Consider the following 54,971-nt stretch of genomic DNA (forward strand, 5'->3'; position numbering starts at 1 on the left):
ACCGCCTCGGCGCGTTCGGCTTCGCGATCCGGTTCGGGCGTCAGGAAGGCAATGCCCTGGGCACTGCGGTGGAGCACGACGCAGTCGGCCAGGTGGGCACAGACCAGCTCGTTCCCTTCAAGGCCCACCGCCGCAAAGGCGGCACGGGGCAGTTCCCATCCGGCGATGGGGTCACGCTGGCGGTCGCGGGCATAGGCCAAGGCCAGGTCGTCGAACACGTGCTCGCACACAGCTTGCAAAGGGCCCGTGGCCAGGGTGAAGGCGCGCTGGGCCTGTTGGGCGAGCCAGGCCGCGCCGCCACGTTCGCCCAACAGCCCCGCAGGCCCGAGGTCGGTGGCCCCGTCGATGACCCAGGCATGGCGTTCGGCGCTGCCGATACGATCATCGTTGGGCACATCGGCCTTGCCGGCCAGGCTCAGGCTCTGAATCAAGTCCAAATGCATGGTTCGTTAACGTCTCGTTGCAAGGGGAAGTGGTTCGACACGGACCAACGGCCCGAGGTTCGCTCGCCAGCCAAGGTCGAAGGGCTAGACTGCATCTGTCCAACATGATGGTGGAGAACTGCCATGATCGCCAAGAATACGATCTGCCTCTGGTTCGACGACGATGCGCTGGAGGCGGCGACTTTTTATGCAAACACCTTCCCCGACAGCGCCGTCGGTGCCGTGCACCATGCGCCAGGTGACTACCCGTCAGGCAAGGCGGGCGATGTGATCACCGTGGAGTTCACCGTGGCTGGTATCCCCTGTGTCGGCCTGAATGGTGGGAAGGCCTTCACCCACAGCGAAGCCTTTTCCTTCCAGATCTGCACCGAGGACCAGGCCGAGACCGACCGTTTGTGGAGTGCCATCGTCAGCAACGGTGGCCAGGAAAGTGTCTGCGGCTGGTGCAAGGACAAGTGGGGGATTTCCTGGCAGATCTCGCCACGGGTGTTGCTCGAGGCCATGGACCATCCCGATCGGGCGGCGGCTAGGCGGGCATTCGAGGCCATGATGCAGATGGGCAAGATCGATGTTGCCAGGATCGAAGCCGCGCTCAGGGGCGCGCAATGATCGATGTCGAGCGGTGTATTGGCACGCAAGAAATCACCTGCTCCAGTGTTTAAGGCATTTCGTCAGCCGGTCGGTAAATTGACTGAGCGCAGCCAGGGCTACCTCGCGTCGTACATGAACACAGACTCAGCTGTGTGAAACTGACATGAGGTGAAAATCATGGCTAGCAATCAAGACGACCGTAAGAACCAAGGCGGCAGCGCGCAGAACAACCCAGGCAATTTCGCCAATGACCGGGAGAAGGCGTCCGAAGCTGGCCGCAAGGGCGGCCAGGCATCGGGCGGCAACTTCGCCAACGATCCTGAACGTGCCGCCGAAGCCGGCCAGAAGGGCGGGCAAGTGTCCGGTGGCAACTTCAAGAACGACCCCGAGCGTGCCGCCGAGGCTGGCCACAAGGGCGGTCAGATGTCCGGCGGTAACTTCAAGAACGATCCCGAACGGGCCTCCGAGGCCGGCCGCGTCGGTGGCCAGCACAGCCATGGCGGTGGTCGCAAGAGTGACGACGACAATCGCTGATCCGTGTTGAACCACGCCAGGGCGCGCCCGCGCCCTGGCTGCCTGACGAGGGATTGCCGATGTTCATGCACAACAAACGATTGCAATACACGGTGCGCGTGGCCCAGCCGAACCCAGGCCTGGCCAACCTGCTGCTCGAGCAGTTCGGGGGGCCGCAGGGCGAGCTTGCCGCTGCCATGCGCTACTTCACCCAGGCTGTCAGCGAAGACGACCCAGGACGCAAGGACATGCTGTTCGACATCGCCACCGAAGAACTGAGCCACCTGGAAGTGATCGGTTCGATCGTGGTGATGCTCAACAAGGGGGCCAAGGGGCGCCTGGCCGAGGGCACCGAGGAGGAGGGCGAACTGTACCGCTCGCTGACAGGCGCTGGCAATGACTCCCACATCACCAGCCTGTTGTATGGTGCTGGCGCCCCCCTGGTCAATTCCGCAGGTGTGCCGTGGAGTGCGGCCTACATCGACACCATTGGCGAACCGACTGCGGATTTGCGCTCGAATATCGCTGCCGAGGCACGTGCCAAGATCGTGTATGAGCGCCTGATCAACCTGACCGACGACCCTGGCATCAAGGATGCGCTGGGCTTTTTGATGAGCCGCGAGATCGCCCACCAGCGTTCGTTCGAAAAGGCTCTGCATGCCATTCAGCCCAACTTCCCGCAAGGCAAACTGCCTGGGGACCCTGCCTTCAACAGGACCTTCTTCAATCTCTCCCAGGGCGAAGAGGTGCGGGGCGCCTGGAACGAAGGCCAGGACTGGGTCTATGTCGACCAGCCTGAACCGGCGGTCGATGGTGGAGATGGCAGTGCCTCTGTGCAGCTTGACGAAGGGTCGGCGGCGGCACTGGAGGCGCTCAAGGCCAGGACCGCCTCTGATCCTGCTGCCCAGCCGCTGACTGCAGCGGAGCTTGGACGGGTCAATGGCGACGATGACTAGCCGATTCTTTTCATCCATCGAGGCCATGTATTTGGGGCCGCAGCGTGGCCCGAAATAGCGCTGGAGCGGCCAACGGTCAAACGGATTGAACCCCGCTTCGCACGGAGGACTCCACCTAAGGCAAACCGTGTTTTCGAGCAACTGACGAGGTGCTGAATGAACGCAATCGAGCTGTTGACCCATGACCACGAGACCGTGAAGAAGCTGCTGGCGGACCTGTCGGCGACCACCGAGCGTGCGGTGAAAAAGCGCAGTGAACTGCTGGCGCGCCTGGAGCAGGAACTGCAGATCCATACCACCATCGAAGAGGAGATCTTCTACCCCGCCCTCAGGAAAGTCGGCGGCAAGGAAGACGAGAAGATGTACTACGAAGCCAAGGAAGAGCATCGCACGGTCGATTCGCTGGTGCTGCCCGACCTGCTGCAGACCCAGCCGGATACCGTGGAGTTCGCCGGCCGGGTCAAGGTTCTCAAGGAGCTGCTTGAACACCATATCGAAGAAGAGGAGGGCGAGATGTTCCCGCGGGCGCAGGAGCTGTTCGACAAAGCAGCCCTCGACGAGCTCGGCCAGGCCATGCAGGCACAGAAAAAACTGCTCAAGGGCGATCGCCGCGCTGCCTGACCCTTCACCCACGGCTGGTATTGCCCAGCCGTGGGTTTCCTGCCGTGAACCTGCCGAGGTGACCGACCATGGCCCAGCACCTGTTTCTCATCAGCTACATCCTCGATAACCAGCCTGGCACCTGTGAAATGCGCAGCGATGACGAAACCGTCAGCCAGGAGCATGCCCGCAGCTACCTGCAAGGGCTTCATCGGACAGAGGCGTCATCATTCACCGACATCCAGGTCCAGCGTCTGGAGCATGACCACGAGCCGGGCACCTCGCCTGCGCATTACCAGCAACCCTGAACCCTTGCCGGGGCCGCTGTGCGGCCCATCGCGGGGCAAGCCCGCTCCCACAGGCCTACCGCTGCCCGTAGGCCCGCGAAATCCCTGTAGGAGCGGGCTTGCCCCGCGATCAAGGGCGAAGCCCTTGCCATGCGGTCGCGTTTCCAGGTCCTTTCCACAGCGCAGACGCCAAAGATCACCCATCCGGCCCCAGCAGATATTCGACCAGGGTGGCCGCGCAGGCATCGATGCCTTCGTCGAGTACAATTTCGACGCCATGGGTATTTTCCGTCGGAATCGCCAGGCAGCCGGCTCGTGCCGCAATGCCGGAACTCATCACCGCGCTGGCATCGGAGGCGAAATCCACCAGCAGCGCGGCCTGAGCCTGATAGCCGGCGCGCTGGGCGGCGCGCATCAGCGCGCGGACCACCGACGGCGTGTAATAGCCTTTCTGATCGCCCGTATTGACGATCGGATCGGCGCAAAGGCGCGTGCCGTACTCCTCGAGCACCGGGCCGACTTCCAGGGCAATGACGGTATCGCCTGGCAGTCTGGATGCGGCGTACATGGCGCCGGCATTGGATTCTTCTTCCAACGTGGTGCACACGAACCAGACGTCCTGCGCCAATTCATCGCGTCGCCTGCGCAACAGACGGGCCGCGGCGATGGCCGCCACCAGCGGCGCACGGTCGTCGAGAAAATGCGCGGCCACGGCATCGGGCAAGCGATACGGCTGGCGCCAGTGACGGCTGAGCACGACCCGGGTCCCCGGCCGCACCCCAAGGCGCGCAAGGTCGTCAGGCGAGCTGCGTGTCACCACATGCACGTCCTGCCAGTGCACCGCGCCTGAAGTCACATGCTGACCGACGGCCGAGCCGCTGCTGGCATGCATCGAGCCATACGACAGCACGCCCGGCAGGGTCTGGTGGTCAGCCAGGATCTCCACTGGGCAGACACCGAAGCTGATCGGCTGTGCGCCACCGAGCGCGGTGACCTCCAACGTGCCGTCCTGCTTCACCCGCTTCACGATCATGGCGATCTCGTCCATATGCGCCATGACCCGGATGCTGTCCTGCGGCTGGCTGGGCGTTGCGGCGCGCAACAGCCCCAGTACGTTGCCTGCGCGGTCGACCTGCACCTCATCGCAGCATTCGGCCAATGCGGCCCGGCAGATCTGCCGGACTTCGTCTTCCTGGCCGCCGGGGCCGTAGGCCAGGAGCAGAGCTTCGAGAAGTGTTCGGGTGGTTTGCATCGCTCGTCATCCTGAGGCGGGACATTAAAAAAAGCCCGTCCGAAGACGGGCCAAGACCTGATGTGGAGAGTCGAACCGACCCTACAGGGTTTCTGAGTGGCAAGCCGTGCGGATACTCCAGTCTGTTTTGCAACCTGGCGACGAATGGTGCCGTCGCCAGGCCAATGAACGTTCGCAATGCGCTGTTTCGAACGATAGGGCGCACTTCAACTGGAGGCCCTTGGAAAGTTGCGCTAACTATCTAAAAGGCTGACTTCGCTTGCGAGGCCGATTCCAGGGCATATGCCCCGGGCAATACATGGAGTACAGATCGAGGCGAGACGCCTCGCAGGAGAACACATGAAGATCACGGGAACCTTGAAATGGGCCTTGCTGGGCCTGACGTGCAGCGTGCTCAGCGCCCAGGCCGCCGAGACCAGGAAGGTCGATGTGCTGCTGGTCGGCGGCGGTATCATGAGCTCCACCCTGGCGGTGTGGCTCAATGAACTGGAGCCTGGCTGGTCCATGGAAATGGTCGAGCGCCTGGACAAGGTCGCCGAGGAGAGCTCCAACGGCTGGAACAATGCCGGCACCGGGCATTCGGCTCTGGCCGAGTTGAACTACACGCCGGAAAAGAACGGCAAGATCGATATCACCAAGGCCATCGACATCAACGAGTCGTTCCAGATTACCCGGCAGTTCCTCGCCTGGCAGGTCAAGCAAGGCGTGCTGAAGAACCCGCGCTCGTTCATCAACACCACGCCGCACATGAGTTTCGTCTGGGGCGAAGACAATATCCGGTTTCTGAAGAAGCGCTACGAGGCGCTCCAGGCAAGCCCGCTGTTCAAACCCATGCAGTATTCCGAAGACCCCGAGCAGATCCGCAAATGGGTGCCGCTGATGATGGAGGGGCGCGACCCCAACCAGAAGCTTGCGGTGACCTGGACGCCCATCGGCACCGACGTCAATTTCGGCGAGATCACCCGTCAATACGTTGGCTACCTGCAGGGCAGGCCGAACTTCGACCTGAAGCTGTCCACGGAGGTCGAAGACATTACCCGCAACGACGACGGCTCCTGGCACGTCGAGTACAAGAACCTCAAGGACGGCACCAAGGCCGCGACCGACGCCAAGTTCCTGTTCATCGGCGCGGGTGGTGCCGCGTTGCCACTGCTGCAGAAGTCCGGTATCCCTGAGGCCAAGGACTACGCAGGCTTTCCAGTCGGTGGCTCGTTCCTGGTCACCGAGAATCCGGAGCTTGCCCAGCGCCACATGGCCAAGGCCTACGGCATTGCCGCCACCGGGGCACCGCCGATGTCGGTGCCGCACCTGGACACCCGCGTGCTCGACGGCAAGCGCATGATCCTGTTCGGCCCGTTTGCCACCTTCTCCACACGCTTTCTCAAGGAGGGCTCGCTGCTCGACCTGTTCGCCAGCATGTCGCTGCACAACACCTGGCCGATGGTGCGGGTGGGCGTGCGTGAGTTCGACCTGGTGCAATACCTGGTCGGCCAGCTCATGCAGTCCGACGACGACCGCTTCGAAGCGTTGCAGACGTACTTCCCGCACGCCAAGAAGGAAGACTGGCGCCTCTGGCAAGCAGGCCAGCGCGTGCAGATCATCAAGCAGGACGACGAGCTGGGTGGTGTATTGAAGCTCGGTACCGAGGTGGTCATGGCCCAGGACGGTAGCATCGCCGGTCTGCTGGGCGCCTCGCCGGGCGCTTCGACCGCACCGCCGATCATGCTCGACCTGCTGCACAAGGTATTCAAGGACAAAGCCGCCTCCGCGCCATGGCAAGAGAAGTTCCGGCAGATCATCCCGTCCTATGGCCTTCGCTTGAACGATCACCCGGACAAGCTTCACGAGGAGTGGGCCTACACCAACGAGACCTTGCAGCTGGCGCCACCGACGGAGGGTGAAACCCAGGTCGCGGCGCCATAAGGCGCTCAGCTGAGGCGTTGCGGTGCGATTTCCTGACGCATGGAACAGGGATGACATCAGAGGCGCCGCAGCCAACCTCGATGGCTCGTCTAGACTTAAATTCCGGGCCCGCTTCGCAAGGGGCCCGCACCATCCATCCGACCACCGCCCCCCGGACCGGACGTCGCCGACGGTGGCCTTCTTGCAGAGGAGGGTAGGTCATGGACGAGTCGAGGCTTCATGAATTCATGGGCAAACTGGTGGGCGACATGGGCGCTGCGGCGACCCTGGCCAATGTCATCCTGGGGGACGAGCTGGGGCTGTACCGGGCCATGGCCGACAGCCAACCGGTGACGCCCGAGGTGTTGGCGCAGCGCACCGGTTGCCATCCGCGGCTGTTGCGCGAATGGCTCAGCGCCCAGGTGGCGGCGGGCTACATGGTCCACCAGGACGGCGCGTTCAGCTTGCCCGAGGAGCAGGCCATGGCCTTGGCCATCGAGGAGTCCCCGGCCTATATGGCCGGCGGTGCGGCGGTGGTGGCGTCCCTGTTCCACGACAAAGACAAGCTGGTCGCGGCCATGCGCGGCGATGGCGGCCTGGCCTGGGGCGATCACCACCCGTGCATGTTCAGCGGCACCGAGCGGTTCTTCCGCCCCGGCTACCGGACGTTCCTGGTGGCAGACTGGTTGCCGGCGCTCGAGGGCGTTACCGCTAAGCTGCAGGCAGGGGCCAAGGTGGCCGATGTCGGTTGCGGCCATGGCGCCTCGACCATCGTCATGGCCCAGGCGTTTCCCGCCTCGCAGTTCATCGGCTACGACTACCACGGGCCCTCGATCGTCATTGCCAACCAACGTGCCGAACAAGCCGGCGTAGCCAGCCAGGTGCGCTTCGAGCAGGCGTCTGCCAAGGATTACCCGGGCAAAGACCACGACCTGGTGTGCTTCTTCGATTGCCTGCACGACATGGGCGACCCGGTGGGTGCGGCACGCCACGCCTACCAGGCGCTCAAGAATGACGGCACGGTGATGCTGGTCGAGCCCTATGCCGAGGACTCGCTGGAGGGCAACCTCAACCCGGTGGGGCGGCTGTTCTATGCGGCGTCGACGTTCATCTGCACGCCGAACTCACTGTCCCAGGAGGTGGGATTGGGCCTTGGGGCCCAGGCTGGGGAAGCGCGCTTGCGGGCGGTGTTCGAGGAGGCGGGGTTCAGCCGGTTCCGGCGGGCGACGCAGACGCCGTTCAACCTGATCCTGGAGGCGCGCAAGTAGCAGGATCCGTGGTCGTCCTCTGTGGGAGCGGGCTTGTCCCGCGATTGGGGCGGGCCTGATATCACCGGCGCTTGGCAAGGGCTTCGCCCTTGATCGCGGGACAAGCCCGCTCCCACCGGTACAGCGGGGATAACAGGATCTGCGAATAAACTGGACCTGAAAGCAGAAGGGGCGCCATCTGGCGCCCCTTCCGTTCGTAGCTTAGGCTTGTGCGTCCCAAGGACGGTCGCCTTTTTCGTCTTTCACGCGGGTCGGCAGGCCCATGACGTCCAGCGCCTTGAGGAACGGCTCGGCCGGCAGCTCCTCGACGTTGACCATGCGCTTGGCATCCCACTCGCCGCGTGCGACCAGCAGGGCCGCGGCCACCGGCGGTACACCGGCGGTATAGGAAATGCCCTGGCTATCGGTCTCGGCGAAGGCTTCTTCGTGGTCGGCCACGTTGTAGATGAACACTTCGCGCGGCTGGCCATCCTTGGTGCCTTTGACCAGGTCACCGATGCAGGTCTTGCCGGTGTACCCCGGGGCCAGCGAGGATGGGTCGGGCAGGACGGCCTTGACGACCTTCAGCGGTACCACTTCCAGGCCTTCGGCGGTCTTGACCGGCTGTTCGGACAGCAGGCCCAGGTTCTTCAGCACGGTGAACACATTGATGTAGTGCTCGCCGAAACTCATCCAGAAGCGGATGTTCGGCACGTCGAGGTTCTTCGACAGCGAGTGCACTTCGTCGTGGCCGGTCAGGTAGAGGTTCTGTGAGCCCACTACCGGCAGGTCGTCGGTGCGCTTGACCTCGAACATCGTGTTGCTGGTCCACTGGCTGTTCTGCCAGCTCCAGACTTGCCCGGTGAATTCGCGGAAGTTGATTTCCGGGTCGAAGTTGGTGGCGAAATACTTGCCATGGGAGCCGGCATTGACGTCGAGAATGTCGATCGAGTCAATGCGGTCGAAATACTGTTGCTGCGCAAGTTTGGCGTAGCTGTTCACCACACCCGGGTCGAAACCGACGCCGAGAATGGCGGTGATATTCTTCTGCTGGCACTCTTCGAGGTGTTTCCACTCGTAGTTGCCATACCAGGGCGGCGTTTCGCAGATCTTGCCTGGTTCTTCGTGGATCGCGGTGTCCAGGTAGGCGGCACCGGTGTCGATGCAGGCGCGCAGCACCGACATGTTGAGGAAGGCAGAGCCAACGTTGATCACGATCTGCGATTCGGTCTCGCGGATCAGTGCCTTGGTCGCCTCGACATCGAGGGCATTGAGCGCAAAGGCCTGGATGTCGGCGGGTACCTTCAGGCTACCCTTGGCCTTGACGCTGTCGATGATGGCCTGGCATTTGGAGATGTTCCGTGACGCAATGGCAATACGACCGAGCTCGTCGTTATGCTGCGCACACTTGTGGGCCACCACCTTGGCGACACCTCCTGCACCAATGATAAGAACGTTCTTCTTCAATTTACCTGTTGCTCCTTACTCAAAGGGCCTGCCTCAGGACAGGCTGGAAACGTAGTCTTCGAAACCGAACTCGCGCACCACCTCGACGCTGCCGTCGAGCTGCTTGACCACGATGGCCGGCATCTTCAGACCGTTGAACCAGTTTTTCTTGACCATGGTATAGCCCGCCGCGTCGATGAACGACAGGCGATCACCGATGGCCAGGGGCTTGTCGAACTGGTACTCGCCGAAGATATCGCCGGCCAGGCACGACTTGCCGCAGACCATGTAGGTGTGCGCGCCATCGTTGGGCGCCATCTTGGCATTCAGGCGGTAGATCAGCAGGTCGAGCATGTGCGCTTCGATGGAGCTGTCCACCACGGCCAGGTGCTTGCCGTTGTACAAGGTGTCGAGCACGGTGACTTCCAGCGAGGCACTCTGGGTGATCGCCGCTTCGCCCGGCTCCAGGTACACCTGCACGCCGTAGGTTTCGGAGAAGGCCTTCAGGCGTGCGCAGAATGCATCCAGGGCATAGTCTTCGCCGGTGAAGTGGATGCCGCCCCCCAGGCTCACCCACTCGACCTTGTGCAGCAGGTGGCCGAAGCGCTCCTCGATGTGCGTGAGCATCTTGTCGAACAGGCCGAAATCACCGTTCTCGCAGTTGTTGTGGAACATGAAGCCGGAGATCTGCTCGATCACTTGCTCGATCTTTTCCGGGTCCCACTCGCCCAGGCGGCTGAAGGGGCGTGCAGGGTCGGCCAGCAAGTAGTCTGAGCTGCTCACCTGCGGGTTGACGCGCAGGCCGCGGACCTTGCCTTCGGAGCGCTCGGCGAAGCGCTGCAACTGGCCGATGGAGTTGAAGATGATCTTGTCGCAGTTCTCGAGCATCTCCTCGATCTCGTCGTCGGCCCAGGCCACGCTGTAGGCGTGGGTTTCGCCGGCGAACTTCTGGCGGCCGAGCTTGAGCTCGTAGAGCGACGAGGAGGTGGTGCCATCCATGTATTGCTGCATCAGGTCGAACACCGACCAGGTGGCGAAGCACTTGAGTGCCAGCAGGGCCTTGGCCCCGGACTGCTCGCGCACGTAGGCGATCTTCTGCATGTTGCCCAGCAGCTTCTGTTTGTCGATGAGGTAGTACGGCGTCTTGATCATTTAAAGGCCCCCGGCCAGGCCGGCCAAAAAAAGGACACGCATTGTGCCTTCACTTGGCACAGATCGAAAGGGTGGAAGGCGCATTTCGTCCGACCTGCAAGCGCATTTACTACCCTGGGTGCCCCTCGAGGGCGCCAAGGTGCTGTTCTTCAGTAAAACAGCAGAATGTGACTGTCGTAATCGCCCGGTAGGCATTGGTAGAAGGGCGTCTGGCAGCTTGCCTGGCCCGTGGCGAGCGCCTGGGATGGCCGATCACGCTGAAGTGCGAAGCATGGTTTGCAGTCATGTGCGTACTGGTACTTCTGCCGGTTCATACCCCGAAAATAGGCCACTAAGATTTAAATAAGAAAATGGCTACATGTTGCAGTTGTCGCTGTTTCTTGGTGTTTGACGCCTTAAAACAGGCGAATACGCTGCCATTCCCCGAACAGTGGTTCGGCGGGCGGGCAGCGGAGTACGCCGCGCCTGGCGATGTAGCATCGATGTTTTCGCCAGCCGCTTATCTGGTGGCCATGTACCGTGAAGCCAAGGCGCTTTACAGCAAGGATTGCCCATAGCACATCGACAACCGCCGTCCAGACCTGAAGGGGCTCGTGTTGAGCCAGGAAAACCTGGACACACCGCGCAGCGCGTTGAGCCTTTCCAACGATATCCTGCTGGAGAAGGCCCAACAGGTGCTGGATCGGGAAAGGGAGGCAGGGGCTCAAACGGGTGGGGGCGTCATAAACAGGGTGACGCTGAGCGCCCCATCTGCCTTTATAAATTATGTTCGGCTGTACCCCCTGGAAGCTGGCAAGTGGTTGCTGAGTTTCAATCTGAAAGTATCCCGCGTTGATGTATTTATAGTGAGCGGTGCTTTTAATATGTCTCTCAGCGCCTCTGATTTTGGTGTGACTGAGCTACGGCCTAATATCGAGTACCGCAAGACTTTCGATTGGGCGGATGTGCCTGAAACGTTCGAGATTTCGACCCGTTGGCGTAAATCCCGCGGGGGAGGGTATGGCCAGCATCGGCATCCATTTGCCTGCTCGTGCCAGAAATTTTCTGCCGCCTCGTACGTACTCAAGCTGAACAAGGCCATTCGTCTCTACAAAGCGACCGGCCTGCCAGCGCATGAACTGCAAGCTATTGTCGACAGCGTGGACCCGAACCAGATCAGCAACGAAACATTGGCAGTGCTGTTCCGCACCGCTGTGCTGGTGAAACGATACGGTATTTCCCACGAAGAGGCGCTGGTCATGGCCAGGGGGCTGATTTCGCAGTCGGTGCATGCCGGCCAGGCAAGCCAGTTCGACCGCCTGTTCAACGACCCTGCGTTGGTAGACGGTGGGCTGGGCATCGAGAACAAGCCCATAAAATTGCACCCATCGCATGCCGACAGGGACGCCGCTATCAAGGCAACCCTCAAGCGTGCTTGCCAAACGGACGACGAGGGCCTCTGTTGCTGGACAGTCTCAACAGTGCGCAGGTGGTGACTTCACGCATTGCCGAAGCCACTGCCGCTGTGCAGATGTATATCCATCGGACCCTCTCCCGACCTGAGGACAAGCGGGCGTTGCGCCAGGAGGTGGTGGATCGACAATTCTTCCGGGACTGGTCACGTTGGAACGCTCGCTACGCGACCTGGGCTGCCGGGCAGATGCTGAGGTACTACCCGGAAAACTACATCGACCCCACCATACGCCTGGGGCAGACCAAGGCGATGGACGACATGCTGCAGATGCTCGGCCAGGCACAGGTCAATGCCGACACCGTGGGCGATGCTTTTCACGGTTACCTGAGTGCGTTCGAAGAGGTGGCTAACCTCGAGACGGTCAGTGGCTACCATGACAGCCGCAATGAGAAATCTGGCAAATCCTGGTTCATTGGGCGTACTCGTGGTGAGTTGTGTGAATACTGGTGGCGCACGGTGGATGAAGGCAAGCGGAGCGCAGAGGGAGTACTGCCGGCCAATGCCTGTGCGGTGTTCGATGGAGAGGGAAGGCCGGTTGTAGACAACGCCATGCCTGTGAAAGCGGGGGCCGGGATACCCGCAGGGTTCCAGAAGTTTGATGTCTCGCTCAAGAGTGTGAAGATCGCGGATATCAACGAAACCCTTGACCGCTATAGCTTGGTACTCGATACCTTGTTGACGGTTGAGGCGAAGCAACCGGAGGTAGAGAACAAGTGGGTCACCGCCTTGGTTCACAAGTACCCAGCGCTGGGCCAGGAAAACCAGAAGGTACCGACCTTGGCGCGCTGTGGTTACGGCGCCTTCATGGTGCGCAAGGAGAATGATCAGTACTGGGGTAGGGGACCAGGCCGTTTCCTTGAACGGTGCCGTCAAGGCGCTGATCGATGGTAAATCGGTTACGGTCGACAAGTTGCCGTTGAGCAGCCTGACGCTGGCCCAGACGGGTGACCTGTCCGTGCAGTTCGGCCTCAAGGAGCTGGGCCTGGTGGCGGGTTTCGAGAAGAACGCCATGCGCCGGATTCGACGCATCGCCGTTACCCTGCCGGCGCTGCTTGGGCCCTACCAGGATGTGCGAGCGCGGCTGCAGACCAGTGCCACGGGCTTGCCGGCAGGCTGCAACGAGAGCGCCATTTCCCACGGCATGCAGGACGGTGGTGTGTTCGCACCGGATGGGGCCGACTCGCATCCACGCTGGAGCGCCCAGTGGCTACCGTTCGAGGGGTTGAGCATCGCGAACGCCAGCGACACGGATGACAAGACAGTCATGACCCTGAATTTCGCCGAGGCCCAGGGCGAACAGAAGTCACTGTTGCAGAGCCTGAGCGACATCATCCTGCACGTCCAATACACCGTGCGTTGAAGGTGTGGGAGGGCGCGTTTGCGCCCTCTTTTCCCTGACCGTCGGTCGCGGCAATGGACCCTGTGGCCTTGCGCAAGCTCGAACGTGAGGCAACCCAACCGATCAGGAGAGCTTCGATGAGCAAGCACCGTGACGCTGGCCATGGCTTCGCCGACGATCCACAGAAAGTCAGCGAGGCTGGCCGCAAGGGCAACACCAATCAGGATGTGAAGACCGATCGAGCCGAGAAGGCCCGGGTCGGTGGTCAGCACAGCCATGGGGGTACCCCACGGCGTGGCGAGGGCTGACAGGCCGGAACCCAGTCCCTGTGGCAGCCCTGGCCAGGTGGGATCGCCTGTTTTGAGTGGTTTGCCCCGGCCCTATCGCTGGCAAGCCAGCTCCCACAGGTATGGCGGAGGCTCTGAAAAAGGTCTGAGAGCTGGCGCGATTCCTGTGGGAGCCGGCTTGCCGGCGATGAACATTGCAGTGCGGCCCTGCGTAGCGATCAGCCCAGCGGTGGCGTACGCGGTGGGACCATGCGCCGCGAGCCGGTGGACTCGAACGCCGCGCCGAAGCGCAGCAGGTCGTTGTCGCTGTAGGCGCGGCCAGCGAAGGTCAGGCCGACCGGCATGCCGATATCCGCCATGACGCCCATGGGCACGGTCACGGTGGGCACGCCCAGGTGACGGATGGCCAGGTTGCCGTTGGCCACCCAGATACCGTTGCTCCAGGCGATATCCGCCGAGGCCGGGTTGACGTCGGCATCGGCCGGGCCCACGTCGGCGACAGTGGGGAACAGCACCGCATCGAGGCCCAGATTGTCCATCCAGTCCTCGAGGTCGAGCTTGCGGGTCTTCTCCAGGCCACGCAGGCCGTCGGGCAGGGTTTCGATCTGGTCCCAGGTCTTCAGGCCGCGCTTGGCCATGTTGACGTACTCGTCCATGCCGGCTGCCAAATCATCCTCGCGGTTGGGCAGCGTACCCGGGTCATGGGGGAAGATCTGTGGGCCATCGACATCGGCCAAGCGGTTGAGCTTCGGGTCGCCGTTGGCGCGCAGGAAGTCATCGAAGCCCCAGCCAGACAGCTCCCACAGCTCATCGTGCAGGAATTCCTTGGAAACGATACCGCGGTTGTACACGGTCGGAGCGCCTGGGCGATCCCCCTCGCAATTGGACACCAGCGGGAAGTCCACCTCGACCACCTCGGCGCCCGCCGCCTCCAGGGCCTGGCGTGCCTGCTTCCACAAGTCGATGACGCTGGCCCGGGTGTTGATGCGCTGGCCGGTGGGGCCGCCGATACCGGGTTTTTCCGAAGTGCCGGCCTCGGGGTCGGCATTGATGTACATCTTCGGCACGCCGAAACGCTTGCCTTTGAGTGCGCTGGCATCGGCTGCCAGGTCCAGGTAGGAAGCCGGACGCACGGACGAGGCGGCCGGGATCGGTACCCACGGCTGCAGGCGCCACAGGTCGCCGCGCTTGTCGGCATCGTCGGCTACGACGACGTCGAGGATTTCCAACAGGTCGGCCATGGTACGGGCGTATGGCACCACCACGTCCATGGTCGGGGTGAGTGGCCAGTTACCACGCACCGAGATCACGCCGCGCGAAGGGGTGTAGGCGCACAGGCCGTTGTTGGACGCCGGGCCGCGGCCGCTGGACCAGGTTTCCTCGGCCAGGCCGAAGGCTGCATAGCTGGCGGCAGTAGCGGTGCCAGCGCCATTGGACGAGCCAGAGGCGAACGGTGCGGTCAGGTAGGCGGCGTTGTATGGGCTTTCGGCGCGGCCATAGACGCCACGCTGCATGCCCCCGTTGGCCATCGGCGGCATGTTGGTCTTGCCCAGGCAGATAGCCCCAGCGGCGCGCAGGCGCTCGATGGTGAAGGCGTCGCGCTGGGCGACCAGGTCCTTGAACGCCGGGCTGCCGGATGCGGCGGTCAGACCTTTGACCAGGTAGCTGTCCTTGGCGGTATAGGGGATGCCGTCCAGCGGGCCGAGGGTCTGGCCCTGTGCCCGGCGGGCATCGGAGGCTTCGGCCTCCTTGAGTGCATCAGGGTTGCGCACCACCACGGCGTTCAGAGCGGTGGCGGTGTCGGCTCCGTCATAGGCGTCGATGCGGGCCAGGTAGGCCTTGACCAGCTCGACCGCCGTCGTGCGGCCGGCCTCGAGCGCGTCGCGCAGCTCGGCAATGGAAACCTCGGTTACCTCGATCATGCTGTCACCAGTTATGCAGGTGGAAACTCGTGGCGCGAGTGTAGCAAGAAGCCCAGGGCCGGCGCAGGCATGCACCGTGGCAATGGTTATTTGCATGGCGGCAGTGTCGGTGCGGGAGAAGTGTGCGTCGGTGCATGCGGGGCGGGTATTGCCGGGCTGCGGTGCAGCCCAATCGCGGGGCAAGTCGGGTCGCCGCACCGTCGCTCCCAAAAAGGGCCTGCAAAATCAAATAGTTATGCGTTGTTGTGGGAGCGGGCTTGCCCCGCGATTGGGCCGCAGCGCGGCCCCTATGCACTCAATCCAGGTCCGCCGCCGAATGGCGCTCCGGCACCTGGCTGGCTTCGTCTCCCCAGGTCCGGTTGACCCGGGTGCCGCGTTGCACCGCCGGTCGCTGGGCAATCGCCTCGGCCCAGCGCTGCACATGCCGGTATTCATGCACCGCCAGGAACTCCGCGGCGCCATACAGATTGCCGAGCACCAGCTGGCCGTACCAGGCCCACACGGCGATATCGGCGATGCTGTACTCAGCCCCGCCCAAGTAGGCGCTTTCGGCCAGGCGACGGTCGAGCACATCGAGCTGGCGCTTGGCTTCCATGGTGAAGCGGTTGATGGCGTATTCGAACTTTTCCGGTGCGTACACATAGAAGTGGCCAAAGCCGCCGCCCAGGTAGGGCGCCGAGCCCATTTGCCAGAACAGCCAGTTCAGGCACTCAGTGCGCGCAGCGGCACCCGTGGGCAGGAAGGCGCCGAATTTCTCGGCCAGGTACAGCAGAATCGAGCCGGACTCGAACACCCGCACTGGCGGCTCGACGCTGCGGTCGAGCAGGGCGGGGATCTTGGAGTTGGGGTTGACCTGGACGAAGCCGCTGGAGAACTGGTCGCCCTCGCCGATGCGGATCAGCCAGGCGTCATATTCGGCTCCCGCATGCCCGAGGGCCAGCAGCTCTTCGAGCAGGATGGTCACCTTGACGCCGTTGGGCGTGGCCAGGGAATAGAGCTGCAACGGCTGCTTCCCCACCGGCAGTGCCTGGTCATGGGTCGGGCCGGCGATCGGGCGATTGATGTTGGCGAACTGGCCGCCGGATGGCGCTTCGTGGGTCCAGACCTTGGGTGGAACGTAGGGCTTGCTCATGCGCGGAATCTCCTGAAGGCTCGAAGCGGTCACGTAGATCGTGGACCTGCATCTATGCCATGGGTTCGACGCGAAGGGCAAATGTACTGGCGTGACGGGCGGCGAACACCGGCCCTTTGTGAGAGTGGGTAAACCCGCTCCCACAAGGGGCACAGCGCTCAACTCGTCAAGGCACTCAGGCAACCGGGATCAGCGGGTCGGCGGCAGCCAGCGCACTGGCGCGGTCCGGGGCCGGCGGGTAGATCCAGACCGAGTTGATCTGCGCCTTGAGTTGCTTCGCCTCGGCCTTGTCTGTCGGTGGCGAGACCCTGCGCTCCCACCCTTCGGTATATACCGCCCCCCAGGCGCCAAGGTCCAGGCAGGTGACATACTTAGGCTGGCTGTAGGTCATCGGTGCCACACCGATCAGCTCGGCGGCGGCGTTATTGCCTGCGTAGCGTCCCAGGGGAATGGCGTGCTGGCAGGACATCACCGCATGGTTGCCGACCTCGTCGCAGGCGGCGAAGGCCACATCGCCGGCGGCATACACCGCGTCGTTGCCCTTGACCTTGAGATTGCCGTCCACATGCAGGCGGCCTTGGTGGTCACGCTCGCCGTGGATCTGCTCGGTGAGCGGGTTGGCCTTGAAGCCCACGGTCCAGATCACGGTGCTGGCGTCAATGCGCTGGCCGTTGTCCAGCAGCACACCCTCGCCATCCACCGACGCGACGGTGGCGCCGCAGATCCACTCCACGCCCAAGGCCTGGGAGGCCTGCTCGATCGCAGGCCGGATGCCTTCGCCCAGTGCTGCGCCGATCCTCGCACCGCGGTCGACCACCACGATACGCAGGCCAGCCTGTGGGCCAAGGATCGCCCGCAGGCGGCTGGGCAGCTCGGTGGCCGTCTCGATGCCGGTGAAGCCGCCACCGGCGACCACCACGGTGTTGCGTGCGGGGCTCGGGGGCAGGGCCGCGAGCGATTTGAGGTGTTCCTCCAGGCGTACGGCCGACTCGATCTTGTCGACGTCGAAGGCATGCTCGAAACCTGCAAGGTCCGGGCGGTTGAGCTGGCTGCCGCAGGCCATGATCAGGCGGTCGTAGCCAAGGCTCGCCTCGCGCCCGCCAGGTTCGCGGTAGGCCACGCTGCGCGAGGCCTCGTCGATCCGGTAGGCCGTACCTTTGACGAAGCGTACATCGACCGCATCGAACAACGCCTGCAGCGGCGCGGCCATGTTATGTACATCGGGCTCGTAGAAGCGTGGGCGGATGTGCAGCTCGGCCTGGGGCGCGAGCACGGTGATCCGGACATCGTCGCGGCCATGTAGGTCGAGTTGGCGCGCCGCGCCCAGGGCGCTCCACAGGCCGGCGAAGCCTGCGCCTATGATCAGGATCTGTTTCATCGTTGTGCTCCTGCGATTGCGAGGGAAGGCCTGGCGCCCATTGTCTCGGCGCCTTGGAAACAACGATGCTAAGCGCAGCGGGTGCCCGGCCCTAGGCCAAAGATCCCTGGATTTCGGCCAAGGGCACGCTGCGAGCGAAGCGGGCACGGTAGTCGCGCGGCGTCACCGCCAGGTGGCGCTGGAAGGCCAGGCGCATGCGCTCCTCCGAACCGAAGCCGCATTGGCGGGCGATCTGCTCGACCTGTTGAGAGGTGTTCTCCAGCAGGCGCCGTGCCGCCTCCAGGCGGAACACCTCGATGGCCTTGGCCGGGGTGCGGCCGGTCGTGTGTTTGTATACACGCGTGAAGTTTCGCAGGCTCATGCGCGCTTGCTCGGCCAGGCGTTCGACGGTCAGGTGCGGGTCGCCCAGGTGGTCGTTGAGCCATAGGTGCAAGGCTTCGAAGGCGCCGCTGTCCTCGCCTTGGGCCTTGAGCAGTTCGCTGAACTGGGCCTGGCCGCCTGGGCGTTTGAGAAACACCACCAGCTCCCGCGCCACCTGCATGGCCACCTCGCGGCCGCAGTCGAGTTCCACCAGGGCCAGGGCCAGGTCGATACCGGCGCTGACGCCGGCCGAGGTCCAGACCTTGCCCTGTTGCACGAAGATCGACTCGGCATCCACCTCGACTTCGGGGAAGCGCCGACGCAGCGCGTCGCACATGGCCCAGTGGGTGGCCGCGCGGCGGCCGTCGAGCAACCCCGCAGCGGCCAGCAGAAAGGTACCGCTGCACACCGAGGCGGTACGTTGGGCGCGCGCGGCGGCCAGACGCAGCCAGCCGACCAGCTCGGCATGTTCGGGCAGGGTGCGGACGATTTCCGGTGCCCCGGGCACCACCAGGGTGTCGATGGTGTCGCGCAACAAAGGTTCCAGCGGTTCGGTGCCCACCGCCAGGCCTTCGGCGGTGGCGACCAGGTTGCCTTCGAGGCTGGCAGTGTGCATCTCGTAACCGGGCAGGCCCCGCTCGGCGCGGGCTTTGCCTGCGGCCCAGAACACCGTTTGCGCACCGGTGAGGTCGAGCAGGCCCATTTGCGGATAGGCGAGAAATACCACCCGGTGGGGGCGGTCTACCGAGGGCGGCAGGGCGTCGGGCACATTGGCGGGGTGGGTCATGGTGCACATCGCAAGGGGGACGGATGCGCCCATGTTACACAGCGTGAAGCGGCGAGGGGACCGCTACGCACGCCTTTCGCGACACAAGGTCGCGCCCCTCGGTAGGTCACCGTGGCAGCGGCCTTGCGTCGCGGTTGGGCTGCCAAGCAGCCCCACCAGGGCTCAGTTATCGGTCAACGGCTGGTCCTGGGAAAGCAGGGCCTTGGCAAGCTCCTCGTCACTGACCTGCAGGCCTGGGTTGGCCTTGCGGGCCTGCTCCAGTGCCGATTCCACATAGGCGCCACGGATGGCGCCACCGCTGGCGATGAAGGCGGACAGCTCATCCCTGGCCGGAATGATCCGTTTGTCGTCCTTGAAGGTTGAGTACAGCGAGGCGGAGATCCCCGCCGACGTGGCGACATCGCCCGCATCCACACGGGCCAGGGCTGCGCCTGCTGGCAGCAGGAGCAACAGCGAAGGGACGAGCAGTAAGTGGCGCATGGCAAGACCTCCAGGTGAAGCCCAAGGGATTTACTGCATGTTGTTAAGAGCGGCGAAGGCCGCTGGGAGTTCCGTTGGCCGAACAGGCTTATCTCCAGCCGCATTCGCGGCGCATACCTTGTCTTGTGAGGGATCACCCAGCCCTTCCCGATGTCGTGGGCCGGGAGGGTCATGGAAGGTTTCGTCCAGGTCTGCACGGCTTGTATAGCTCCTAGTCCTGCGAGTTCATCGGCCTGGCGTACCCGCATAAGATTTTTCTATCGATAGCTCTTACCTCTGCGGCATCGCCGTGCTGCCAGGCGGCGTTGGTCGTCCTGATGCCGACGCCTGATGCTTCTTCCATTTCCTCACCTCCCAGGGCAACCGGGAGGGCTGACACGGAGTCAGATCATGTCCGATACACCTGGCGCTTCCCCCGGGACGAGCCGTGAACCCCTGTTCACCCCACCCGCGCTGCCCAAGGGGGGCGGCACCGTTTCCGCAGGCGGCGGAATGTTGTCCGTCGGCAGCGCCGATGGCGCGGCGGGCTGGTCTCTGCCATTGCCACTGCCCGTCGGGCGTGAGCTGTCACCGCAGCTGACGCTGGGCTACAGCTCCGGTGGGGGCAACGGCGCCTTTGGCGCAGGCTGGAATTGCTCGCCGCCCGCGGTGTTCCGCATGAGCCGTTTCGGTATCCCTCGCTACAACGAGCAAGACCGCCTGGTGGGGCCGGATGGCGAAGAAATCCTGCGCGACAAAGGCATGCCACGGGTTGAGAACACCCTGCCGTTTTCTGCTGTACAGGCGCCCCACACCGTGACCACCTGGGTGTCGCGTAGTGGCGCACCGGATCAGCGCCTGGAGCATTGGCGCTCGCAGGAGACACCCGAATCGCCAGGCTTCTGGCTCAACTACCACGCCGATGGCAGCATCACGCTGTTCGGCTGGTCGGCCAGCGCCCGGTTGAGCGACCCGCACGACCCGGCGCGGGTGGCCGGCTGGTATGCCGAGGAAACCGTGAGCGCCAAAGGCGAGCATGTGGTGTACACCTACCGCGGCGAAGATGCAGCTGGCTGCGACGAAGACGAGCGGGCTGCCCATCCGAAGGTCGCCAGCCAGTACCTTACGGGTGTCTATGCCATGAACGCCACGCCAGCGACTGCGCTGCTGGTGCCGGAGCACGCCTTTCGTGCCGACGATTTCATGAGCGTGATGCTGCTGGACTACGGTGAGCGCGGCACCGACCTGGACACGCCACCGCCGTTCGCAAGCACGGCGCAATGGTCGGTGCGCGAGGATTGCCTGTCCTTCTGGCGCTGGGGGTTCAACAACCGGATCCGCCGCCTGTGCCATGACGTCGTGTTGTGGCATCGCACCCGAATGATGGCAGGGCAAAGCGACCCAACCCCTATGTTGGTGTCTCGGCTGCACCTGAGCTATGAACCTTCCGCCGTGGCGACCCTGCTGGTGGCGGCTCGGCAGGTCGCCTATGAGCCCGATGGCACGCCGCTGTCGTTGCCACCTGTGGAGTTCGAACTGAGCCGCCCAGGGCGCGAGGCGCCGCAATGGGAAGCACTGCCGGAGCTCGATGGCTTCAGCCCGCCGCACTGGCAAATGGCCGATTTGTACGCAGAGGGGCTGCCTGGGCTGTTGTACCAGGACGGCGGCGCCTGGCGATACCGGGCACCGGAGCGCAAGGGGGAACCCACCACCGATACAGTGACCTGGGGTGAGCCGCAGGTACTGCCCCTGGCTCCCTCGCTGGTCGGTGGGTCGCTGACCGACCTCGACGGCGATGGCCGCCCGGAATGGCTAGTGACCCAACCCGGCCTGCAGGGCAGCTTCACCTTGGCGCCGGATGGCCAATGGGGCAGCTTCATTGCGCTGCAGGCGATGCCCTCGGAACTGCTGCACCCCTCTGCGCAACTGGTCGACCTGACCGGAGGCGGCCTGCAGGACATGGTCATGATCGGGCCGCGAAGTGTGCGCCTGTGGGCCAGCGCCGCGAGCGCGGGCTGGGACAGGGCCGTTGGAACAAATTATGACGGGAAGACCCCATTACCCATGCAAGGCGGCGAGCACCGCCTGGTGGCATTCGCCGACCCTGCCGGCAGTGGCCAGCAGCACCTGGTGGAAATCACCGGCCAGGGCGTGACCTACTGGCCCTCCCTCGGCCATGGCCGCTTCGGTGAACCGGTGCGCGTGCCAGGCTTCGCGGTCAACGATTTCGTCGCGTCGCGCGTATTCCTGGGGGACACCGACGGTAGCGGCACTACCGACATCCTCTACCTAGAGGCGGACCGTATCCGTTTATTCATCAGCGAGTCCGGCAACCGCTTCGTGGAGGGGCCGTCCGTGCCGGCACCCGCTGGGGTCGCTCTCGACGACACCTGCCTGCTGCAGGTGACCGACCTGCGCGGCCAGGGCACGGCCGAGCTGGTGCTGACCGTGCCGCATATGACGCCACGCACCTGGACGTATCGGTTCAACGATACCCGGCCATGGCTGCTCGCCGAGGTGTGCACCAATACCGGGAGCCGCACACTGTTCCAATACCGCAGCTCGGCCCAAGGCTGGCTGGATGAAAAGGCGGCACTCAAGGCCCAGGGCAAACCGGCGTTCAGTCGCCTGCCGTTCCCCGTGCACATGCTCAGCCGAGTCACGGCGATCGACGACATCAGCGGGATGCGTACCGTCAGCGGCATGCAATACCTGCGTGGTATCTGGGACGGGGTGGAACGCGAGTTCCGTGGGTTTACCCGGTTGATCCAGACCGACACCCTGAGTGATGCACAGGGTACCGGCGTAGAGCGTTCGCCGGCTGCGCAGGTACACAGCTGGTTCCTGAGCGGCATCGAAGCCTATGACAGCGTCCAGGAAGGTGCCTTTGCAGGGCAAGGTTCGGCAGAGGGCGACTTCCCCTTGAACCCACTGCGTATCACGCGCCTGGGGGCCGATGGACGCGATGACCCCGTTGAACCTGAAGGCGAGACGCGTCGCTGGTTGCTGCGTGCCCTGAAGGGCATGCCGGTGCGCACCGAAACCTATGGCCTCGATGGCAGCGCATTGGCTTCGGTGCCCTACAGCATCACCCGCCAGCGTTGGCAGGTACGCCTGTATCAAACCGCAGACGCACGCAAGCCTGCGGCGTTGGTCACGCCGGTGGAAACCCTGACCTTCGCCACCGAACGCATCGCACAGGACCCGGTGGTCTCCCAGTCGGTCGTGCTCGAGCAGGACCGCTACGGCAATGTGGTGCGCGGCGTAGAGCTGCGTTACCCGCGCAGGCCTGCGTCCACGCCGTCGCCTTATCCGGATACCTTCCCCGACGGCCTGGAACTGGCAGCGCGCGACCCTCAGCAGCAGCACGCCTGGCTGACGTTGTCGCGCAATCGGGTACGCAACCTCGACGCCGGCCCTACCCATGTGGTAGGCCTGGTGGAGGCGACCCGCACGGATGTCCTGCAACTGGCGCCTACCCAGGTACCGATGGGCGGTTTCAGCGTCGAGAACCTGTCGTCTGCAGGTAGCCCCCTCGAATACCTGAGCAGCGCCACCTTGGCCAGCCATGTCCGCACCCAGTGGTGCGACGAGGCAGGAAACCCCAGCGTTGCACCGGTACGCCAGGCCCTGGCTGCCTATACCGAAACCGCCATGTTGGATGAGGCCTGCGTGGACGTGTTCAAAGGCCTGATGTCGGATGAGGCGTTGGCGCAGATGCTGGAAAAGGCCGGCTATCACACTGTTCAGCTGCCTGAGGACAACTTGCCCGTATACACCGGCCGCCATGGCCTGGCCCGCTATCTTGGAGCCGCCGGTTTCTATCGGCTGGCTGGCGTGCGGGAAAGCGAACTGATGGGCGAGACGGTGATCGACTGGACTCCCCACGCCTTGCAGGTGGCGAAGGTGACCGACGCCGCCGGTCTGGAAACCACCTTGCGCTACGACTGGCGCTACCTGACGCCGACAGCGCTGGTCGACCCGAACGACAATACGCGGGAAGTGGCCATCGATGCCCTGGGCCGGGTATCGCAAACGCGTTTCCATGGTACCGAGCAAGGCATCATGACCGGCTATTGCAGCGGGCGAGCCTTTGCGGTGCCGGAAACGGTCGAAGGCATGCTCGCGCTCAAGGGCGGCGAAGTGCCCGTGGCGACCGCCCACCGGATAGTGGCCGACAGCTGGATGCCCCTGGCGCGTGACCGTCAGGGCAACGCCTTGGCCACCCGCACCGGCGAACTGGCGCTGCGACGCATGGCAAGGGCGCACGACCTGGCGCTGCAGGATCTGGCCGAGGGGCGCGAACCCCCGCATATCTGCAGCCTGCAGACCGATCGCTACGACGGTGACCCGCAGCAGCAAGTACGCCTGAATATCACCTACAGCGATGGCAGCGGTCATCTGTTGCAGACCGCAGTCCTGCACCCTCCAGGTGATGCCCTGGTGCGCACGCCCGAGGGAGGGCTCGAGGTGGGCACCGATGGCAAGGCCGTGACCCGGCACGCTGCGGTGCGCTGGGCCGTGACCGGCAAGACCGAGTACGACAACAAAGGGCAAGCCGTACGCACCTGGTTGCCATTCTATCTGGATGACTGGCGCCCGGTGTTCGACGCCAGCGCGCGTGAGGGGGTCTACGCCGACACTCACTTGTATGATGCTTTAGGCCGTGTGTACCGGGTGATCACTGCGGCGGGCTGGGAGCGGCGTACGCAGTTCTACCCGTGGTTCACGGTGGCTGAGGATGAGAACGACACCGCCCATGATGTGCTGCGGGGTCGCGCAGCATGATGAGTGAGACGAATCAGGCCGTTGCCCAGGAGAACCCGTTTTTCACACCTCCTTCGCTGCCCAAGGGTGGAGGTACCCTTGGTGGTAGTGCGGGGGCATTGTCGGTCGGCGGGCCGGACGGCGGTGCCGGCTGGCAGATCCCTCTGCCTGTGTCGGCGGCACCGGCCCGCGGCCTGGCGCCCGAACTGGCATTGGCCTACAGCAACGGTAGCGGCAATGGTGTGTTCGGGATGGGCTGGCAGCTTTCGCTGCCGGCGATCCGCTTGCGTACGCAGCACGGCGTTCCCCGTTACGATGGCACCGACCGCCTGAACGGGCCCAGTGGCGATGAGCTGCTGCGCACCCAGGACGCCGTGCGTACCGAAACGCGCCTTCCCTTTGCCGATACCGACAGTGGTACCTACACCGTTACCCGTTACCAGGATCGCTTCTCGGGCCTGAATTCGCGTATCGAGTGTTGGCAGGAAGCTGGCACGGACGGTGCGGTGGCCCGCACGTTCTGGATCGACTTCACACCCGACGGCGGCCTGGCCCTTTACGGTTGGTCGCCCGATGCCAGGCTGGCCGATCCACAGGACCCTTCGCGTGTGGCCGAGTGGCGTATCGAGGAGACCGTCACGGCCCGAGGCGAGCACATTCTTTGGCGTTGGCGCCAGGAAGACAACGCGGGTTGCTCGGTGCAGGAGCTTGCCGACCATCCGCACGTGGCCGGCCTGTACCCGGATACCCTGTACTGGATGAACCGTACGCCGGCGCTGCATTTCCTGCGGCCTGGCATGGGCCCGGCCGATGCCTGGGAAAACGAGTGGCTGGCGTTGCTGGTGTTCGACTATGGCGAGCGCGGCACGCTGGCCGACCAGGCTCCGCCACTGGCGACCACGGCGACCTGGCCTGCCCGGGACGATGCGCTGTCGCTGCGCCGCTATGGGTTCGAGGTCCGCACCCGCCGGCTGTGTCACGACATCCTGCTTTGGCACCGCACGGCCATGATGGCCGATGCCGCCTCCCAGGATGCGACGGCGCAGTTGGTATCGCGCCTTCACCTTACCTATGAAACGTCCACGTTGCTCACCCAACTGTGCGCCGCCCAGACACTGGCATACGAGGCCAATGGCACGGCGGTGTCCTTCCCACCGGTGGAGTTCGCCTTGTCCGAGCCACCCGAGGTATTACCTGACGCAACGCAGTGGCAACCCGTGTTCGCGCTGGACGGCTTCAGCCACGAGTCCTGGCAGATGGCGGACCTGTACGGTGAGGGTATTCCAGGGTTGCTCTACCAGGATGATGGTGCCTGGTGGTATCGGGCGCCGGTTCGGGACGGTGAGGGCACTGCGTCCAGGCTGGCGCCTGGGTACGCCGGGCTTTTCGACGCCCCCCTCGATGACCGGATAACCTGGGCTGCGGCGACTCCCCTGCATCGGCTTCCCTTTGGCGGCAGGGCGCAATTGGCCGACCTCGATGGTAATGGCCAACCAGAGCTGATAATGGCGTTGCACGGCATGCGGGGCAGTTTCACCTTGCAACCGGATGGGCATTGGGGCGGCTTCAAGCCTTTTGCGCGCTTCCCGGTCGAGTTCGATCACCCGGCTGCGCTGCAAGCCGACCTGACCGGTACGGGGTTGGCGGACCTGGTGATGATCGGCCCTGCCAGTGTGCGCCTGTGGCCATCCGCTGGGACGGGCGGCTGGGCGCCTGAAAAGACCGTGGCTCATCCAGGCCGTTCGCTGCCTCAACCGAGCAGCGATGGTACCCGCCTGGTCGCGATCAGCGACATCACCGGGGGAGGGCTTTCGGACCTGGTGGAGGTCACCGCCGACGGCGTCACCGCCTGGCCATCGCTTGGGCATGGCCGGTTCGGCAACCCGCTGTCGTTGCCTGGGTTTTCACTGCAGCTACTCAGGGTCAAGGACGGCAGTGCCCTGGCCTTCGAGCCCAATCGGATCTACCTGGCCGACACGGACGGCACGGGGGTTGCGGACCTGCTGGTGATCGGCCGTAGGGGTATCCATGTGTTCAGCAACCAGAGCGGTAATGCGTTTCGCTACAAAGGTGTGATCCCACCGCCTGCCGATGTGACGCCGGATGCTACCTGGCGCTTGCAGGTCGCGGATGTGCGGGGACTGGGAATGGGGAGCCTGGTCTTGACGGTCCCGCACATGAAGCCGCGTAGCTGGGTATTGAATTTCGCTGCTATACGCCCTTGGTTGTTGACCACCGTAGTGGACAATGTCGGCGGTCGTACCGAACTGACCTACCGGAGTTCGGCCCAGGGCTGGTTGGATGAGAAAGCCGCTCTGCAAGCGGCTGGGAAGACCGCTGTCAGTTACCTTCCGTTTCCGGTGCATACCGTTTGCACGGTTACCCAGGTCAATGAAATCACCGGGCTGGTACTGGGCAGCGAAACCCGCTACCTGGGGGGCGTATGGGATGGCAGAGAACGCGAGTTCGCAGGCTTTCGCTGTGTCGTGCAAACCGATCGCAACAGCCGCAGCGAGGCCGATGCCGTGGCCCGTGCCGCTGTGGTGTCCCCCCCAGTGCGCACGTGCACCTGGTTCTATACCGGCACCGAGGCGGTCGACAGTAAGCCTTTGGAGCAGGCTCGGGAAGAGATCGACAAGGCCTTCAGCAAGGGCCAGATCCGCTTCACCGCCTGGCAAGACGGTGCGGACAAGCCCGAGGAGCCCGGGGCGAACGCCGAGCGTCGGCGGAAACTGTATCGGGCCGTGCGTGGCCAGGTGATGCGCACCGAGGTGTACGGCGAGGACGATCACCCGGCAGCGGCAGTGCCCTACAGCATTTCCCGCCAGCGGCTGCAGGTCCGTGCATACGATAGCCTTGGAAGAGACGGCAAGCCTGACCGCGACAACCCGATCACGCAAGTGACGGTGCTGGAAGCCTTGTCGCTGGCCTGCGAACGTGTTGCGAGCGACCCTGTGGTAAGCCAAACCATCGTGCTGGCGCAAGACCTCCACGGGGTGCCTCTGGACAGCGTCAGCATCACCTACCCGCGGCAACTGACCCCGGCCCAGGTGGAACGTATGCGGGAAATCTACCCCGCGACGCTACCGGCCGGTGTGATCAAGGAAACCGCCGACAGCCAGCAATACGACTGTTGGATGAACCTGACACGCAGTCGTGTCCACCACCTTTCGGCAGGTCATGATTTTGTCGTTGGCTTGCCGCAGGATACCCGCACCGATGTGGTCTGGTGGGGCACCGGCCACCCGAACGGCAACCCCGAAGGTCGCGAAAACCGGCGCATCCCAACAGGAGGGTTCACAGCCGACAACCTGCAATTGGCGCAACTGCTGGCAGAACCGGGCTCGTTGGTGTTCGACGGTTATACGAAGACCCGCTGGCGGGACAGTGCCGGTACCGCGCTGCGGGATACCCCCACGCGCCAGGGCCTGGTTGCCTGGACCGAAACCGCCCTGCTGGACGACCTGGACCTGCAGGTGTTCGGCCCGATGTTGGACCAGACCTTGGCCGATCTGGTCGATGCCTGTCTCGACGATGCCACAGGTTCGATCGACCCTGCCGTGCCGAGTCGCTTGCGCCTGCGTGTTCAAGAGCACGTGACGCCTGACGCTTTCTTCCAGGCGTTCATGGCGTTTTCCCTGCAACAGGAGCAACTGCCCACGGGTGACGGCCGCCTGCGCGAGGCAACCGTGCAAGCCTTGCAAGCGGCATTGAGGGAAAAGAAGAGCGGGCCGCGGACGATCGCAGCCGACGCGTTATGGGCCGCGCTGGGAGCCAGCGATACGCCAGGGGGCATTCCTCGCGATCAACTGCGCTCGGCCGTGCAGGCTTATGCCGACCAGCACCCCCATGACGACGAAGCGCTGCTTGCCCTGAAACAGGCGCTCGTTGCCCAGGCCATCACGCCGGACCTGCTCTATTGGCAGGTCTTGTCTACGGCGCTGGACAATGAAGGCAGGCAACAGGCTGCCCTGGCGCCATTGGCGCACGTACTTGGCCAGCGTGTACAGGCTGACAACCTCGAGGCATTGCTCGAGCGTGGGGGCTACAAGCCGCTGACGGTTCCCCATGCACCGGCCGTCACGAATGTCTGGGGTGGAGTGCAGAACATTACGACGTACCATGGCCAGTCCGCTTTCTGCGTGGCCAAATGCGTGCGCGAGAGTGAGCTGCTACCTGAAACCGCTTTGACATATTCGCCTCATTACCTCTCGGTGAGTGGCGCTACCGACGGTTTCAGCTTCGCCTCGCAGATTGTCGCGACCGATTGGCGTTTTCTACGCCCGATACGCATCAAGGACAGCAACGACAACATCACCGAAGTGGCGCTGGATGCGTTGGGGCGTGTGCGATACAGCCGTTTCCATGGGACCGAGACGCCGGTTGGCGAACGTGGTGCCGTCCCGGTCGGCTATTTGAGCCCGGTCGATGACTTCACCCCGCCTGCAACCGTGGAGGATGCGGTCGCATTGAGTCGCGCGGGTACGACCTTGCCCGTCCACGAAGCGTTCACCTACATCACCGACAGTTGGATGCCGTTGACAGTATGTGCCGACGGCCAGCTCGCCGGGCAGCGCTGCGGGGCATTGGCCCGGGCACGGCAGGATGCACGATTGATGCGGGATGCAATCATCCCGCCAGAGATCATGACCGCGCGTACGCCGCCCTGTGTCGTCGCTGTCCTGACCGACCGCTACGACGATGACCCGCTCCAGAAGGTGCGGCTGCAGGTGAGGTTGCAGGGTGGCGGGCAAGTGCTACAAACGGCCATCCTGGACGACCCTGGAGAGGCATTCGTGCGCACCGCCGAGGGGGCGCTGCAAACCGATACCGACGGCAAAGCCGTCACCACGAAGGCGGACCCCCGCTGGGCAGTGAACGGCCAGACCGAGTTCGACAACAAGGGCAACCCGGTACGGGTGTGGCTGGCCTATCACCTCGACGATTGGCGCTGGGTCCGGGACGATAGCGCCCGGGAAGGTCTCTATGCCCATACCCACCTCTACGACGCGTTGGGGCGCGAGTACAAGGTGCTGACCGCCGCCGGGTATGAACGTCGGGTGCAGGTATTCCCATGGTTCACGGTGTCGGAGGATGAAAACGATACCTGGTCAGACGTCATGGCACGTCATGCACAGGAGGACGCGCCATGAGCCTGGGGAATGGAATGGCTACTTTGCACGCAACCACCCCGGTGGTAATGGCGCCTTTTCGGACCTTGGCTTTTCTGCGCACACCCTCGGCCCCCGAGGCGCCGGCGCGAGTATTGGTCAGCCGCACGGTCACCCACCGGTTCAGCCGCAGCACACGGCTGTTCGGTGCCCGAGCGTTGAACAACGCTGCCACGGGTAATGCCGATGCGGTCACGGTGTCGGGGCTGGCCGGTCAACCGCTGTGCCTGCACACCGCCGATGGCGACGCCGCGTTCACGCTGCCCGACGTGGCAGGCCGTCCTTTGTGGGCGCGCAATGCCCAGGGTACTGGTTCCACGCATGCCTACGAGGCGGCTGGCACTGGCGGCAGGCCGCTGTCGCTGACCGAAACAGCGCTAGGCGCGCCGGCTGCGCGTGTGCGCGAGCAGTATGCGTATGCGCCGCTGGGCGAGGCGCAATGGCAGGCGCTGAACCTGGCTGGGAGCCAGGTGGAGCTGCGCAATAACGCAGGCATCAGCCGGCCGCTGAGCGTTTCGCTGACAGGCCAGCCGCTGGCCAGCGAACAGCGCTTGCTCAAGCCTGAGATCGAGGCCCCGGACTGGGCGACGACCACGCAGGACGATACCGAAGCGCCCTTGCGTCTTGCCAGCACCTACGACGCGACCGGCGCGCCGCTGGCGATGACCAATGCGGCCGGCGTCACCTCGATCACCGAATACGCCATCAACGGCGCGGTGGCCGAGACGCGTCTGGCCTACATGGAGCAGGGCCGTGCCAAGGATGCTGTCACCCTGAAGGACATCCAGTACCGGGCCGACGGTGTGGTGTTGTCGCAAACGGCGGGCAACGGTGTCATCGAGCGCTATGAATACGACCCCAGGACCCAGCTTCTGAGCCGGCACCTGACCGAGCGTCCGGCGGGCCATCCGCAGGGGCCGCTGGTCATCAGCGATCTGCATTACCGTTATGACCGGGTGGGCAACATTCTCAGCCTGGAGGACAAGGGCGCGGATCCTGAGTGGCACAACAACCAACAGGCCACCGGGCTACGCGAATACACCTACGACACCCTGTACCGACTCACCAGCGCCACAGGCCGGGAACGTACGCCGGTGTCCCGTTACTACACCGCCGAGGCTTCATCGGGCGGCGTCTGGGCGCCTTACAGCGAGCAGTACATCTACGACGATGGCAACAACCTGACGAGGATCCGCCATGTCGGCGGTGCCGGTAACCGCACCCGGGAACTGAACGTCTCCGAAGGCAGCAACCGGGCGATGGTGAAGGACCACAGCCTGACACCGGAAACCGGCTTCCTGGCCGGAGGCCTGCAAAAGCAGCTGGCCGACGGCAGGGCGCTGCAATGGTTGGCCGACAACCAGCTCGGCAAGGTGACCCCCGTCAGCCGCGTTGCTGGCGATGACGACAGCGAGCGCTACCACTACGCCGACGGCGGCACCCGCACCCGCAAGGTCCATACGGTGCAGGTCAGCGCTGCGATGCAGACCACGCTCACGACCTATGCCGGCGGTTGCGAAATTCGCCAGCGGTGGCTGGCAGGGCAAGACGCGCCGCAAAAGCACATCGTTATCACCGAGGCGGGCGGCGTACGCGTCGTGGAGGACCGGCTCACCGGTACGGCCCATCTGCGCTACCGCTTCGCCGATCATCTGGACAGCGTAGGCGGTGAGACGGATGCCTCGGGCAAGCTCATTTCCCGGGAGGAATACGCACCGTATGGCGGCACGGTGGGGCGTGACGAGGCAGCCGGGGAAGTCAGCAACCTGACCCAACGGACGTTGCGTTATTCAGGCAAGGAGCAGGATGCGACCGGATTGTATTACTACGGTTGGCGCTATTACCAACCCGACGTGGGAAGGTGGTTGAGCGCCGACCCGGATGGGCTCGTAGAGTGGATTAACCTGTATTGTTTCTGCCAGAACAATTCGCTTAACCGAGTTGATAAAGATGGGAGGAACTCCAACCGGCTCAATGAAATCTATGAAAAGTATAAATTGGGCGGCGAGCAGAAGTTGTTTGTAGAAAGTACCTATGGTGTAGCCTTGGAGGTGTTGGCTACTACGCTCGGCAAACGCACAGACCGAGAGGGGATGGGGACGGCTTATGAAAGTGCCAAAGACCAGGTCCAGAGGGGCTTGGATATTGGCGGATTAAAGCAGGAAGGCCTGTCGGGGAAGATTGTGTATGCTGCACTGGTTCAGCACAGGACCAATAACATAAGGAAGCAGTCGGCTGATCGAAAAGAGGTTGCGGGCAAGGAGGTTCCAGATATCAGCAACTTTTTGGCTATTTACAGTGCCAATGCTGGGCACTCGGAAATAAATGCCAGTATGCGTGGTGGACGTACGATCTCGCTTAATATGCATTCGGTGGTCAGTGAGCTTGAACGGCGGCATGAAGAGGAATTCAAAGGGCCTCATGGACAAAACCTGAAGCTAAATCTTCAAGCCGCTGGTAACACGCTCTCGACGAAAATCGATGACTATAAAGCGACGCTCTATCGGCAGGGTAACCGTACACTCAAGACGTATTACCGAGGTCAGGGCATGTCCGACGCAGCGCTGAAAGCCTTCAAGGTGGCAGTGGATACCGGTCAGGTAGTGCATTCGGAGAGTTTTTTATCGGTTTCCAGCAGTCCTCAGGTAGCTGATACGTTCGAGAGGCGCGCGACTGAAAGCAATAAGGTTACTTTTATAATTGAAGGGTTTAGTGCGCGGGGGGGCTATTCTAGGTTGGGCGTGAGCAAAGAATCGGAAAGCCTCTTCTCACCTCATGCGGACTTCCAAGTGATGAAAGTCGCCCGGCATAGCCAGGGTGGGCATAATATCTATTTAGAAGAAGTTCGTGGCTATCGAGGGCGGTCGAGACCGATGTATTATTGAACGCGAAGTTGACCTCAACGCGCCAGCGCCTGGTTAGGCCTATAGAAGAGGAAATGCCGCGTCTCGGCCGTTTTTCGATAGGCCTTGGCCCACGCCGGCCGCACCCTGCGGTCATGGAAATACAACGCGCCACCCGTAGGGTCCTCGAGCTGTTGATTGAGGGCCTTGCGGGCGATTTCCTTGGCCATGGCGTAACGCTGTGCTTCCTCGACCTGGTCCGGTCGGCCATCGCACCACCAGGAAAACTGGCAAGCCTTGCTTTCGACCCCCTGCTTGACCACCCCACAGATCGTGTCCGGAAAACCATCGCGGCCGAGGCGGTTGAGCACCACGTTGGCGACCGCGCTCATGTCCTCGCGGTCGCCACCCTTGGCTTCCCAGTAGATCGTGCGGGCAAGGCAGGTGATGCTGTCGTCCAGCGGGGACTGGCCAGCAGGGTCCACCGCTTTCACCTCGCTGGGCGTCAGGGTTTCTTTCTTCTTGGGGGGTGGCGCTTCTTCGACCACCTTTTCTTCCAACACCTGGGCTTTGTCTTCGGCCACGACGGCCTTGGTCGGGCCAGCCGCGTGCAACGAGCCTGCGAGCAGGGCCAGGGTCAGGCCGAACACCAGCGGCAATGGGCGCATGGTCGAGTTACCGGAGTGTGAGCTGGCTCACAGTCTAGCGCAGCGGGTTCAACCCAGCGTCAGGCTCAGTACCAGCGGCAGGGTGATGGCCGCCCCGACCGTCTGCAAGGCGATGATGGTGGCCATCAGCGGGGCGTTGCCACCCATCTGCCGGGCCATCACATAGGACGACGAGGCGGTCGGTAGGGCCTGGAACAGCACGGCTACCACCGCGGCCTGGCCCCCCAGGCCGAACAGGCGGCACAAGCCCCAGGTCGCCAGCGGCATGACCAGGAACTTGAACACGCAAGCCGCTACCAATGGCCGTACCTGGTGGCCCGGCCGCGCCCCGCCCAGTGCGGCGCCTACACACAAGAGCCCCAAGGGCAGGGCAGCTTGGCCCAGTGCCTTCACGGTAGGCGCCAGGCCCGCTGGCAGGCCCAGGCCGGTCACGCGCAGCAATAGGCCGCCGGCGCAGCCGACGATCAACGGGTTGGCAAAGATCGCTCGCAACACCGTGAGCGGCGAGCTGTGGCGGGCACTGAAGCGGGCGAATACCAGCACGCAGAGCAAGTTGACCAACGGCACGATCGCGGCATTGGCCACCGCCGCCAAGGCGATGCCCGCGCTGCCGTAGATACCGGCAGCCAGCGTGGCCCCGATGTAGTTGTTGAATCGCACGCCGCCCTGGAACACCGAGGTGAAGTCGGCGCCATCATGGTTCGCCGCGCCTTGGTAGAGCACCAGCAACAAGCCGCCGAGCAAGGTCGAGAGCATCAACACACCGACCATGCCCCAGATCGGCACGCCATCGAGGTTGGCGGTGGCCAGGCCGTGGAGGAACAGCGAGGGCAGCAGGACGTAATAGCTCAGGCGTTCGGCACCGGGCCAGAAGGTTTCGGCAAGGAAGCCACGTACCCGCAGCAGGGTGCCCAGGGCGATCAGCAGGATGATGGGGAGCAGGGTGGTGAGCAGCAGGTGCAGCATCGGGGCGGTCCGTCGTCGGGTACCGGCATAGCCTAGCTGCGCTAGTCAGCAGAAAAAAACGTTGTTTTCTGCAGTTACTGTTGAGAAAAAATGCATGTTCGGTGTGGCGCCATCGCGGGGCAGGCTGGAGCGCCGTCCCGCGATGGCCGTAACGCTTCTATCAGGCTGTCCGCACCTGAGGCCCTTTCACCTGTTGCAATTCCAGCCCATCGAGCAGCGCCTCTACCAGCGCCTTGCTGGCATCCAGTGCATGGTCGTTACCCAGCAACAGGTCATGGCACGTTCCGTTGGCCAGTTGCAAGGCTTTCAGATTGCTGGCGGCCGCACCCTTGAGCAGGGTGGAGAGATGAACGAGGGCGTCTTCGAGTTCGACACCGCCGGAAACGGTGAACAACGGCGGATGGCTGTGCTCGCAGCTACCGAACAGGGCGGGTGCCGTCGCGCTGCGGCGTGGTGGGTCGGGGATGGCTTTCGTCATTGTGTCGCTCCTTGATTCAATGGAGCCGCCACTCAACGTGACCAAACGAATGGGTGGCGACTGTACGCGGGTTGGTCAACCGGGAATCAAGGAAACCGGCGCGCACGAATGCGCCCCACGCACAGCCGCCATAACACGAGACAGCCAGGCACCAAAAAGCGCCAACCGAATCGCATTGTGGGCGCTTGTGCGCCTTGATTAATCGCAGGTGACCAAACCCGGCTGCTGGATTTACAGCAGCGCGCAAAGGGTACCGGCCCAGGGGAAGCGTTTCAAGGCTCGTGCATGTCCAGATACATTTGCAGGCCGCTGCACAGCCCAATCGCCGGCAAACCGGTATAACCTTTGATTTTGCGAGCTGTGTGGGAGCGGGCTTGCAGAATCAAATAGTTAAGCAGTTACCGCGCCGCCTCCCCCTGTGGGAGCGGGCTTGTCCGCGATCAAGGGCGAAGCCCTTGCCAGGCGACAGTGATATCGGGTCCGGCCTAATCGCGGGACAAGCCCGCTCCCACAAAGGACCTGCAAAATCAAATAGTTATGCGTTGTTCTATGAGGGCGGGCTTGCCCCGCGATGGGCCGCGTAGCGGCCCCTCACGCCTCCAACGCCATTCTCAAGACCGCACTCAAATGCCGCCGCTGGCTCTTCTCATGCTCCAGCAGCACCACCCTGCGTACCAGCTGCGGTTCGCCAAACGGCAGGCGCATGGCCGGCGGCAAACGTTCGAGATCGTCATCGGCCATGGGAATGATCGCCACCCCCAACCCCATGGCCGCCATGCGCGCCAAGGCTTCCTGGCTGTCCAGCTCCATTTGCTCGCTGACCTGCAAGCGCTGCTGGCGCAGCTCCTGCTCGATCTGCCGCCCCGCCCAGGCACGCTTGTCGAAGCGTAGGAACGGCTGGCTGGCCAGCAGTTGCGCCAGGCTTTGGCCAGCAAGCTCGGGGCTGGCGATGGCCCAGAAGCGGTCCTCGAACAACGGTGTGTAGTGCAGGCTCTGAGGGTAGGGCGGCACCGGCTCGGTGGTGATCGCCGCATCGAGTTCGCCATCCTCGACCCGGCGCGCCAGTTCCGCCGACATGCCGGAAAACACGCTGACATGCAGCTCCGGATGATGGGTTTTGATCCATACCAGCGCCTTGGGCAGGCGCCGAGCCAATACGGTATGGATCGCACCGATGCGCAGCCGCCCGCGCAAGCTGGGCCCGCAGGCCAAGGTGTCGGCCAGCTCGTCATAGGCGGCGAGGATGGTCTCGGCGCGTGCCACGGCCAGTTGCCCCGCCTCGGTCAATACCACCTGGCGACGGCTGCGGTCGAACAGCGTGACGTGCAATTCGTCTTCCAGGGTCTTGATGTGCAGGCTCACCGCCGAGGGTGTGAGGCTGAGCAGGTCGGCGGCGCGGGCGAAGGTGCCATGGCGGGCGATGGTCACCAGGGTACGCAGGGCTTTGAGGGACACACGAGCGGCTCCGGAGGCGGCGATGGGGCGCACGTTACAGGCCGAGGGCTGTATGCGGCAAGCCACCGGCCAGCGGGCATGTGACCCGAGGCCGCTTGGATATGGCCCTTACATCGTGCGAAGTATCTCGAAGCGTCGGGGAAAAACGCTACTCGCCAAATCTGTCCTGCCGATAGACAACCCGCAGCCTTGCCAGTCTTTTTATCATTCGACCTTGATTAGGATCCTCGCATACAGCACAGGACTGCCGGCAATGGCGTCCTGATGTCGTGGGCGCTGCCCACTGAAAGCCCTATGGGGTATTTGCCGAGGAGATTGCCAATGCCTGACCTTCCACAGGTTTTGCATCGAAACACACCCACCGTCACGGTTGTCGATAACCGCGGCCTGGCTGTACGCACTATCGCTTATTGCCGTAGGCCAGATGAGCTGCAAGTGACGGATGAGCGCATCACCCATCACCAACACGACGCCCGAGGCGTCCTGGCACGCAGTGCCGACCTCCGTTTGGCCGCGACTGACAGGGCAAACTTCATCTACCGGTCGGACCTTGCCGGTACGGCCTTGCACACCCGCAGCATCGACGCTGGCACCTCGATAATTCTCAACGATGCCGCCGGCCGCCCGTTCATGGCGGTGTCCCAGGTTGCTACCGACGAAGACGGCCACGACGACCTGCGCCAGGCGGTCACCCGTACCTGGCAGTACGAGGCCCCGGCGCTGGCTGGCCGACCGCTGAGCGTGACGGAGCAGGTGGGCGACAGCGAGGCGCGAGTGACCGAGCGGTTCGTCTGGGCCGACACCACAGCACAAGCGCAAGCCCATAACCTGGTCGGGCAAGCGGTCAGTCATTACGACCCGGCTGGGCTGGTGAAAACGACCAGCATCACCTTGACCGGTGTGCCGAGCGCGGTGACCCGGCAGTTGCTCAAGCATGCCGACAATCCTGATATCGCCGCCGACTGGCAGGGCGAAGGTGCCTCTGATTGGGACACCCGACTGGCCCTTGAGACCTATACGACCCAGAGCACGGCGGACGCGACAGGCACGCAGGTGACGACCCTCGATGCCGCAGGCCACCTGCAACGCGTGGCTTTCGACGTGGCCGGCCAGCTCAGCGGCAGCTGGCTGACGATCAAGGGCAAGGCCGAACAAACGATCGTCAAGGCCGTGAGCTACGCGGCGACCGGGCAGAAGCTGCGCGAGGAACATGGCAACGGCGTGGTGACCACCTACACCTACGAACCCATGACCCAGCGCCTGGCCAGTATCAAGACCGAACGCCCGACGGGCCATGCCAGCGGCGCCAAGGTGCTGCAGGACCTGCGCTACGCCTACGACCCGGTCGGCAATGTGCTCAAGATCCGCAACGATGCCGAAGCCACCCGGTTCTGGCGCAACCAGAAGGTGGTACCGGAAAACACCTACACCTACGACAGCCTCTACCAACTCATCAGCGCCACCGGCCGTGAAATGGCCAACGCCGGCCAACAAGGCCGTCACCTGCCGCACGTCACGCCCTTCGACAGTGCCACCTACACCCCATACACCCGCACGTACCGCTACGACACGGCGGGCAACCTGATCCAGATCCGCCACAGCGCCCCTGCCACGAACAACGGCTACACCACTGATATCACCGTCAGCGAGCGTAGTAACCGGGCGGTGCTCAGTACCCTCGCCAAAGAGCCATCAGCCGTCGAAGCCCTGTTCACCCCAGGCGGCCAGCAGGCCGTGCTGTTGCCGGGGCAATCATTGGCCTGGACGCCGCGTGCCGAGCTTGAGCAGGTCGTATCGGTGAAGCGTGAAGGCAGTCCGGATGACCGCGAAAGCTACCGGTATGACAGCAGTAGCCAACGGGTGCTCAAAGCCAGTAGCCAGCAAACGGCCGGCAGCACTCAGGCCCAGCGGGTGATCTATCTGCCGGGGCTGGAGCTGCGTATTCACGCCAACGGCGACACGCTCATACAGGATTTGCAGGTGGCGACGGTGGGTGAGGCCGGCCGAGCCCAGGTGCGGGTCCTGCACTGGGAAGCCGGAAAGCCTGCCGATATTCCGAACGACCAGGTGCGCTACAGCTACGACAACCTGCTAGGCAGCAGCGCACTGGAAGTCGATAGCGTCGGCAACCTGATCAGCCAGGAAGAGTATTACCCCTTTGGCGGCACGGCGGTATGGGCTGCACGCAACGAAGTCGAGGCCCGCTACAAGACCGTTCGTTATTCAGGCAAAGAGCGCGATGCCACAGGGCTGTACTACTACGGCTACCGCTATTACCAACCCTGGATAGGCCGATGGTTGGCTGCAGACCCTGCAGGTACCGTAGATGGACTGAACCTCTTTTATATGGTCCGGAATAACCCTATGCGTTTCGGAGACGATCAAGGTAAGTTTTCGATTGAACTGAATCGTAAAGCGTTCATGGTGGCGGCTGCGCTTGCCGGAATTGCATACCTCGCCACTCGTCGCTTCAGTAGGGAAAGCAGCGAAGCAGTTAAGGGGTTCACGGGGGGCGGATATTTTTCCCGGAAGCCTCCGTTTCTAAAAAGCATACCGAGTGACACGAAGGATTATGGTGATTTCTCGATAACAAGATTCAATGATTGCCCGCCTGCGGAAAAGTCATTGTTGATCCAAGCGCATGGCAGGCTGCAATCGCCGGTCCATAAAATATATGATGTGTCGCAAGAATTGAACTTCTACACGAAGTTGAATAGGGTGCTGCAAGTGTCTTCAGCTGATGTTTTCAAGTTCCAAACGCGCCGGATTGAGCTTCCCGTTGTAGAGGTCATAAAAGAAGGGCATACAAGAGACTATGAGCTACAGCATATAGGGACGTTCAATGAAAAGGATTCTGGGCTTCTATTTCATAGTGCGTTGTTCAATAGGGGTATAAGGGGTGGTGTTAATGCAAGCAATGGTCTTCCCCTAATGGACGTTTTGACCGTGCACCCCTCCAAGCGCGTCCGCCTCAGCAAAATTCTTGACCAACTCCCTCGGTATAAGGAAGTAAACTGCTTTTTCTGTCGAGCACGAGTGGCATGAAAACGTCTTTCTTTTTGTAACCAAGCGCGAAACTTTTGTCCTGCTCGTTGACGGTACAGGTAAGAAAAATGGTTCTTCACGAATATAGGGAAAGGTGTGCGCTGTCGGAAGATGAGTAGGGTGGCAGGCGCCTGTCTTGGGGTTTGAGGTGATGCGTAGATCGCGCGCCGCCCGCGCGGCGCGCGGTCTGGTCGCTTTTAACGAAAAGCCTTGATTTGGCATTCAAGCGGCACGTGCAGGCTCAGCCCTGACCCAGCGCCCCCACCACCTGCTCGACACTCACCTTCAAACCACCGACGGTATCCTCCGGTTCGCTGTCGATCACCAGCAGCCGGGCGCCACCGGCCTCGATTGCCGCCGCCAGGGCCGGCTCCGGCTGGCGGTGATGCAGCACCAGCGCCACGTCCTGGGCTTTCAGATTGTCGGTTAGCGTCTGCAGCGTGGCGGCATCCCATTGCCCATCGGCGGGCAACAGCTGGTCCACCACGTCCAGATTCAGCCCGCTGGCCAGGTACCCCAAACGTTCGGACAGGCTGACCACACTGAGGTTGTCGACCTCGGCCAGACGTGTTTGCGACTCGGAGGCCAGGGCCAGCAATTGGCGCTTGAGGCCGGCGAGGTTGGCCTGGATCTTGTCCTTGTCGCCGGGCGACAGGCGTTCCAGGTCGTTGGCCACCACATCAGCCATGCGCCCGAGGTTGGTCGGGTTGAGCCAGGGATAGTGGGCAAAGGCTTCGTCTCCCTTGACCGCGATGCCCGGCAGGGCACCGTCCACCGGGCGCGCGGCATCGATCTCGACGATGCGGATATTGCTGCGCCGAGCCATGGGATACAGCGGGTCGTCGCGCCAGATCGAGCGTAGGCCGATGACCGCATCGGCCTGCTGCGCCGCCTTGTGCAGGCTGGCTCCACCGCGACCGCTGAAATAAGCAGGTTGGCGCGTGGCGGGCAGGTTGGCTGGTGCAGCGCGCTTGAGCTGTACCGAGGTGCCTTCGACCAGGGTCGCAGCCAGGCTGTGGGTCACCGGCAAGGTGGTCAGCACTTCGCTATCGGCAAGGGCCAAGGCGGGTACGCCGCCCAGGGCGAGGGCCAGGGTCAGGTGCTTGAGGTTCAGGGTCATGCCGGGTTTCCTTGCAGGCGGGGGACGAGGGCGCGGGCCAGGGCCGCGAGGGCGAAGCAGGCGCCCGCGACCAGGATGATCGCCGCGCCCGAAGGCACAGGCAGGTCGAAGACGATGGGCAGCAGGATGCCCAGCAGGGTGCTGAGGGTGGCGATGGCCAGCGAAATGAAGAAAAAGCCCTTGAGCGACTGGCTGACCAGGCGCGCAGCGGCGGCCGGGATCACCAACAGGGCACCGACCAGGATCGCCCCGATCACCTTCACCGATGCCACGGTGACCAAAGTCACCAGCACCACGAACAGGTAGTCCAGGGTCTTCACCGCCACCCCGCGCACCGCAGCCAGCTGCGGGTTGAAGCTGGCCAGCATGATGCGGTTGTACAGCGGCAAGGCCAGGGCCAGGACCAGCATCGCGACGATGCCCAGCACCACCAGGTCCTGGCCGCTGACCGTCAGTACCGAGCCGAACAGCACGTTCTCGAGGATATGCACGTTGATCTTGCCGGCCAGCATCAGCAGCAGGCTCGCGCCCAGCGCCAGGGACACCGAGAGGAACACGCCGATCAAGGTGTCCGGCGACAACCCGGTGCGGTTGCGCAGGAAGTTGAGCAGCATGCCGAACAGCAGGCAATAGCCGAACAGGCTGCCGTAGGGCCCGGTGTAGGGCTCGCCGAGCAGGATGCCGATGGCAACGCCGGTCAGCGCGGCGTGGCCGACCGCCTCGGAGAAGAAGGCAAAGCGCTTGACCACCACCAGGGTGCCCAAGCCACCCAGCACGGGGCCGATCATCAGGCCCGCGAGCAGGGCGTTGATCACGAAACCGTAGGCCAGCGCCTCCGGCAGATAGCCCGCCGTGGCCCAGCCCTGGACCAGTTGGCGGAAGGCTTCATAGTTCATCAGGCAAGGCTCTCGCTGCGAGGGTGGACGGAGAACAGGCCCAGCAGGCGCTCCGGGGTCAGGGCCTGGGCCGGTGGGGCGTCGAACAGCACTTGACGGCTCAGGCCGGTGACCCGGTCGGCCAGGCGTAGCACTGCCTCCAGGTCGTGCTCGATCCACAGCACCGTGGTGCCGGCCTGGCGCCAGGCCTGCAGCAGCTGCTCGAACACCTGGATGCCCGCTTCGTCCAGGGCCGACATGGGTTCGTCGAGCACCAGCAGCTGCGGTTCGGGGACCAGGCCCTGGGCCAACAGCACACGCTGGCGTTCACCGCCCGACAGCGCACCCATCCGCCGCTTGCGCTTGTCGAGCATGCCCACCCGTGCCAGGGCCGCGTCGATGGCGGGCCGGGCGTTGCGGGCAAGGCCCAGGAAGGCCGGGCGCTGCTGGCAGAGGGCAGCCATGAAGTCGTCCACGGTCATCGGCAGGCCACGGTCGAACTCCAGGGCCTGGGGCACGTAGCCGATCACTTCGCCTGGACCTGGCCAGTGCAGGGTGAGCCGGCCCTGGTGGGGCATCTGCCCGAGCAGGGTCTTGACCAGCGAACTCTTGCCGCCGCCGTTGGGGCCGACGATGGCGTGCACGCTGCCGGGGGCCACGCTGAACCGTACCTGTTCGAGGATGCGCGTGCGCCCCAGGGTCAGGTCGATGCCGTCGAAGTCGATGCGTGGCCCACAGGCGGCATTGAGGTTGGCGGCGGTCACGCGCGAGTCTCCTGGATGGCGCGCACGACGGTATCGAGGTTGCGCTTCATCTCCACTTCGTACTTGTCCTGGGTGTATTCGCCGTAGGAGATATGGGTCAGCGGGTAGATGCGCACGCCCGACTCGCGCTGAATGGTCTCGACGTAGGCGGACGGGAAGTCCATCTCCGAGAAGATCACCTGCACGTCCAGGGCCTTGAGCTGGTCGATGGTCTTCTTCAACTGGGCCGGGCTCGGCTCGATGCCATGGGCCGGCTCGACCACCGCGGTCACCTCCAGGCCGAAGTCGCGCACCAGGTAGTCGTAGGCGGCGTGGATGGTGGCCACGCGCAAGGACGCCTGTGGTGCCTGGGTGACCTTGGCCAGCGCCTCTGCGCGCAGGGTGCGCAGGCGTTTGGCGTAAGCCCGGGCATTGCTGCGGTAGAACGCTGCGTTGTCTGGGTCGAGCTTGCCCAGTTCGCGGGCGATGTTGTTGACCTGGGCGATGGTGGCGCTGATCGACAGGAAGGTGTGCGGGTTGACCACCTTGCCGGCGCCCCGGGCCGCGATGCCGGTGGCTGCCAGCAGCGGCACGTTGGCGTTGGCCTCGATGGTGGTGATGCCAGGCTTTTCGCTGGCGGCGATCATGCGGTCGGCGAAGTCGTCGTGGCCTACGCCGTTGAGCACGATCACATCCAGGGTGCCGATGCGCTTGATGTCCTCTGCACGTGGTTCATAGGCGTGGGGGTTGAAACCGGCCGGAATCAGCGGCACCACCTCGGCCTTGTCGCCAACGATGTTGCTCACGTAGCTGTAATAGGGGTGCAGGGTGATGCCGATGCGCAGGGGCTTGCCGTTATCGGCCAGGGCCAGGACGGGCAGGGCGCAGGCCAGTAGCAGGGCGAGGGCGGAGCGGAGCATGGAGAAGTCCTTGGATTCAGTGGCGGTGTTGGCGGGTGACCCCGGCGTCGTAATGGCTGACCACTTGCTGCCAGCCCGCGGCGATCAGCGCAGCGGGGGCGAGGTCGTCGGGTACCACGGCGCTGCGGTCGCGACGTAGCCAGACATCGGCCGGTTGCCCCTGGCCTGGGGGCAGGATCAGCAGGAAGCTGCCGGCGACTGCGGCATCCTGGCTCTGGCCAAGGTACGCATCGCCTGGCAACCCTTGCCAATGATGCTGCCCGCGGCGCTGGCTGCTGGCGTCACGGGTGAAAGGCGGCAGGCCTTCCTCGGCCAAGGCCTCGACGCCTGGCAGGTAGCCGCTGTCTTCGCGCAACAGCTGGACTTCTTCGACCGCCACCCAGAGGTCGGTGTAGATGCCTTGCTCGGCTGCGCTGAGGTCGCGGCGGGCATCGATCTGGTGGCTGGCGATGGCCACCTCGTCCTGGCGCTCGCCGCGCAACAGCACCACCGTGGCGGCGAGGGCGACGATCAACAAGGCACTGAGCAGCACGTAGAGGGTTTCGTGCCCGGCGCCGGCGGGGCGCACCACCTGGGCGCGGCTCATGGCGCGGCGATGTCGGCGTGGTCGACTTCCACCACATGCCCGGGGCCGGCGTCGAACAGCACGTAGAATTCGCCGTCGGGGCGCTTGAAGGTCAAGGTCGAGTCATCGCCCAGCTTGCCACCGACCAGCACCTGCTCGTCGTAGCCGATCACATCCAGCGTCACCCCAGGCGCACCGCTGCCGTCGGAGAAGCCACCCTTGCAGGTGATCTGCTCGCCGGACTCGGTGCATTCGCACATCGGGTTGTGGGCCAGCGCCGGGGTCGCGGCCAGGGCCAAGAGGGGCAGGGCGAGCCTGCGCAGCAGTGGTTTCATTTCTTGCCTCCTTGTTGCTCGAGCCAGGCCACGGTGGCCGGCGATGCCTTGGCCAGTGGGACCGAGGCCTGGTGCAGCTGGCCGTCCCAGCCTTCGATGGTGATCCACAGCGCAGCGTCAGGACGGGTACGCGCAGGCACCGGCAGCGAGGTGCCCATGCGATACGCCGGGCCGAAGAACAGCGTGCCCGCGGCGCGCAGGCTGCGGGGCTTGCCGACGCGCAGGTAGACAGCCTTGGCGCCCTCGACGCACTGCGTGCACAGCGCGGCATTGAACTGCTTGAAGTAGCCGGCCGGGCCATTGGCGCGCGGGGCTTCATCGCGCAATTCGGCCAGGTCCAGGCGGTAGGGGCCCACTTGGATATCGCGGATCAGGTTCGCGCCCAACCCGGCATCGCCGCGAAACAGCTTGGCGTCGGCAAAGTATTTGGGCATGAAGCCCAGGGGGATGAGGACCAGCAGGATGTTCAGGTGGAAACGCCACTTCAACCAGAACTGCTTCAGCGCGCTGGCCGGCAGGGTATGTGCCTGATTCATGGGCGGGCCTCCACGGCAGCCTGGCTGCGCGGCCTGGCTTCACGCTCGCTGCGCTTGAGGGCCGCAGCCGTGGCCTGGGCGGTGCGCTTGGTCCAGATCAGCAGGCCGCTGAACACCATCAGGGTCAGGATCAGGCCGAAGAAGGCCCAGACCAGCTTGATCGCCAGCCCGCCGAAGTCGCCGGTGTGCAGTGGGCGCATGGATTCGGTGACGAACTCCAGGGCCGAGCGGTCGCCGAGCAGGAACTGGCTGTCGACGTTGCGGGTGTAGGGGTTGACCTCGGCGGTCTGGAACATCAGCGGGTACCAGCCGCGCCCACCCAGGCTGATATGGCTGTAGGCGGTGCCCGGCAAGGTGATGAAGCTGATCTCCAGGCCCGGAATGGCCTGCTGGGCGATGCGCGCGGCTTCGTCGAGGTCGATGCGTGGCGCCGGGCTGCCGTCGACGGTGCGTGGCACCTCCTCGCGAGCGATCACCGGCACTACCGGTTCGCTGGAAATGGTGATGTGGTTGTCACCCAGGATCGCCTGGATCAAGAACCAAGTGCCGGTGATGGAGATGACGGCGATGAACCAGATCGACCAGAGCCCGGCCAGGCGGTGCAGGTCGCCCCAGAAGATACGCGAGCCATGGCTGCGGCGCGGCAGCTTGAAGAACCCTTTCCAGAACTTCTTGTACACCACCAGGCCCGTGATCAGCGAGGCCAGCATCGGCAGGCCGAGCAAGGAAACCAGGTACCAGCCCCAGCTGTAGCCATTGGTGAAGGGCACCAGCCACCAGCCGTGCAGGGCACGGGTGAAGGCTTCGAAGTTGAAGTCGGGCATCTTGCCTTGGATGACGCCGGTGTAGGGATTGACGTAGAGCGTCGGCGCGGTGCCGTCGGGGTAGGTCACGGCGGCCTTCAAGGCGAAATGCGAGCCATCGGGCTGGCTGAGAAAGCGCACGGCCATGTCTGGTTCGGCCTGGTGCAGGGCATCGAGCACCTGCTGGTAACTGAGGCGCTGGGCATCGTCATGGGGCTTGTCGGCGCGCACGTCGGGGTTGGCCAGCCAGACGATTTCCTGGCTGACCACCGCGAGCATGCCAGTGAAGCAGACGATCAGCACGAAGAACCAGATCGGCAGGGCGAGCCAGCTGTGGACGAGAAACCACAGTCTGGACTTGGATTTTTTCGTTTGTCGGGCCATCGGTCTGTTCTGTTGTAAAGGGGAGGGGCGAGCCGAGGCTCAACCAAAGGGCTGCAACAGATAAGACGAATGAGAATCGAAAACCCGACCGAATAAATGCAAACAAATGTTTCAACCAGGTGCCGGCGGGCGTTTAATTTTCCCCGCTGGCCATCCGTTTCCCTGGGATATCGACCCTCCAAGGCTCGTGCCCAATCGAATGGATGACTGCTGATGAATGCCCAAGATGCGTTGAAACTTGCCCGCCGCTACATCGACCTGCCTCTGGAGAAGCGGCGGCTGTTCTTGCAGGCATTGCAGCGCGAGGGCATCGACTTCGCCCAGTTGCCCATCGCCGCGGCCCAGCTGCCGGTCGAGCGCCAGCTGTTGTCCTATGCGCAGAAGCGCATGTGGGTGCTGTGGCGGCTCGACCCGCAGGGCGCCGCTTATAACCTGCCGAGCGCGGTACGGCTGTGCGGCACGTTGGATCGTGGCGCGCTGGAGCAGGCATTCGCCGACCTGGTCGAGCGACACGCGACCCTGCGCACGCTATTCGTCGATGCGGGCGAAGGGCAGGTGGGCCTGGCCGAGGCCCACGAGCCGCTGACCATCGACTACACCGACCTCGGCGACCTGGCACCAGAGCTGCGCGAGGCGCGGGTGCAGGCGCTTGCTCACGAGCAGGTGTTCGCCCCCTTCGACTTGGCCCAGGGCCCCTTGCTGCGGGTCAGCCTGCTGCGCCTGGCGGACCAGGAGCACGTGTTGTTGCTCACGCTGCACCACATCGTCTCCGATGGCTGGTCGATGAACGTGCTGATCGACGAGTTCAGCCGCTGCTATGCCGCGCGGGCTGAAGACAGTGCACCGCAACTGCCCTCCTTGCCGATCCAGTACGCCGACTATGCCCTCTGGCAGCGCAGCTGGCTGGAGGCCGGTGAGCAGGCGCGCCAGGTTGCCTGGTGGAAGGCATACCTGGGCGAGGCCTGCCCGCCCCTGGAACTGCCCCTGGATCACGCCCGCCCGCAGGTGCCCAGCTACCGAGGCCAGCGCCACGAACTGGCGCTGGACCAGCCCCTGGCCGAGCGCCTGAAGCAGGTGGCCCAGGCGCACCAGTTGACGCCGTTCATGGTGCTGCTGGCGGCGTTCGCGGTGTTGCTGCAGCGCTACAGCGGCCAGGGCGATGTGCGCATCGGCACGCCGATCGCCAACCGCAATCGCAGCGAGGTGGAAGGGCTGATCGGTTGCTTCGTCAATACCCAGGTGCTGCGCGTGCAGGTCGACCCCGGGCAGACGGTCGCCGAATTGCTGGCCGCGACCAAGGCGTCCGCACTGGGCGCCCAGGCCCATCAGGAGCTGCCGTTCGAGCAATTGGTCGAAGCCCTCGACCTGCCGCGTGGCGATGGTCACAACCCATTGTTCCAGGTCATGTATAACCATCAGCCCCAGGTCGCCGACGTCGATGCCATGCGCGTGGGCAGCGCACTGACCGTGCAGGCCATCGAGCCGACCCGCCGCACCACGCAATTCGATCTGATCCTGGACACCTATGAAAAAGGCGGCCGGCTGCACGCGGCGCTGACCTATGCCACCGACCTGTTCGAGGCCGGTAGCATCGCGCGCATGGGCCGGCACTGGGTCAACCTGCTGCGGGCGATGCTGGAAGACGCCGGGCAATCGGTCGGTAACCTGCCGATGCTCGAGGTGCACGAGCTGCGGCAAGGGCGCGAATGGAACGACACCTTCGCCGCATATGACCTGGCGTCCACCGTGCACCAGCGCTTCGAACAGCAGGCCGCGACCCAGCCCCAAGCACCAGCCCTGACCTTTGCTGGCCGACAGCTGAACTACGCCGAGCTCAACGCCCGGGCCAACCAGCTGGCGCACCTGCTGATCGCCCGTGGCGTCGGCCCGGACGTGCTGGTCGGCATCGCCGCCGAACGTTCGCTGGACATGGTGGTGGGCCTGTTGGCCATCCTCAAGGCCGGTGGCGCCTATGTACCGCTGGACCCGGAATACCCGCGCGAGCGCCTGGCCTACATGCTCGAGGACAGTGGTGTGAAGCTGCTGCTGACCCAGCGTCGGCTGTTGGCCGATCTGCCGGTGGAGGGTGTCGATTGCCTGCTGCTCGATGAGCTTCAGCTGGGCGCGCAACCGACCCATAACCCGGACGTGGCCGTGGACGGCGAAGGGCTGGCCTATGTGATCTACACCTCCGGTTCCACCGGCAAGCCCAAGGGCGCTGGCAACCGCCACGCCGCGCTGGTCAACCGCCTGTGCTGGATGCAGGAGGCATACGGGCTCACCGCTGCGGACACCGTATTGCAGAAAACCCCGTTCAGTTTCGACGTATCGGTGTGGGAATTCTTCTGGCCGTTGATGGAAGGTGCTCGGCTGGTGCTGGCAGCCCCGGGCGACCACCGCGACCCGGCGCGCCTGGTCGAGCTGATCGAGGCCGAGGCGGTGAGCACGCTGCACTTCGTGCCGTCGATGCTGCAGGCCTTCCTGCAAGACCCTGGTGTCGAACGTTGCCGCAGCCTGCGCCGCATCGTCTGCAGCGGCGAGGCGCTGCCGGTGGATGCGCAGCAGCAGGTGCTGGCGCGGCTGCCCTGGGCCGGGTTGTACAACCTGTACGGCCCGACCGAGGCGGCCATCGACGTGACCCACTGGACGTGCGTGGACGAAGGCCGCGACAGCGTGCCGATTGGCCGACCGATCGCCAACCTGGCCTGCCATGTCCTGGATGCGAGCCTGGAGCCGGTACCGGCGGGCGTGCTGGGCGAGCTGTACCTGGCCGGCACCGGCCTGGCCCGCGGTTACCACCGCCGCCCTGGGCTGACCGCCGAGCGCTTCGTCGCCAACCCGTTCGTGGCCGGTGAGCGGATGTACCGTACTGGCGACCTGGCGCGCTACCGGCCTGATGGCGTGATCGAGTACGCCGGGCGCCTGGATCATCAGGTCAAGCTGCGCGGCCTGCGCATCGAGCTGGGCGAGATCGAGGCACGGCTGCTGGAGCATGCGTGGGTGCGCGAGGCGGTGGTGATCGCCGAGGACGGCAAGCGCCTGCTCGGCTATGTAGTGCTGGTGCGCGAAGAAGCGGGTTGGCAGCAGGCGTTGGCCGATCACTTGGCCGGGCATTTGCCCGAGTACATGGTGCCGAGCCAATGGTTGGCCCTCGAACGCATGCCGCTGAGCCCGAACGGCAAGCTGGAGCGCCGTGCCTTGCCGAAGATCGAGGCGGGCGCCCAGGCAGCCTACGTGGCGCCGCAAGGCGAACGGGAACAGGCCCTGGCCGCTGTCTGGGCCCAGGTGCTGCAGGTGCCGCAGGTAGGGCGTGACGACAACTTCTTCGAGTTGGGCGGCGACTCGATCATGGCGATCCAACTGGCCAACCGGGCCCGCCAGGCAGGTATCGACGTCAGCCCCCGCGACCTGTTCCAGCACCAGAGCGTGCGCAGCCTGGCCCTGGTGGCCGGCGTGGTCGGCGGACAGGCCGTCGACACCCAGTTGGCCGAAGGCGAAGTGCCGCTGACGCCTGTGCAGCATCTGTTCTTCGCCTTGCCTGAATTCAACCGTGATCATTGGAACCAGTCGCTGTTGCTTGCGCCTCGCCAGGCCTTGCGCGCCGATTGGCTGGCGCAGGCCCTGGATTGGCTGTGCCAGCAACATGACGCCTTGCGCCTGGGTTTCGACCGGCACGGCGATAGGTGGCGCCAAGCCTACCGTGTACCGGCAGGCGAAGAGTTGCTGTGGGAGCGGCACGTCGATTCGGTGCAGGCCCTGGAAGCTGAGTGCGAGGTCGCGCAACGCAGCCTGTCGTTGGCCCGGGGCGAGCTGCTGCGCGCACTGCTGGTGCGCCTGCCGGACGGCAGCCAGCGCTTGCTGCTGGTCATCCATCACCTGGCGGTGGACGGTGTGTCCTGGCGGATTCTGCTCGAAGACCTGCAACAGGCCTATGCCCGTCTGGAGGCCGGGCAACCATTGGCGCTGCTGGCCAAGACCACCAGCTACCAGGCCTGGGCGCAGCATCTGCACCGTTATGCCGACGAGCAGCAGGCCCAGGTGAACTGGTGGCAGGCGCAGCTGGCAGGCACCAGCGAGCAATTGCCGGTGGACCACCTCTGCGCGCTGCCGCTCAACCGCGACAGCAGCAAACTGGCACTGAACTTCGATGCCGAGCTCACGCGCCGCCTTCTGCAAGAAGCACCGGCAGCCTATCGCACCCAGGTCAACGACCTGCTGCTGACCGCGCTGGCCCGTGCCGTGGCACGCTGGAACGGCCAGCAACGGGTCTTGCTCGAACTCGAGGGGCATGGCCGCGAACAGCTGTTCGACGAGGTGGATACCGGGCGCACCGTTGGCTGGTTCACCAGCCTATTCCCGGTTGCCTTGCAGGTAGAGGAGGGCCTGGCCGCCTCGCTCAAGTCGATCAAGGAGCAACTGCGCGGCGTGCCCGACAAGGGCGTGGGCTTCGGCATCCTGCGCTACCTCGGCGAGCGGTCGGTACGCGAGGCCCTGGATGCGTTGCCGCGTCCGCGCATCACCTTCAACTACCTGGGGCGTTTCGACAGCCAGTTCGACGCGCAGGCCGCGTTCGTGCCAGCCGCCGAGTCGGCCGGGCAGGCCCAGGACGAGGCCGCGCCGCTGGGCAATTGGTTGACCGTCGAAGGGCAGGTCCTCGATGGCTGCCTGAGCCTGCAATGGAGCTACAGCACGCGGATGTTCAAGGCGCCTACGGTGCAGCGCCTGGCCCAGTTGTTCGAGGACGAACTGCTGGCGCTGGTCGAGCACTGCTGTGACCTGCGCCACGGCGGTGTGACGCCTGCCGATTTCCCCCTGGCCGACCTGACCCAGGAGCAGCTGGATGCCTTGCCGGGCGATCCGCGTGCCCTGCAGGACCTCTACCCACTGTCGCCGATGCAGCAGGGCATGCTGTTCCACAGCCTCTACCAGCAAGGCAGTGGCGCCTACATCAACCAGTTGCGCCTGGACCTTGAGGACGTCGACCCGCAGCGCCTGCGAGCGGCCTGGCAGGAGACCGTGGATGCCCACGATAGTTTGCGCAGCGCCTGCCTCTGGCACCTCGAACAGCCGCTGCAACGCGTGTGGCGGCAGGTGGCGGTGGGCTGGCAGGAGCATGACGTGCAAGGGTATGCCGATGCCACGCAACGCCTGGATGCGCTGGCAGATGACGCGCGCGTACAAGGGTTCTCCCTCGACCAGGCGCCGTTGCTGAAGGTGCAACTGGTCCAGCTGGCGTCTGGGCGCCACCAGCTGATCTATACCCATCACCACTTGTTGATGGACGGCTGGAGCAATGCGCGGGTGCTGGTGGAGGTGCTGGAGCGCTACCAGGGCGCCGTGGTGCCACGCCCGGTCGGCCAGTACCGGGACTACATCGCCTGGTTGCAACGACAAGACCCCGCCGCAAGCGAAGCGTTCTGGCGCACGCAGCTGGCGCCGCTGGACGAGCCGACCCGCCTGGCGCGCAGTGTGCATCCATTGCCCGCAGGCGATGCGTCGGGGCAGGGCGTATACCGTCAGCAGCTGGACAGCGCCACCCTGGCCGCCTTGCAGGCCTTCGCTCGTGAGCAGCGCGTCACCCTCAACACCCTGGTCCAGGCGGCCTGGGCTTTGTTGCTGCAACGCTATACCGGCCAGGCCTGCGTGGCCTTCGGCGCCACCGTGGCCGGCCGCCCGGCGGGGCTGCCCGGCATCGAGGCGCAGGTCGGGCTGTTCATCAACACCCTGCCGGTGGTGGTTGAGCCCGCCGGCCACCTGCGCCTTGGCCAGTGGCTACAGGCATTGCAGGCCGGCAACCTTCGCCTGCGCGAACACGAGCACACGCCGCTGCTGGATATCCAGCGCTGGGCCGGTTTCGGCGATGCGCTGTTCGACAGCCTGCTGGTGTTCGAGAACTACCCGATCGACCAGGCCCTGGGCGACGCCACGCCAGCGGGCTTGCGCCTGACGCCGGTCGCCAACCAAGAGCAGACCAGCTACCCGCTGACCGTGTCCGTCGTCGCCGGGCAGACCCTCGATGTGCATTACCGCTACGCGTGCAATGCGTTCAGCGCCGATACCCTGGCGGCCCTGGCAGGGCACCTGGCACAACTGCTGCGCCAGTTGCCGGAGCTGAGCAGTGAAGGTCGGTTGGGCGAGCTCAGCCTGCTGGCGCCGGATGCCCTGGCGTTGCAGGCCCACCAGTGGAACGCGCCCGTGGCCTTCGCCGACGAACCGGCGACGGTGCATGGCCTGTTCGAACAGCAGGCAGCCCGTACGCCCAACGCTTTGGCGTTGATCCATGGGTGCGATGAATGGTCCTACGCCCAGCTCGATGCCCAGGCCAACCGCCTGGCGCACGCGCTTCTGCGCCGTGGTGTGGCGGCCGAACAGCGGCTGGCCATCGGCATGGCGCGCACGCCGCAGATGCTGGTGGCGATGCTGGCGGTGCTCAAGGCTGGGGCAGCCTATGTGCCGCTGGACCTGGACTACCCGGCTGAACGCCTGGCCCACATGCTCGAAGACAGCGAGGCGGCCTGGGTGCTGGGCGACGAGGCGGGCGAGGCGGTGCTTGCCCCGCTGGCGGGCGCGCGGCTGCTGGATGTCGACGCCTTGCTGGCCAGGACCGACCTGCCTGACAGCAGCCCGGCCCTGGTGGTGCCGGCCGAGCGCCTGGCCTATGTGATCTACACCTCGGGGTCGACAGGCAAGCCCAAGGGGGTCGCCATCAGCCATGGCAACGTCCAGGCGCTGGTGCGCTGGTCCCGCGGCGTGTATGACCAGGAAGACCTGCAAGGTGTGCTGGCCAGTACCTCGATCTGCTTCGACCTTTCGGTGTGGGAGTTCTTCGTCACCCTGGCCTGCGGTGGCTACTGCGTGCTGGCGCGCAATGCCCTGGCCCTGGCCGACCTGCCGGCGCGCGACCGGGTGCGCCTGGTCAACAGCGTGCCGTCGGCCATTGCTGCCCTGGAGCAGGCGGGGCAGATTCCCGCCAGCGTGCGCATCGTCAACCTGGCCGGCGAGCCGCTGAAGCAGTCGTTGGTCGAGCGCTTGTACCAGCGCCCGGGCCTGGCGCGGGTGCATGACCTGTACGGCCCCTCCGAGGACACCACCTATTCCACCCACGCCTTGCGCAGGCCAGGGGGCCAGGCCTGTATCGGCCGGCCCTTGGACAATACCGCCGCCTATGTGCTCGACACCCAGGCCCAGTTGCTCCCGGTAGGGCTGGCGGGTGAGCTGTACCTGGCCGGCGCGGGCTTGAGCCGCGGCTACCTGAACCGCCCTGGGCTCACTGCCGAGCGCTACCTGCCTGACCCGTTCGCTGGCGATGGCCAGCGGATGTACCGTACCGGCGACCTGGTGCGCCAGGGCCGAGAGGGCGAGCTGTATTACGCTGGCCGCCTGGACCATCAGGTGAAGGTGCGCGGCTATCGCATCGAGCTGGGCGAGCTGGAGGCTCGCCTGTTGCAGGTGCCGGGTGTGCGCGCCGCCGTGGTGGTCGCCCAGCCGCTGCAGGGCGGTATGCAGTTGGTGGCGTACCTGGAAGGCGAGGTGGCCGGGGCCGAGGCGGTGCAAGCGTCACTGCGCCAAACGTTGCCGGATTACATGGTGCCGGCGCATGTCCTGTGCTTGCCGGCACTGCCGTTGACGCCCAACGGCAAGGTCGATCGCAAGGCCTTGCCGGTGCCGAGCCTCGGGCACGATCAAGGGCTCTATGTAGCGCCACGTTCGGCGCTGGAGCGAGACCTGGCGGCGATCTGGGCGCAGGTGCTGGAATGCCCGCAGGTCGGCCTGCAGGACCGGTTCTTCGCTTTGGGCGGCCACTCGCTGCTGGCGACCCGAGTCATGTCCCAGGTACGCCAGCAACTGGGCATCGACGCACCGTTGCGGCTGTTGTTCGAGCACGAGCAGTTGCAGGCGTTCGCCGCAGCCCTGGCGCCGCTGGCGCGCGGCGGGCAACTGCAGATCGCCCGGGTGCCGCGCGAGCAGCCGCTGGCGTTGTCCTATGCCCAAGAGCGGCAATGGTTCCTCTGGCAGCTGGAGCCGCGCAGCAGTGCCTACAACCTGCCGCTGGCCTTGACCTTGCGCGGCCATCTGGATGTGGTGGCGCTGGGTGAGGCCTTCGCGCGCCTGGTAGCCCGCCATGAGTCGTTGCGCACGTGTATCCGCCTGGTCGATGGGCAGCCGCGTCAGGTGATCGCAGCCCCGCCAGGGATGGCCCTGGCGGTCGAGCGCGTGGAGGCCGGGGCGGGCCTGGAGGCTGTACTGGCCGAGGAGGTCGTTCGGCCGTTCGACCTGGAGAACGGGCCGTTGCTGCGGGTGCGCCTGTACGCCGTGGCCGAGCAGGAACATGTGCTGTTGCTGGTGCAGCACCACGTGGTCACCGATGCCTGGTCCATGCAGCTGATGGTTCGCGAATGGGTCGATGGCTATCGCGCCGCATGTGGCCAGCAGGTGCCGGCACTGCCTGACCTGCCGGTGCAGTATGCCGACTACGCCGCCTGGCAGCGGGCCTGGATGGAGGCGGGCGAACGCGAGCGCCAGCTGGCCTACTGGCGCGAGCAGCTGGGCGACGAGCAGCCGGTGCTGCAGCTGCCCTACGACCACCCACTGCCGGCCCAGCCGACCCTGCGCAACGGCCGCCTGCAATTGCAGCTGCCAAGACCACTCGGCGAGGCGCTTGCAGGCCTTGCGCGCGAGCGCGGCGTGACCCCGTTCATGTTGCTGCTGGCCAGCTACCAGGTGCTGTTGCAGCGCTACAGCGGCCAGCACGACATCCGCATCGGTGTGCCCACGGCCAACCGCAACCATGCCCAGACCCAGGCGCTGCTGGGCTTCTTCGTCAATACCCAAGTGTTCAGAGCGCGGCTGGATGCCAGCCAGTCGTTCGCCGCCCTGCTCGAGCAGGTACGCGAAACCGCCCTGCAGGCCCAGGCCCACCAGGACCTGCCGTTCGAGCAACTGGTCGAGGCCTTGCAGCCGGAGCGCAATCTGGGCCACAACCCGCTGTTCCAGACGCTGTTCAACCACCAGAGCGCGGAGCGTGGCCACGACCTCGCCGGCGTGCTGCCGGGGCTTGCGATCAGCCGCCTGGACCTGCCACCACGCACCGCGTTGTTCGACCTCTCGCTGGACACCTGCGAGTCTGCCGAAGGTTGGTCGGCCACCTTCAGCTACATGGCCGAACGCTTCGAGGTGGTGACCATCGAGCGCCTGGCCAGGCACTGGCTGAACCTGCTGCAGGGCATTGTCGCCGCGCCGGACGAGGCGTTGGGCAACCTGCCGATGCTTGATGCCTGCGAACGCTTGCCTCAATGCGATGCGCTCAGTGGCCCCGCTCAGGACCATTCGATGCAGCGCCCGGTGCATGCCCTGTTCGAGGAGTGGGCCGCGCGCACGCCCAAGGCTCCGGCAGTGCTGTTCGGTGACCAGTGCCTGGACTACGCCACCCTCAACCAACGCGCCAACCGTCTGGCCGCGACACTCATCGCCCGGGGCATAGGGCCCGAAGTGCTGGTGGCCATCGCCCTGGAGCGCTCGCCGCGCATGCTGGTGGCCTTGCTGGCGGTGCTCAAGGCCGGCGGCGCCTACCTGCCGCTGGACCCGCAATACCCGGCCGAGCGCCTGGCCTACATGCTCAAGGACAGCGGCGCCGGTTTGCTGTTGAGCGAGGCGAGCGTGGTCGGGCAGTTGCCGGTCGAAGGCTTGCACGTGCTGTTGATCGAAGACGCCATCGCGCAGGGCGAAATCGATAACCCGCAGGTAGAAACAGACCCGAACCAGCTGGCCTATCTCATCTACACCTCCGGCTC

Annotated in this window: 37 protein-coding genes (1 of these 37 cut by a window edge); 16 read left to right on the forward strand and 21 right to left on the reverse strand. The window is 64.5% G+C overall.

All coding sequences use genetic code 11. The features are described from left to right. On the reverse strand, nucleotides 1-443 hold the 5' portion of the coding sequence (locus IRZ56_RS03115) for a protein phosphatase 2C domain-containing protein (protein WP_196143568.1). 373 nt of this gene lie to the left of the window's left edge; the window shows 443 of its 816 coding nt (coding positions 1-443); the start codon lies at nucleotides 441-443; its stop codon lies beyond the left edge, outside the window. 123 nt (nucleotides 444-566) lie between these two features. Here IRZ56_RS03115 and IRZ56_RS03120 point away from each other — a divergent pair, with 123 nt between their 5' ends. The 5 genes from IRZ56_RS03120 to IRZ56_RS03140 all read left to right on the forward strand — a co-directional run bounded on the left by IRZ56_RS03120 (nucleotide 567) and on the right by IRZ56_RS03140 (nucleotide 3,411). Further along, entirely contained in the window at nucleotides 567-1,052 is a 486-nt protein-coding gene (locus tag IRZ56_RS03120) for a VOC family protein (protein ID WP_196143569.1), read from the forward strand. A 159-nt stretch (nucleotides 1,053-1,211) separates the two neighbouring features. Continuing rightward, a complete protein-coding gene (locus IRZ56_RS03125; RefSeq protein ID WP_196143570.1) occupies nucleotides 1,212-1,568 on the forward strand; it encodes a general stress protein in 357 nt (118 codons plus the stop codon). Between the two features lie 59 nt (nucleotides 1,569-1,627). Then, nucleotides 1,628-2,503, forward strand: a complete 876-nt coding sequence (locus IRZ56_RS03130) for a manganese catalase family protein (RefSeq protein WP_196143571.1) — start codon at nucleotides 1,628-1,630, stop codon at nucleotides 2,501-2,503. A 156-nt stretch (nucleotides 2,504-2,659) separates the two neighbouring features. Beyond that, nucleotides 2,660-3,124 carry a hemerythrin domain-containing protein gene (locus IRZ56_RS03135; protein ID WP_196143572.1) on the forward strand — a complete coding sequence of 155 codons (465 nt, stop codon included), beginning with the start codon at nucleotides 2,660-2,662 and terminating at the stop codon, nucleotides 3,122-3,124. Between the two features lie 68 nt (nucleotides 3,125-3,192). After that, nucleotides 3,193-3,411, forward strand: coding sequence for a hypothetical protein (locus tag IRZ56_RS03140; RefSeq protein WP_196143573.1), 219 nt, complete (start codon nucleotides 3,193-3,195; stop codon nucleotides 3,409-3,411). Nucleotides 3,412-3,586: 175 nt separating this feature from the next. Here the strand turns inward: IRZ56_RS03140 and IRZ56_RS03145 are convergent, their stop codons facing one another. Beyond that, entirely contained in the window at nucleotides 3,587-4,642 is a 1,056-nt protein-coding gene (locus tag IRZ56_RS03145; RefSeq protein ID WP_196143574.1) for a M42 family peptidase, read from the reverse strand. A 339-nt stretch (nucleotides 4,643-4,981) separates the two neighbouring features. Between IRZ56_RS03145 and mqo the strand changes: the two genes are divergently transcribed. After that, nucleotides 4,982-6,565 (forward strand): malate dehydrogenase (quinone), encoded by a 1,584-nt coding sequence (mqo, locus tag IRZ56_RS03150; protein ID WP_196143575.1) that lies wholly within the window; start codon nucleotides 4,982-4,984, stop codon nucleotides 6,563-6,565. 200 nt (nucleotides 6,566-6,765) lie between these two features. Then, nucleotides 6,766-7,812: a class I SAM-dependent methyltransferase gene (locus tag IRZ56_RS03155; protein ID WP_196143576.1), complete on the forward strand. Its 1,047-nt coding sequence runs from the start codon at nucleotides 6,766-6,768 to the stop codon at nucleotides 7,810-7,812. 201 nt (nucleotides 7,813-8,013) lie between these two features. Here IRZ56_RS03155 and IRZ56_RS03160 read toward each other — a convergent pair whose 3' ends face one another. Both IRZ56_RS03160 and nspC read right to left on the reverse strand, forming a co-directional pair. Beyond that, nucleotides 8,014-9,258, reverse strand: a complete 1,245-nt coding sequence (locus IRZ56_RS03160) for a saccharopine dehydrogenase family protein (RefSeq protein ID WP_196143577.1) — start codon at nucleotides 9,256-9,258, stop codon at nucleotides 8,014-8,016. Between the two features lie 33 nt (nucleotides 9,259-9,291). Continuing rightward, nucleotides 9,292-10,389 (reverse strand): carboxynorspermidine decarboxylase, encoded by a 1,098-nt coding sequence (nspC, locus tag IRZ56_RS03165; protein WP_196143578.1) that lies wholly within the window; start codon nucleotides 10,387-10,389, stop codon nucleotides 9,292-9,294. A 596-nt stretch (nucleotides 10,390-10,985) separates the two neighbouring features. Between nspC and IRZ56_RS03170 the strand changes: the two genes are divergently transcribed. The 4 genes from IRZ56_RS03170 to IRZ56_RS03185 all read left to right on the forward strand — a co-directional run bounded on the left by IRZ56_RS03170 (nucleotide 10,986) and on the right by IRZ56_RS03185 (nucleotide 13,489). Further along, nucleotides 10,986-11,864: a hypothetical protein gene (locus tag IRZ56_RS03170; protein ID WP_196143579.1), complete on the forward strand. Its 879-nt coding sequence runs from the start codon at nucleotides 10,986-10,988 to the stop codon at nucleotides 11,862-11,864. Next, complete coding sequence (locus IRZ56_RS03175) at nucleotides 11,831-12,733, forward strand: neuraminidase-like domain-containing protein (protein WP_196143580.1); 903 nt, start codon at nucleotides 11,831-11,833, stop codon at nucleotides 12,731-12,733. The genes IRZ56_RS03170 and IRZ56_RS03175 overlap by 34 nt, the downstream gene beginning before the upstream one ends. Continuing rightward, complete coding sequence (locus tag IRZ56_RS03180; RefSeq protein WP_196143581.1) at nucleotides 12,699-13,202, forward strand: hypothetical protein; 504 nt, start codon at nucleotides 12,699-12,701, stop codon at nucleotides 13,200-13,202. Before IRZ56_RS03175 ends, IRZ56_RS03180 begins: the two co-directional genes overlap by 35 nt. Nucleotides 13,203-13,318: 116 nt before the next feature. Then, a complete protein-coding gene (locus IRZ56_RS03185) occupies nucleotides 13,319-13,489 on the forward strand; it encodes a KGG domain-containing protein (protein WP_196143582.1) in 171 nt (56 codons plus the stop codon). 197 nt (nucleotides 13,490-13,686) lie between these two features. Here IRZ56_RS03185 and IRZ56_RS03190 read toward each other — a convergent pair whose 3' ends face one another. From IRZ56_RS03190 to IRZ56_RS03210, 5 genes are all read right to left on the reverse strand, one after another. Continuing rightward, nucleotides 13,687-15,390: an amidase gene (locus IRZ56_RS03190; RefSeq protein ID WP_196143583.1), complete on the reverse strand. Its 1,704-nt coding sequence runs from the start codon at nucleotides 15,388-15,390 to the stop codon at nucleotides 13,687-13,689. Nucleotides 15,391-15,685: 295 nt separating this feature from the next. Beyond that, nucleotides 15,686-16,522, reverse strand: a complete 837-nt coding sequence (gene yghU / locus IRZ56_RS03195; RefSeq protein WP_196143584.1) for a glutathione-dependent disulfide-bond oxidoreductase — start codon at nucleotides 16,520-16,522, stop codon at nucleotides 15,686-15,688. Between the two features lie 175 nt (nucleotides 16,523-16,697). Continuing rightward, complete coding sequence (locus IRZ56_RS03200; protein ID WP_196143585.1) at nucleotides 16,698-17,900, reverse strand: NAD(P)/FAD-dependent oxidoreductase; 1,203 nt, start codon at nucleotides 17,898-17,900, stop codon at nucleotides 16,698-16,700. Nucleotides 17,901-17,991: 91 nt separating this feature from the next. Continuing rightward, nucleotides 17,992-19,047: a GlxA family transcriptional regulator gene (locus IRZ56_RS03205; protein WP_196143586.1), complete on the reverse strand. Its 1,056-nt coding sequence runs from the start codon at nucleotides 19,045-19,047 to the stop codon at nucleotides 17,992-17,994. Between the two features lie 162 nt (nucleotides 19,048-19,209). Beyond that, nucleotides 19,210-19,527, reverse strand: coding sequence for a DUF2388 domain-containing protein (locus IRZ56_RS03210; RefSeq protein WP_084857992.1), 318 nt, complete (start codon nucleotides 19,525-19,527; stop codon nucleotides 19,210-19,212). Between the two features lie 390 nt (nucleotides 19,528-19,917). Here IRZ56_RS03210 and IRZ56_RS03215 point away from each other — a divergent pair, with 390 nt between their 5' ends. The 3 genes from IRZ56_RS03215 to IRZ56_RS03225 are packed head-to-tail and all read left to right on the forward strand — an operon-like array spanning nucleotide 19,918 to nucleotide 32,329. Then, nucleotides 19,918-24,294, forward strand: a complete 4,377-nt coding sequence (locus tag IRZ56_RS03215) for a SpvB/TcaC N-terminal domain-containing protein (RefSeq protein WP_196143587.1) — start codon at nucleotides 19,918-19,920, stop codon at nucleotides 24,292-24,294. Continuing rightward, nucleotides 24,294-29,426 (forward strand): SpvB/TcaC N-terminal domain-containing protein, encoded by a 5,133-nt coding sequence (locus IRZ56_RS03220; RefSeq protein WP_196143588.1) that lies wholly within the window; start codon nucleotides 24,294-24,296, stop codon nucleotides 29,424-29,426. The genes IRZ56_RS03215 and IRZ56_RS03220 overlap by 1 nt, the downstream gene beginning before the upstream one ends. Beyond that, nucleotides 29,423-32,329: an RHS repeat-associated core domain-containing protein gene (locus IRZ56_RS03225; protein ID WP_196143589.1), complete on the forward strand. Its 2,907-nt coding sequence runs from the start codon at nucleotides 29,423-29,425 to the stop codon at nucleotides 32,327-32,329. The genes IRZ56_RS03220 and IRZ56_RS03225 overlap by 4 nt, the downstream gene beginning before the upstream one ends. A 14-nt stretch (nucleotides 32,330-32,343) precedes the next feature. Here the strand turns inward: IRZ56_RS03225 and IRZ56_RS03230 are convergent, their stop codons facing one another. The 4 genes from IRZ56_RS03230 to IRZ56_RS03245 all read right to left on the reverse strand — a co-directional run bounded on the left by IRZ56_RS03230 (nucleotide 32,344) and on the right by IRZ56_RS03245 (nucleotide 35,854). Continuing rightward, the gene (locus tag IRZ56_RS03230) at nucleotides 32,344-32,955 is read right to left on the reverse strand and encodes a cell wall hydrolase (RefSeq protein WP_196143590.1); all 612 of its coding nucleotides are present in this window, start codon (nucleotides 32,953-32,955) and stop codon (nucleotides 32,344-32,346) included. 48 nt (nucleotides 32,956-33,003) lie between these two features. Continuing rightward, complete coding sequence (locus IRZ56_RS03235) at nucleotides 33,004-33,921, reverse strand: AEC family transporter (RefSeq protein ID WP_196143591.1); 918 nt, start codon at nucleotides 33,919-33,921, stop codon at nucleotides 33,004-33,006. A gap of 160 nt (nucleotides 33,922-34,081) precedes the next feature. Then, nucleotides 34,082-34,399, reverse strand: coding sequence for a DUF3077 domain-containing protein (locus IRZ56_RS03240; RefSeq protein WP_230386027.1), 318 nt, complete (start codon nucleotides 34,397-34,399; stop codon nucleotides 34,082-34,084). Nucleotides 34,400-34,990: 591 nt separating this feature from the next. Continuing rightward, nucleotides 34,991-35,854 (reverse strand): LysR family transcriptional regulator, encoded by an 864-nt coding sequence (locus tag IRZ56_RS03245; protein ID WP_196143592.1) that lies wholly within the window; start codon nucleotides 35,852-35,854, stop codon nucleotides 34,991-34,993. 321 nt (nucleotides 35,855-36,175) lie between these two features. Here IRZ56_RS03245 and IRZ56_RS03250 point away from each other — a divergent pair, with 321 nt between their 5' ends. Beyond that, entirely contained in the window at nucleotides 36,176-38,899 is a 2,724-nt protein-coding gene (locus IRZ56_RS03250; protein WP_196143593.1) for an RHS repeat protein, read from the forward strand. 241 nt (nucleotides 38,900-39,140) lie between these two features. On the opposite strand, the gene IRZ56_RS03255 is transcribed toward IRZ56_RS03250, so the two are convergent. Genes IRZ56_RS03255 through IRZ56_RS03290 form a run of 8 tightly spaced genes read right to left on the reverse strand, consistent with a single transcriptional unit; the run spans nucleotide 39,141 to nucleotide 45,180 of the window. Beyond that, a complete protein-coding gene (locus IRZ56_RS03255) occupies nucleotides 39,141-40,013 on the reverse strand; it encodes a metal ABC transporter substrate-binding protein (protein WP_196143614.1) in 873 nt (290 codons plus the stop codon). Nucleotides 40,014-40,015: 2 nt separating this feature from the next. Beyond that, complete coding sequence (locus IRZ56_RS03260; RefSeq protein ID WP_196143594.1) at nucleotides 40,016-40,915, reverse strand: metal ABC transporter permease; 900 nt, start codon at nucleotides 40,913-40,915, stop codon at nucleotides 40,016-40,018. Then, nucleotides 40,915-41,658, reverse strand: coding sequence for a metal ABC transporter ATP-binding protein (locus tag IRZ56_RS03265; RefSeq protein ID WP_196143595.1), 744 nt, complete (start codon nucleotides 41,656-41,658; stop codon nucleotides 40,915-40,917). Before IRZ56_RS03265 ends, IRZ56_RS03260 begins: the two co-directional genes overlap by 1 nt. Further along, nucleotides 41,655-42,557, reverse strand: coding sequence for a metal ABC transporter substrate-binding protein (locus IRZ56_RS03270; protein WP_196143596.1), 903 nt, complete (start codon nucleotides 42,555-42,557; stop codon nucleotides 41,655-41,657). The genes IRZ56_RS03265 and IRZ56_RS03270 overlap by 4 nt, the downstream gene beginning before the upstream one ends. A gap of 16 nt (nucleotides 42,558-42,573) precedes the next feature. Beyond that, on the reverse strand, nucleotides 42,574-43,143 hold the full coding sequence (locus IRZ56_RS03275) for a DUF6162 family protein (protein ID WP_196143597.1): 570 nt from the start codon (nucleotides 43,141-43,143) through the stop codon (nucleotides 42,574-42,576). After that, nucleotides 43,140-43,457, reverse strand: a complete 318-nt coding sequence (locus IRZ56_RS03280) for a hypothetical protein (protein ID WP_196143598.1) — start codon at nucleotides 43,455-43,457, stop codon at nucleotides 43,140-43,142. The genes IRZ56_RS03275 and IRZ56_RS03280 overlap by 4 nt, the downstream gene beginning before the upstream one ends. After that, nucleotides 43,454-43,993, reverse strand: coding sequence for a thiamine pyrophosphate-binding protein (locus tag IRZ56_RS03285; protein ID WP_196143599.1), 540 nt, complete (start codon nucleotides 43,991-43,993; stop codon nucleotides 43,454-43,456). Before IRZ56_RS03285 ends, IRZ56_RS03280 begins: the two co-directional genes overlap by 4 nt. Continuing rightward, on the reverse strand, nucleotides 43,990-45,180 hold the full coding sequence (locus IRZ56_RS03290; protein WP_196143600.1) for a PepSY-associated TM helix domain-containing protein: 1,191 nt from the start codon (nucleotides 45,178-45,180) through the stop codon (nucleotides 43,990-43,992). Before IRZ56_RS03290 ends, IRZ56_RS03285 begins: the two co-directional genes overlap by 4 nt. Nucleotides 45,181-45,393: 213 nt before the next feature. Between IRZ56_RS03290 and IRZ56_RS03295 the strand changes: the two genes are divergently transcribed. Next, nucleotides 45,394-54,971, forward strand: a 9,578-nt coding sequence (locus IRZ56_RS03295) for a non-ribosomal peptide synthetase (RefSeq protein ID WP_196143601.1), incomplete at its 3' end; no start/stop codon positions are given.

The sequence above is a fragment of the Pseudomonas guariconensis genome, assembly GCF_015680235.1.
Lineage (GTDB): Bacteria > Pseudomonadota > Gammaproteobacteria > Pseudomonadales > Pseudomonadaceae > Aquipseudomonas > Aquipseudomonas guariconensis_A.

Excerpts from the sequence above, each read along its gene's own strand:
- IRZ56_RS03120 (WP_196143569.1), top strand. The coding sequence starts at position 567 with ATGATCGCCAAGAATACGATCTGCCTCTGGTTCGACGACGATGCGCTG.
- IRZ56_RS03125 (WP_196143570.1), top strand. The coding sequence starts at position 1,212 with ATGGCTAGCAATCAAGACGACCGTAAGAACCAAGGCGGCAGCGCGCAG.
- IRZ56_RS03130 (WP_196143571.1), top strand. The coding sequence starts at position 1,628 with ATGTTCATGCACAACAAACGATTGCAATACACGGTGCGCGTGGCCCAG.
- IRZ56_RS03135 (WP_196143572.1), top strand. The coding sequence starts at position 2,660 with ATGAACGCAATCGAGCTGTTGACCCATGACCACGAGACCGTGAAGAAG.
- IRZ56_RS03140 (WP_196143573.1), top strand. The coding sequence starts at position 3,193 with ATGGCCCAGCACCTGTTTCTCATCAGCTACATCCTCGATAACCAGCCT.
- IRZ56_RS03145 (WP_196143574.1), bottom strand. The coding sequence starts at position 4,642 with ATGCAAACCACCCGAACACTTCTCGAAGCTCTGCTCCTGGCCTACGGC.
- mqo (WP_196143575.1), top strand. The coding sequence starts at position 4,982 with ATGAAGATCACGGGAACCTTGAAATGGGCCTTGCTGGGCCTGACGTGC.
- IRZ56_RS03155 (WP_196143576.1), top strand. The coding sequence starts at position 6,766 with ATGGACGAGTCGAGGCTTCATGAATTCATGGGCAAACTGGTGGGCGAC.
- nspC (WP_196143578.1), bottom strand. The coding sequence starts at position 10,389 with ATGATCAAGACGCCGTACTACCTCATCGACAAACAGAAGCTGCTGGGC.
- IRZ56_RS03185 (WP_196143582.1), top strand. The coding sequence starts at position 13,319 with ATGAGCAAGCACCGTGACGCTGGCCATGGCTTCGCCGACGATCCACAG.
- IRZ56_RS03190 (WP_196143583.1), bottom strand. The coding sequence starts at position 15,390 with ATGATCGAGGTAACCGAGGTTTCCATTGCCGAGCTGCGCGACGCGCTC.
- yghU (WP_196143584.1), bottom strand. The coding sequence starts at position 16,522 with ATGAGCAAGCCCTACGTTCCACCCAAGGTCTGGACCCACGAAGCGCCA.
- IRZ56_RS03200 (WP_196143585.1), bottom strand. The coding sequence starts at position 17,900 with ATGAAACAGATCCTGATCATAGGCGCAGGCTTCGCCGGCCTGTGGAGC.
- IRZ56_RS03205 (WP_196143586.1), bottom strand. The coding sequence starts at position 19,047 with ATGACCCACCCCGCCAATGTGCCCGACGCCCTGCCGCCCTCGGTAGAC.
- IRZ56_RS03210 (WP_084857992.1), bottom strand. The coding sequence starts at position 19,527 with ATGCGCCACTTACTGCTCGTCCCTTCGCTGTTGCTCCTGCTGCCAGCA.
- IRZ56_RS03215 (WP_196143587.1), top strand. The coding sequence starts at position 19,918 with ATGTCCGATACACCTGGCGCTTCCCCCGGGACGAGCCGTGAACCCCTG.
- IRZ56_RS03220 (WP_196143588.1), top strand. The coding sequence starts at position 24,294 with ATGAGTGAGACGAATCAGGCCGTTGCCCAGGAGAACCCGTTTTTCACA.
- IRZ56_RS03225 (WP_196143589.1), top strand. The coding sequence starts at position 29,423 with ATGAGCCTGGGGAATGGAATGGCTACTTTGCACGCAACCACCCCGGTG.
- IRZ56_RS03230 (WP_196143590.1), bottom strand. The coding sequence starts at position 32,955 with ATGCGCCCATTGCCGCTGGTGTTCGGCCTGACCCTGGCCCTGCTCGCA.
- IRZ56_RS03235 (WP_196143591.1), bottom strand. The coding sequence starts at position 33,921 with ATGCTGCACCTGCTGCTCACCACCCTGCTCCCCATCATCCTGCTGATC.
- IRZ56_RS03240 (WP_230386027.1), bottom strand. The coding sequence starts at position 34,399 with ATGACGAAAGCCATCCCCGACCCACCACGCCGCAGCGCGACGGCACCC.
- IRZ56_RS03250 (WP_196143593.1), top strand. The coding sequence starts at position 36,176 with ATGCCTGACCTTCCACAGGTTTTGCATCGAAACACACCCACCGTCACG.
- IRZ56_RS03260 (WP_196143594.1), bottom strand. The coding sequence starts at position 40,915 with ATGAACTATGAAGCCTTCCGCCAACTGGTCCAGGGCTGGGCCACGGCG.
- IRZ56_RS03270 (WP_196143596.1), bottom strand. The coding sequence starts at position 42,557 with ATGCTCCGCTCCGCCCTCGCCCTGCTACTGGCCTGCGCCCTGCCCGTC.
- IRZ56_RS03275 (WP_196143597.1), bottom strand. The coding sequence starts at position 43,143 with ATGAGCCGCGCCCAGGTGGTGCGCCCCGCCGGCGCCGGGCACGAAACC.
- IRZ56_RS03280 (WP_196143598.1), bottom strand. The coding sequence starts at position 43,457 with ATGAAACCACTGCTGCGCAGGCTCGCCCTGCCCCTCTTGGCCCTGGCC.
- IRZ56_RS03285 (WP_196143599.1), bottom strand. The coding sequence starts at position 43,993 with ATGAATCAGGCACATACCCTGCCGGCCAGCGCGCTGAAGCAGTTCTGG.
- IRZ56_RS03290 (WP_196143600.1), bottom strand. The coding sequence starts at position 45,180 with ATGGCCCGACAAACGAAAAAATCCAAGTCCAGACTGTGGTTTCTCGTC.